This is a genomic window from Streptomyces sp. NPDC051567, assembly GCF_044454165.1.
Taxonomy (GTDB): Bacteria; Actinomycetota; Actinomycetes; order Streptomycetales; family Streptomycetaceae; genus Streptomyces.
In genome coordinates this window covers 1-55930 of the sequence record NZ_JBITDK010000032.1, presented here as the reverse complement: position 1 = coordinate 55930, position 55930 = coordinate 1, and the positions used below count along the sequence as shown (strand labels likewise).

The following is a 55930-nucleotide window of genomic DNA, read 5'->3' as shown; positions in this document are numbered from 1 at the left end:
GAGGGGCAGAGCACGGCCGAGGAGCGCGGGGTGCTCGCCTTCGGCGACCTGGAGGTCGACACCGAGGGCATGGAGGTGCGCCGGGCGGGCGCGCCCGTCGCCCTGACACCGACCGAGATGCGGCTGCTGCTGGAGTTCTCCTCCGCGCCCGGCACCGTCCTCTCCCGCGACCGGCTGCTCGAACGGGTCTGGGACTACGACTGGGGCGGTGACACCCGGGTCGTGGACGTCCACGTCCAGCGACTGCGGACCAAGATCGGGCAGGACCGGATCGAGACGGTCCGCGGCTTCGGATACAAGCTGAAGGCATGAGGCGCCCCGCCCTGCGTACGGGCATCCGCTGGAAGATCACGCTCGCCATCGCCGCCGTGGGAGCCCTCACCGCCCTCGCGCTGAGCCTGGTGGTGCACAGCGCCGCCCAGGTGTCGATGCTGGAGAGCGCCCGGGAGACCCAGCTCGAACGGGTCCAGTACATCGCGCCCGGCGTCGAGGCCGGGCGCAGACTGCCCATGGGCGCCAAGCTCAACGACCCGGACCTCCCCGCCGAGCTGCGGGAGAAGGTGCGGTCCGGGCGGCGCGGGACCTACGTCCAGGAACACCCGCGCAGGGCGCCGGAGGTCTGGGCCGCCGTCCCCCTCGGGAACGGGCAGGTGCTGTCGCTGCACTCACGGTTCCGGGAGAGCGCCAACATGATGAAGGACCTGGACCGGGCCCTGATCGTCGGCTCGCTGGCCGTGGTGATCGGCGGCTCGGCGCTCGGCGTGCTCATCGGCGGCCAGATCTCGCGGCGGCTGCGCAAGGCCGCCGCCGCCGCGCAGCGGGTGGCGCACGGCGACCCCGACGTACGGGTGCGGGACGCGGTCGGGGGCGTCGTACGGGACGAGACGGACGACCTCGCGCGGGCGGTGGACGCCATGGCCGACGCGCTCCAGCAGCGGCTGGAGGCCGAGCGGCGGGTGACCGCCGACATCGCGCACGAGCTGCGGACCCCGGTGACGGGCCTGCTCACCGCGGCGGAACTGCTGCCTCCGGGACGGCCGACCGAGCTGGTGCGCGACCGGGCCCAGGCGATGCGCGCCCTGGTCGAGGACGTACTGGAGGTGGCCCGGCTGGACAGCGCGTCGGAGCGGGCCGAGCTCCAGGAGGTGGCGCTGGGCGAGTTCGTGAGCCGCCGGGTGACGGCGCTGATGCCGGAGGCGACGGTCCGGGTCGTCGCGGACGAGATCGTCAGCACCGACCCGCGCCGGCTGGAACGGATTCTGGGCAACCTGCTGGCCAACGCCGCGCGGTACGGGCGCCGGCCGGTCCAGGTCGACGTGGAGGGCCGGGTCGTGCGCGTCCGGGACCACGGGCCGGGCTTCCCCGCGGCCCTGCTGCGCGAGGGGCCGAGCCGGTTCCGGACCGGCTCGACGGACCGCGCGGGGGTGGGGCACGGGCTGGGCCTGACCATCGCGGAGGGGCAGGCGCGGGTCCTGGGCGCCCGGCTGACCTTCCGCAACGTGGCGGTCCCGCCGGGGACGGGCCGTACGGGCGCGGCGGGCGCCGTGGCGGTGCTGTGGCTGCCGGAGCACGCGCCGACGACGACGGGGAGCTTCCCGGTCATCACCCTGCCGGGGTGAGACGGCACCGCGGTACGGGTGACAGCGGTACGGGCGCCCGGGCGCGGCCGGGGCACGTGGCGGCGCCGGGGCGGATCGGGACCGGGGCGTTCGCGGGGGCGGGTGCGTGACTTAGCATCCCTGGCATGACCGACGGCACCCCTCCCCCGAGCAACCCGCAGCCCGAGCCCGCCCCGGGGAGCGGCGGCTACGGGTTCCCGCCGGGCCCGCCCCCGGGCGGCGGCTACGGCTACCCGCCCGGTCCGCCCGCGGGCGGCGGCTACGGCTATCCCCCGGGCGCCGGGGGCTACGGCTACCCGCAGCAGGGCGGGCCCAACCCGTACCAGCGGGACCCGGGGGCTCCGTGGCCCCCGGCGCAGCCGGGACCCCCCGGACAGGGCCCGGCCGAGGGCGCGGGGCAGCAGGGGCCGGGGCAGCAGCCCGACTGGGAGGCGATGGCCGACCGGTCCGCCGCCGAGCGGCGCCGGAAGCGGCTGTGGATGCTGGGCGGCGCGGTGACCGTCCTGGCCCTGCTGGGCGGCGGTGGCGCGTTCCTGCTGCTGGGCGGCGACGGGCAGCGGGACCGGGACGAGGCGGACGCCAAGCCCTCCGCTTCGGCGCCGGCCCAGGCGTCGGCCACACCGGGCCCGGGCGGCTCGAAGGCCCCCGTCGACCAATCCCCGACCGTGGCGGGCGACCCGACGCTGTTGCGGGACCGGAGCGGGCAAACCGGGCTGAGGATGGGCTCCGAGGCCGCCGTGTTCCCGATGGACAAGCGGTACGAGGTCCGGATGAAGGGCAGCGCCAACTCGTACGCCCAGTCCGCCGAGCCGGTCGTGGACACGTCCAAGAGCTTCTCGGTCTCGGCCCGCGTCTACAACGTGGCCCCCAAGGGCGCGCGGTTCGCCGTGAGCCAGGGCGACGGGGAGTCGTTCTCGTTCGAACTGGGCGCGGACGAGGTGAACGGCAAGCTCGCCTGGGTGTTCCGGGTGCAGACGGGCGACCAGGGCGCCGACTCCAGCACCCGGGCCGTCGTCGCCGAGGGCGCCCCGATGGAGCGCACCTGGACGGCGCTGACCGGCACCTACGACGCGGAGAAGAAGACCGTCGCACTGTACGTGGACGGCAAGCGCGCCGGTGAGGTCCCGGTCGCGGGGGTCTGGCAGGGTCCCGGCCCGCTCCAGCTCGGCCGGGCCCGTCATCACGGGATCTGGACCGGCATGTGGAACGGGGCGGTGGACAACGTGCGGGTCTTCGCCGCGGCCCTGAGCCAGGAGCAGGTGACGGCGCTCCGGGCGGGCAAGCCCGACCCGGCGGTCAGGCCGACCGGGTCGTGGCTGATCAGCTGATCGGCCACGGCGCTGACCGGCCGGTGGGACGTCCGGCCGGGTCACCGGCCGGACCGGTCCGTCTTCGTCCGTCAGCGTCGGTCCGCCTGCGTCAGAGCGAGACGCCGGCCTGACGGAGGAAGGTCACCGGGTTGATGGCCGAGCCGTAGTTCGGGGTGGTCCGGATCTCGAAGTGCAGGTGCGGGCCGCTGGAGTTCCCCGTGTTGCCGGACAGCGCGATCAGCTGGTTGGTGAAGACCTTCTGACCGGTCTTGACCTTGATCTGCGAGAGGTGCGCGTACTGCGAGTACGTGTTGTTCGGGTGCTTGATCACGACGGCGTTGCCGTAGGCGGGACCGTCGCCGCCACCGTTGGGGCCGGCCTTGACGACGACACCGTTGTGGATGGACTTGACCGGGGTGCCGGTCGGGACGGCGAAGTCCTGGCCGGAGTGCTTCTGGGACCACATGCTGCCGCCCTTGCCGTAGGTGGCGGAGAGCGTGTACTTGTCGACCGGCTTCTTCCAGACGGTGGTGGAGGAGGCCGCGGAGGCGGCGGCGGAGGCGCTCTGGGCGGTGGCCTGCGCGGCCACCAGACGGGCGGTGCCGGTCAGGGCGGCCCGGGGGCTCTCGGCGGCGAAGGCGGCGGCGGTGCCGGCCCCGAGGGCCAGGGCGGTGACCGCGCCGATAGCGGAGGCGCCGATGGCTATACGGGTACGACGGGTGCTGACACGCTTCGCGGACATGAAGAGACCTCCGGGGCCGGGGACAAGGACTGCTCCACACCCGGTACGGGTACGAAGCGGCCCGGCACGATGAAGCACGTGACCGGGCTTGCTCATCCTTGATAACCCGGCCCCCTCGGCTTCCCCAAACACCCCTCTTACTACCGGGGCTCGTAGCCGCACCGGGGGCTGTCCGGCCTGTTGACGTGGTCCCGACTGGGCTCGGGGTGGGGTCCGGGGCACGATTGGATCTACGACGGAACTTCGTAGTCGCGTTTCGCCCTGTGCGGCTTGTCACCGGCGGAGCCCCTCGCGGTGTCCCTTTCGGGACCAAAGGCCCTCCATCCCTGGTCAGCACCCCCGGCCCGGCCTCCGGGGGCTGCGGGCGGGGCGGCCGTGCGCCCGGGCCGGCGCCGGTACCCGGCCCGACCGCCGCCCGGCTCCGGCCCGGCTCCGGCCCGGCTCCGGACGGCGAAGAGGGCGGCCCCGGGACCTTTCGGTTCCGGGGCCGCCCTCTTCGTACGGGCGCTACGGGCGCTACGGGCGGCTACGCGCCCTTGGTGAGGTCCGGGCCGGAGCCCGTGGCCTCGATCGGCGGGAGGTCCGGCAGCGCCGTCTTCTCCTCGCCGCGGAAGGTGAACTTGGCGTCCTCGCCCTCACCCTCCTTGCCGACGACCACGATCTGGCCGGAACGCAGCTCGCCGAAGAGGATCTTCTCCGAGAGCGTGTCCTCGATCTCGCGCTGGATGGTCCGGCGCAGCGGCCGGGCACCCATGATCGGGTCGTAGCCGCGCTTGGCGAGCAGGAGCTTGGCGTCGCCGCTCAGCTCGATGCCCATGTCGCGGTCCTTCAGGCGGTCGTCCACCTTGGCGACCATCAGATCGACGATCTGGATGATGTCTTCCTCGGTGAGCTGGTGGAAGACGACCGTGTCGTCGACACGGTTGAGGAACTCGGGCCGGAAGTGCTGCTTGAGCTCCTCGTTGACCTTCGCCTTCATCCGGTCGTAGCCGGTCTTGGTGTCGCCCTGGGCCGCGAAGCCCAGGTTGAAGCCCTTGGAGATGTCCCGCGTACCCAGGTTGGTCGTCATGATGATGACCGTGTTCTTGAAGTCCACGACCCGGCCCTGGGAGTCGGTCAGACGACCGTCCTCCAGGATCTGGAGAAGGGAATTGAAGATATCCGGGTGGGCCTTCTCGACCTCGTCGAAGAGGACGACGGAGAACGGCTTCCGGCGCACCTTCTCGGTGAGCTGGCCGCCCTCTTCGTAGCCCACGTAGCCGGGGGGCGAACCGAAGAGGCGGGAAACCGTGTGCTTCTCGCTGAACTCCGACATGTCGAGGGAGATCAGCGCGTCCTCGTCGCCGAAGAGGAATTCGGCGAGCGTCTTGGAGAGCTCGGTCTTACCGACACCGGACGGGCCGGCGAAGATGAACGAGCCACCGGGGCGCTTCGGGTCCTTCAGACCCGCACGGGTACGCCGGATCGCCTGGGAGAGCGCCTTGATGGCGTCCTTCTGGCCGATGACCCGGCGGTGGAGCTCGTCCTCCATGCGCAGCAGGCGCGAGGACTCCTCCTCCGTGAGCTTGAAGACGGGAATGCCGGTCGCGGTCGCGAGGACCTCGGCGATGAGCTCGCCGTCGACCTCGGCGACGACGTCCATGTCGCCGGCCTTCCATTCCTTCTCGCGCTTGGCCTTCGCCGTCAGCAGCTGCTTCTCCTTGTCACGGAGGGAAGCCGCCTTCTCGAAGTCCTGGGAGTCGATGGCCGACTCCTTGTCGCGGCGCACGCCCGCGATCTTCTCGTCGAACTCGCGGAGGTCCGGCGGTGCGGTCATCCGGCGGATGCGCATCCGGGAGCCGGCCTCGTCGATCAGGTCGATCGCCTTGTCCGGGAGGAAGCGGTCCGAGATGTACCGGTCCGCCAGCGTCGCCGCCTGGACGAGGGCCTCGTCCGTGATGGAGACGCGGTGGTGGGCCTCGTAACGGTCGCGCAGGCCCTTGAGGATCTCGATCGTGTGGGGGAGGGAAGGCTCCGCCACCTGGATCGGCTGGAAGCGGCGTTCGAGGGCCGCGTCCTTCTCAAGGTGCTTGCGGTACTCGTCGAGCGTGGTGGCGCCGATGGTCTGGAGCTCGCCACGGGCCAGCATGGGCTTGAGGATGCTCGCGGCGTCGATCGCGCCCTCGGCGGCGCCCGCACCCACGAGGGTGTGGAGCTCGTCGATGAACAGGATGATGTCGCCGCGGGTGCGGATCTCCTTGAGGACCTTCTTCAGGCGCTCCTCGAAGTCACCGCGGTAGCGGGAACCCGCGACCAGGGCGCCGAGGTCGAGCGTGTAGAGGTGCTTGTCCTTGAGCGTCTCGGGAACCTCGCCCTTGACGATCGCCTGCGCCAGGCCCTCGACGACGGCGGTCTTGCCGACGCCGGGCTCGCCGATGAGGACCGGGTTGTTCTTGGTCCGGCGGGACAGGACCTGCATGACCCGCTCGATCTCCTTCTCGCGCCCGATGACCGGGTCGAGCTTGGATTCGCGGGCGGCCTGGGTGAGGTTGCGGCCGAACTGGTCCAGGACGAGCGAGGTCGAGGGCGTGCCCTCGGCCGGGCCGCCGGCCGTGGCCGACTCCTTGCCGCCCCCGGAGTAGCCGGAGAGCAGCTGGATGACCTGCTGCCTGACCCGGTTGAGATCGGCGCCCAGCTTCACCAGGACCTGGGCGGCGACGCCCTCGCCCTCGCGGATCAGGCCGAGCAGGATGTGCTCGGTGCCGATGTAGTTGTGGCCGAGCTGGAGGGCCTCTCGGAGCGAAAGCTCCAGGACCTTCTTCGCCCGCGGAGTGAAGGGGATGTGGCCGGACGGGGCCTGCTGCCCCTGACCGATGATCTCCTCAACCTGCTGGCGAACAGCCTCGAGCGAAATCCCGAGGCTCTCCAAGGCCTTAGCGGCGACACCCTCACCCTCGTGGATCAAGCCCAGGAGGATGTGCTCGGTGCCGATGTAGTTGTGGTTGAGCATCCGGGCTTCTTCCTGAGCCAGGACGACAACCCGCCGCGCGCGGTCGGTGAACCTCTCGAACATCGTTTATCGCTCCTCAGAGCGGTCGGGCAGTTCGGGGTCGGTCCCCGCCCTGTCCTTCCGCATGCTAGTCCCGCGGGGCGGGACAGCTCATTCCAACTGCCGACATCCGTCCACGGCTCACCCCCACGTCGGTGAGGAAAACCGGCCTGAACATCCGACAACTGCTCCAACCCGATGGTGCGAGACGATGTTCCCGCAGGCCAGGTAGATAGCCGTCACACGTGTACGCCGATGGCGAACGTGGGACGGTCGCATCAGCGCGTCGCCCCGCTCCACTAGGAATGTCTTACCCTGCGACACTGACATTCCATGCCCGGTGCCGCGGCTCCCTCCGCTACGGGCGAACACGATTCCGTCCCGAATGCCGGACTCCGCCCCGATGGGTGTTTACGTTCCGCACCGGTTCGCGCACATCACGTCACATCCGCGCCTCGTCGCGCGCCTTCCGCGTACGTCTTCCGCACGCGCCTTCTCCGTAACCTGGGCCCGCACCGGCAGTTGCTCCGGGCATGGCCCTCACCGTCCCGCCGCCCCGCGTCCCGTCCGGACGGGACGGCCACGCCTCCTGGTACGCGCGGGCGCTCGGCTGGACCGTGCTGGGCGGGGTGCCCGCGTCGCTGGCCACCGGGGTGCGTTTCGACGTGCTGGAGCTGCCCTCCGATGCCGGGGAGGCGGTGCTGCGCGGGCCCGTCGCCACCGGTCCGGTGGCGGTCGCGGGGCGCAGGACGCTGTTCCTGGTGGCGCCGGGGAGCGCGGAGGAGCTGGAGGGGCTGCTCGACTGGCTGGAGTGGAGCGGGGTGCCCCTGGACCTCACCGCCCGGGGTGCGGGCGGCCGGATCACCGCGCCCGTTCCCCCGGTCCTCCCGGTTCCCGGGGGGAGTTCCCGGGGGGCCGCCGTGTGGCTGCGGCCCCCCGAGCGGGGGTGTGAGGCACTACTGCCCGCCCTGCCCGGTCCCGGGCGGAGCGCCGGACCCGCCCGGGGGCCCGATCTCGTACGTCTGGTGGCCGCGGCGGCGACGGAGTGCCACCGGGCGCGCCTTCGGCGACGTACGCCCCTGCGCGGTGCCGTGGATCAGCCCTTGGCCTTCTCGAAGGCTTCCCGGATGTCCGCCGGGACACGGCCCCGGTCGTTCACGTTGTAACCGTTCTCCTTCGCCCACGCGCGAATCTCGGCGGTGTCCGGGTTGCCGGCCGATACGGCACGGCCCTTGGTCCGGGCGCCCGCACCACGGCCACCGGTGCGGCGACCGCCCTTGGTGTACGGGTCGAGCAGGCCGCGAAGCTTTTCAGCGTTGGCGGTGGTGAGGTCGATCTCGTAGGTCTTGCCGTCCAGAGCGAACGTCACCGTCTCGTCCGCCTCGCCGCCGTCGAGGTCGTCGACAAGAAGGACCTGAACCTTCTGTGCCACCGGGATTTCCTTTCATCGAAAATGCAGTACGCGGAAAGGAAACCGCTTTTGCCTGGAAAACACAAACCCCCGGTGAGAGGTTCGAGACGGCAACAGGGCGGGAAACGTGCGCGATTCGGACATAGGCCACAGGGTACGGACCACGGGAAAAGCCCCGGTGATCGTTCAGAGGTGCAGAAGCATCCGGCTGTTGCCCAAGGTGTTCGGCTTCACTCGTTCGAGACCGAGGAACTCGGCGACGCCCTCGTCATAGGAACGCAGCAGCTCGATGTAGACATCGGTCTCGACGGCGGTCTCACCGATCTCGACGAAGCCGTGCTTGGCGAAGAAGTCCACTTCGAAGGTGAGGCAGAATACCCGGCGCACGCCCAGCTCGCGGGCGGTCCGCAACAACTGCTCCAGTACCCGGTGGCCGACACCGGCGCCCTTGAGCGTACGGTCCACGGCGAGAGTACGGACTTCGGCGAGGTCTTCCCACATCACGTGGAGAGCGCCGCAGCCGACCACCTGGCCGTCCGCGGCGCGTTCCGCGACCCAGAACTCCTGGATGTCCTCGTAAAGGACGACGGGTGCTTTGTCGAGCAGGATGCGCTGCTGCACGTACTGGTCGAGCAGACGTCGCAGGGCAGGGACATCGCCGGTGCGGGCACGGCGGATCGTCACTTCTTTCGCATGTTCAGCGGAGAGCTCTCCCATGCCCGGACGTTATCCCCCGGTGCCGGGCCCTCCGTCGGCGGAGTCCCCTTCGGGGGCGGGAGGTTCGGCGGCGGCTTCCGCCGCGGCTTCGTCGTGGGGCTGGACGATGCGCACGGCGTCCCGGAGGGCTTCACGCTGTTCGGCCGACATCATGCCGAAGAAGGCGACGAGCGCGGCGGCGGGGTTGTCACTCGTCGACCAGGCTTCGTTCATCAGTGCGGCCGAGTAGGCGGCGCGGTTGGAGACCGCCGTATATCGATAGGCGCGGCCTTCCGCCTCGCGGCGGACCCAGCCCTTCTGATGGAGATTGTCCATAACGGTCATGACCGTGGTGTACGCGATGGACCGTTCCTGCTGGAGGTCTTCCAGCACTTCCCGGACGGTGACCGGGCGGTTCCACTGCCACACCCGCGTCATCACTGCGTCTTCGAGATCTCCCAAGGGGCGAGGCACAGGAGCACGATAGTGCGGGATGAGCTGAATTGCCCGGCTACCCGGCCGGTAACGCGCAACGAAATCGGGCGCACGGCCTGAGTGGCCGTACGCCCGGTGTACGCGCCCGCGGTGTGGGCGGGGCGCGTGCGCGCGTCGTGTGCGCGGGGTCAGGTGCTGCGCGGGTACGGCCGGCGCGCGGGCCGGCGCTACTGCTGCGGCTGTTCGGCGGCCTCGGCGCGGGCGATCGCGGCGTCGACCGCCGCGTCCTCCCGGGTCTTGTTGGAGCCGCCCTGGGTCTTCACGATCGTCACGACGAGAGCGATGAAGAACGCGGCCATCACGACGGGGGGCAGGAGCGCGGAGACATAGTCCATGGCTCCAGCGTAGCTACCCGGCGACGAGCCCGGCCGCCGGGGGCGGGGCCGGATTCCGGCGCGGCGGGAACACCTCGCCGGGGGTCGGGATCGGCCGGTCCGGGCGGGAGCCGTCCGCGGGGCGGTCCTGCGGGCGGTCGCCCGGCCGTTCCCCGGCCCGCTCCGCGGTCCGGGGCGCGGACCGGGGTTCCTGTCCGCCTGCCAGGGCCAGCAGCCGGGTGCGGGGCGCGGGGGCGGTCGTCAGCCTCCGGCGTACGGAGCGCTCCGCGATCCCCTGGGCCCGGTCCAGCAACGCCGCCGCGGCCGGGTTGGCGCGGAGCGCGCGCAGGGCGGCGAGGTCGTCGGGGACCGGCTCGTACCCGGCGGAGAGGGCGTCCCGGAGCAGCGCCAGGTAGCCGGAGAGGCTGCCGGGCAGAGCGGTCCGGTAGCGGGTGAGGTCGGCGAGGAGGAAGGTCCTGAGCCGGTCCGCCTCCTGGACCGCGTCGTCCACCGAGCACGCGAGGCTCAGACACTCCTGGAGCCGCGCGGCGGGCAGGGGGGCCGGGGACGGGTGAAGGGCGTGGGCGAGCGAGCGCCTGAGCACATGCAGCTCGGCGGCGCTGAACGCCATGCCGCCGCGGGCTCCGTAGGGCGTGGGCATGGGCCGAAGATACGCGCTAATCGGACAAAAACCCCCGATCGCGCCCTTTCGCGGCGCGGCGGAACCTGTGTCGCGGGGCCGGGCCCGGAGCCCGGGCCGGGCGGGGCCGGAGGGCCGGGGTCGGCCTGGTTCTGCGGCGGGACCGCACCCGGGCGGCACGGGGCCGAGCCCGGTACCGGGCCTGTGGCCCGGACAGGGCCCGGGGCGGAGGTCGGGGGCGGCCCCGGCGGCCGGGGCACCCGCCGGACGGCACCGGGCCGGGCCCGGGCCCTGTCCGGGGCCAGGGTCGGCCGGCCCGAGCGGCGGGACCGCACCCCGGAGACCCGGGGCCAGCGGCGGTACCGAGCCCGGGGCCCGGCTGCTCGGGCAGGGTCCGGAGACCGGGCCGGGCGGGGCCGACCGGCGGCGGGGCCGGGCCCCGGACGGCACCGGGCCGGGAAGGCCGGGTCCGGGGTCAGGGCCGGGCGGAGGCTCCGAGCCCTCGGCCGCCCGGAGCCGGGGCCAGCGGGCCGGGTGCGGGCGAGGCGCCCGGGGCGGGCACGGGGCCGAGCCCGGTACCGGGCCTGTGGCCCGGCTGCCCGGCCCGAGCGGCGGGACCGCACCCCGGAGGCCCCGGGCCCGGACCGCGTCAGCCCCCCCGGTCAGGGGGTCTGTTTCACCGAGTGGACGAAGGCGGACCAGGCCGCGTGGGTCGTCGCGAGGACCAGGTGGGCCGGGTCGGCCCGGTCGGCCACCCGGACCAGGGTGCCGGGGGCCGCGGCGACGTACACACAGGCGTCGCCCTCACCGCAGAACGAGGACTTCTGCCACAGGGGCCGAGCGGTCATGATGTCTCCTCCGGTCACAGGAGCGGGTTGATTCCCGTGGAGGGACGGTATCGCCGCGGCGGGCTCCCGCCGGTGGCTTCCACGGAATTCGGTGGTGCGCGGCCCGTGCGCGGCCCGTGCGCGGCCCGCGCGGGGCGCTCCGGACACCCCACCCGCCACAGCCGTCTCCGGGCCCTGCCCCGCCGGGTCCTACCCGATCCGGGCGACGAAGGCGGCGACCGCCTCCCTGACGTCCCCGGGGGTCCAGGACAGGCCCGGCTCCGTGATCTCCAGCTCCGTCATCGCCAGGCCCGGCGGGCCCCCGGAGGACCAGCGGCGGAAGAGGACCGTGCCCGTCTCCTCGGCCAGCCGCACGGCCGCCTCGTCCAGGTGAGCGGCCTCGTACGGGAGCCACACCTGGAACTGGTGGGTGTGCGGCTCCTGCGGGTTGATCCGGAACCAGGGCGTCCCGGCCGCCTCGAAGCCCTCCCGCAGGGCCGTGGCCACCACCCGCGCGTGGGCCACGTACGAGGGGAGGCGGGGCAGCTCCCGGTCCAGGCCGGACAGGGCCGAGAGGGCCTGCGGGAACTGGCGGAAGGCCCGGCCCCCGTAGCGGTGGCGCCAGACGCGGGTCTCCTCCACGAAGGCGCGCGGTCCGGCCAGGGCGGCGCCGCCGAGGCCGCCCAGGGACTTGTAGAAGGAGACGTAGACGGAGTCGGCCAGCGCGGCGATCTCCGGCAGCGGGCGGCCGAAGTGGACGGTGGACTCCCAGAGCCGGGCCCCGTCGAAGTGGACCACCGCGTCACGGTCGCGGGCCGCGTCCACCAGCTCCGTCAGCTCCTCCCAGGTGGGCAGGAGGAAGCCCGCGTCACGCAGCGGCAGCTCCAGCATCAGCGTGCCGAAGGGCTCCGCGAGCCCGTGGACCTCCTGGGCCGTCGGCTGGCGGGCCTCGTCCGTCAGGTGGGCCGTGCGCAGGCCGGAGACGGCCGACAGCGCGTCCCCCTCCCAGCGCTCGGGGTGGCTCATCGGGTGCAGCGCCACCACTGGGTTCCCGGTGCGGCCCGCCCAGCAGCGCAGGGCGATCTGCTGGGCCATCGTCCCGGTCGGGAAGAAGGCCGCGTCCTCGGTGCCCAGCAGCTCCGCGACGCGTTCCTCCAGGGCGGCGACGACCCCGTCGCCGTACACGTCGGCCGTCTCGTCCAGGTCGTACGGGGCCCCGGTGAGCGGGGCCAGCAGTTCCCCGAGCGTCGGTTCCGCGAGGCCCCGGGAGAGCTTGCGCCCCGCCCCGCGCCAGGCCGCCACCAGTCGCTCGCGCTGCTCCACGTCATCGCTCATGGCCCCGATCATCGCCGACGGACGACCCGGGCGGACCGGGGCCCTGCCGCCCCCGCCCCCGCCCCTCGCCCCCCGCGCACGGGGCGGCGCGGGCCCGGCCCGCAGGGCCTAGCATGGCGACGTATCGTCCGGTACCCCCCGCGGACTGGAACGGAAGGCCCTCCCCGCGTGAACTCATCACCGCAGCCGCGCCCTGCCCGGCTCGACGTCGGCGTCGTCGGAGCAGGGCGGGTCGGACCCGCCCTGGCCCGGGCGCTCCAGCAGGCCGGGCACCGGCCCGTCGCCGTGTCCGGCGTCTCCGACGCCTCCGTGCGGCGGGCCGCGCGGATGCTGCCCGACGTGCCGCTCGTGCCGCCCGCGCAGGTGCTGGCCCGGGCCGACCTGGTCCTGCTCACCGTGCCCGACGACGCGTTGCCGTCCCTGGTCGAGGGGCTCGCCGAGACCGGCGCGGTCCGCCCGGGGCAGCTCCTCGTCCACACCTCCGGGCGGTACGGGACGGCCGTGCTGGACCCGGCCCGCCGGGCGGGCGCGCTGCCGCTGGCCCTGCACCCGGCGATGACCTTCACCGGCACCGAGGTGGATGTCCAGCGGCTGGCCGGCTGCTCCTTCGGCATCACCGCACCCGACCAGCTGCGGCTCGCCGCCGAGGCCCTGGTCATCGAGATGGGCGGGGAGCCCGAGTGGATCGCGGAGGAGGCCCGTCCGCTCTATCACGCGGCCCTGGCCCTGGGTGCGAACCACCTGGTCACGCTGGTCGCCCAGTCGATGGAGCTGCTGCGCAAGGCCGGGGTCGAGCACCCCGACCGGATGCTCGGCCCGCTGCTCGGCGCCGCCCTGGACAACGCCCTGCGCTCCGGTGACGCGGCCCTGACCGGGCCGGTGGCCCGGGGGGACGCCGGGACCGTCGCCGCGCACGTCGCCGAGTTGCGCAAGCACGCGCCCGGCACGGTCGCCGGGTACCTGGCGATGGCCCGTACCACCGCCGACCGGGCGCTGGCGCACGGTCTGCTCAAGCCCGAGCTCGCCGAGGACCTGCTGGGTGTGCTCGCCGACGGCGCGCACCGCACCGGCGGGCCCGGCGGAACCGGACGCTCCGGGGAAGAGGAAGAAGAGGAGGGCGGCCGGTGACCGGGCTGCTGCACACCGCCGGGGAGCTCCACGCGCTCCCCCGCACCGGCCGCCGGGCCGTGGTGATGACCATGGGCGCCCTCCACGAGGGCCACGCCACCTTGATCCGCACCGCCCGCGAGCTGGCCGGGCCCGGGGGCCAGGTCGTCGTCACCGTCTTCGTCAACCCGCTCCAGTTCGGGGCGGGCGAGGACCTCGACCGCTACCCCCGGACCCTCGACGCCGATCTGGGGATCGCCGCGGCGGCGGGCGCGGACGCGGTCTTCGCCCCGGCCGTCGACGAGGTGTACCCGGGTGGGGACCCGCAGGTGCGGATCAGCGCCGGGCCGATGGGCGAGCGGCTGGAAGGCGCGACCCGGCCCGGACACTTCGACGGCATGCTGACCGTCGTCGCCAAGCTGCTCCACCTGACCCGCCCCGACCTGGCCCTCTTCGGGCAGAAGGACGCGCAGCAGCTCGCCCTGATCCGGCGGATGGCGACCGATCTGAACTTCCCCGTCGAGATCGTCGGCGTACCGACCGTGCGGGAGGAGGACGGGCTCGCGCTGTCCTCCCGCAACCGCTACCTGTCCGCCGCCGAGCGCGGGACCGCGCTGGCCCTGTCCCGCGCCCTGTTCGCCGGGCGCGACCGGCTCGCCGCGCAGGCGGCGCTGCGGGCCCGCGCCGAGGCGGCCCCGGCCGGCGAGGGGCGGGCGAGCGCCCTGGCCCGGCTCGGCGAGATCCGCGCCTCCGCCGACGCGCACGCCGTCTCGGCGGCGGGGGGCGGGCTGCCGGAGGCGGTACGGGCCGCCGCGCGCCACGTCCTCCAGGAGGCGGGCCGTCACGAGCCGCCGCTGGTCCTGGACTACCTGGCGCTGGTGGACCCGCGCGACTTCACCGAGGCCGGTCCCGGTTTCACCGGGCGGGCGGTGCTGGCCGTCGCGGCGAAGGTGGGCGCGACCCGGCTGATCGACAACATCCCCCTGGAGTTCGGAGCGCAGGCGTGAGCACCACCGGCAGAGGTCCCGGGACGGGCGTCCCCGGCACCGGCATACGGCTGCGCGCGCCCGCCCCGGGCTGGGCCGTCGAGGCCGATGTGGTGGTCGTCGGTTCCGGTGTCGCGGGGCTGACCGCCGCGCTGCGCTGCGCCGCCGCGGGCCGCCGTACGGTCGTGGTGACCAAGGCGCGGCTCGACGACGGCTCCACCCGCTGGGCGCAGGGCGGTATCGCCGCGGCGCTGGGCGAGGGGGACACGCCGGGGCAGCACCTGGACGACACCCTGGTCGCGGGTGCCGGGCTGTGCGACGAGGAGGCCGTACGGCTGCTCGTCACCGAGGGCCCGGACGCGGTGCGGCGGCTGATGGCCACCGGCGCCGTCTTCGACACCTCGCCGGAGACCGGTGAGATAGAGCTGACCCGGGAGGGCGGCCACCACCGGCGCCGGATCGCGCACGCGGGCGGCGACGCCACCGGGGCGGAGATCTCCCGGGCGCTGGTCGGGGCGGTCCACGCGGCCGGGATCGAGACGGTGGAGAACGCGCTGGTCCTGGACCTGCTCCAGGACGCGCGGGGCCGCACGGCCGGGGTCACCCTGCACGTGATGGGCGAGGGCCAGCACGACGGCGTCGGCGCCGTCCACGCGCCCGCCGTGATCCTGGCGACGGGCGGCATGGGCCAGGTGTTCTCGGCGACCACCAATCCGTCCGTCTCCACGGGCGACGGGGTGGCGCTCGCCCTGCGGGCCGGGGCGGAGGTCTCGGACCTGGAGTTCGTCCAGTTCCATCCGACGGTGCTCTTCCTCGGCGCGGACGCCGAGGGGCAGCAGCCGCTGGTGTCGGAGGCGGTCCGGGGCGAGGGCGCGCACCTGGTCGACGCGGACGGGGTCCGCTTCATGACCGGCCAGCACGAGCTGGCCGAGCTGGCGCCGCGCGACATCGTCGCCAAGGGCATCATGCGCCGGATGCGGGAGCAGGGCGCGCAGCACATGTACCTCGACGCCCGGCACTTCGGGGCGCGGATGTGGGAGCGGCGCTTCCCGACCATCCTGGCCGCCTGCCGCGCCCACGGCATCGACCCGGTGACGGAGCCGATCCCGGTCGCGCCCGCCGCGCACTACGCCTCCGGCGGTGTCCGCACCGACCTGGACGGGCGGACCACCGTCCCCGGCCTGTACGCGTGCGGCGAGGTCGCCTGTACCGGGGTGCACGGCGCGAACCGGCTGGCCTCCAACTCCCTGCTGGAGGGGCTGGTCTTCGCGGAGCGCATCGCCGAGGACATCGTCCGCCGGCCGCCGGGCGACGCCCCGGGCGTTCCCGTACCCGTGCCCCTCCCCGTCCCCGCGACCGGCCCGCTCCAGCCCGCCGGGGCGCGGTACGAGGTCCAGCGCGTCATGACGGACGGCGCGGGCGTGCTCCGCTCCGCCGCTTCGCTGCGCCGGGCCGCCACGGCCCTCGAAGAGCTGTACGCGACGGCCCTGAGCGGCCTCGACGCGGACGGCAAGACGGCCGAGCCGGGGGTGGACACCTGGGAGGCCACCAACCTGCTGTGCGTGGCCCGGGTCCTGGTCGCCGCCGCGCTGCGGCGCGAGGAGACCCGGGGCTGCCACTGGCGCGAGGACCGTCCCGACCGGGACGACGCGGCCTGGCGCCGGCACCTCGTCGTCCGGCTGTCGGCGACCGAGCGGCGGGCCCTGGTCGTCACCTCCACCGACTCCGCGGACTTCCCGTCCGTCCGTCTCCCCCTCCCCTTGAACACCCCGATGAACACCCAGAGCCTGGAGCAGTCACCGTGAGCACCCCCGAACTCCCCGAGCTTCCCCTGATCGAGCAGAACGAAGGCGGCTGCGGCGACGGCTGCGGCTGCGGCGACAGCGAGGAGACCGGGCTGGACCCGGCCCTGGCCCAGTTGCTGGCGGACGCCGGGCTGGACCCGGTCGAGGTCGAGGACATCGCCCACATGGCGCTGTCGGAGGACCTGGACGGCGGGGTGGACGTCACCACCGTGGCGACCGTGCCCGAGGAGGCCGAGGCGACGGCCGACTTCACGGCCCGTGAGGACGGCGTCGTGGCCGGTCTGCGGATCGCGGAGGCCGTGCTCTCGGTGGTGTGCACGGACGCGTTCGAGGTCGAGCGGCACGCGGAGGACGGCGACGCCGTCACGGCCGGGCAGGTGCTGCTCTCCGTGCGCGCCCGGACCCGTGACCTGCTGACGGCGGAGCGCAGCGCGCTGAACATCGTCTGCCGCCTGTCGGGCATCGCGACCGCCACCCGCCGCTGGGCCGACGCCCTGGACGGCACCGGGGCGAAGGTCCGCGACACCCGCAAGACCACGCCGGGGCTGCGCGCGCTGGAGAAGTACGCGGTGCGCTGCGGCGGCGGCGTCAACCACCGGATGTCGCTGGCGGACGCGGCCCTGGTCAAGGACAACCACGTGGTCGCGGCGGGCGGGGTCGCGCAGGCCTTCAAGGCCGTGCGGGAGGCGTTCCCGGAGCTGGCGGTCGAGGTGGAGGTGGACACGCTGGAGCAGGTCGGCGAGGTCCTGGAGGCGGGCGCGGACCTGATCCTGCTGGACAACTTCACGGTCGGGGAGACGGAGCGGGCGGTGGCGCTGGTGGCGGGCCGCGCGACGCTGGAGTCCTCGGGCCGGCTCACGCTGGAGAACGCGCGGGCGTACGCGGCGACCGGGGTGGACTTCCTGGCCGTGGGCGCGCTGACGCACTCCTCGCCGGTCCTGGACATCGGTCTCGACCTGCGCGAGGCGGTGTAAGCGGTGCTCCTCACCATCGACGTGGGCAACACCCACACGGTCCTGGGCCTGTTCGACGGTGACGAGATCGTGGAGCACTGGCGGGTCTCCACCGACCCGCGCCGGACCGCCGACGAACTGGCGGTCCTGATGCAGGGCCTGATGGGCATGCACCCGATGCTCGGCAACGAGCTGGGCGACGGCATCCACGGGATCGCGATCTGCGCCACCGTGCCGTCGGTCCTGCACGAGCTGCGCGAGGTGACCCGGCGCTACTACGGGGACATCCCGGCGGTGCTGGTGGAGCCCGGGGTCAAGACGGGGGTGCCGATCCTGACGGACAACCCGAAGGAGGTCGGCGCGGACCGCATCATCAACGCGGTGGCGGCGGTCGAGCTGTACGGCGGGCCCGCGATCGTGGTCGACTTCGGCACGGCGACCACCTTCGACGCGGTCTCGGCGAAGGGCGAGTACGTGGGCGGGGTGATCGCGCCGGGCATCGAGATCTCGATGGAGGCGCTCGGTGTCCGGGGGGCCCAGCTCCGCAAGATCGAGCTGGCCCGGCCGCGCAATGTGATCGGCAAGTCCACGGTCGAGGCGATGCAGTCGGGCGTGGTCTACGGTTTCGCGGGCCAGGTAGACGGGGTCGTGACCCGGATGGCCAAGGAGCTGGCGGGCCCGGCGGGCGACCCGGACGACGTCCGGGTCATCGCGACGGGCGGCCTGGCCCCGATGGTGCTCGGCGAGTCCTCGGAGATCGACGACCACGAGCCGTGGCTGACCCTGATCGGCCTGCGCCTGGTCTACGAACGCAACGCGCCGAACTTCGCGTAGCGGGCGGCGGCGCCGAGCCGTACGGGGCTCCTGCGGGAGCCCCGTACGGCTGGCTCGGCCCCGGGGTCACACGGGCGGCCGTCCCGGGGTGGGCGCCGGGGGCGGACCGGGCAGGGGCGGGCCCGGGTCCGGCGGGGTCTGCGGGGGGCCCGGGGCCCGGTGCTTGGCCAGGGTGACCTTCTCCCAGGTCAGCCGGTAGACGCCCAGCGGCGGGAAGAGCTCCACCCGGACCGGGTGTTCCTGTTCGGCGCACGAGCCGCACAGCAGGTCCCGGTGCGGGGACCTCGCGACCCGGCGGACGAGCTGGACGGGATCGCGCCAGCACGCCTCGCAGGTGACGACGTCGGTCACCGTGGTCTCGAACTCGGCTGTGATCACTCACTCCTCCTGGTCGGTCTCGTCGTGGTGCGCGTCGCCGGTTCCGGTTCCTTCACCGGTTCCGGTTCCGTCGCCGGTCACGGTCACGGGCTCGGGCTCGGTCACGGGCTCGTCGTCGAACTCGTCGTCGATCTCGACCCAGACGGTGTCCCCGACGTCGGTCCGCTGGTGGCCGTACCGGGCTCCGGCCGAGAGCGCGTCGAGGATCGCCGCGAAGGTGACCGGGGGCAGTTCGGTGGGAAGGTCGGCCTCGACGCGGATGCCCGCGCCCGTCGCGGCGAGCCGGGACGGAACGCCGGTCGCGGCGGTGAGCAGGGCGGCGAGCGCGGCGGCTCGGGTCTCGGCTGGTGTCTCGGCGGAACACACGGGTCCCCCTCAGGGCCGCTATGTATCACTCCTCGTAATTCTGAGGAGTCAGCTTCGACCTGATGCGTTAGGTTTGTCAATCCCGACGATGCGCACAGGACGGCTCAAATGGCCCGTGATACGGCGTACTTGCAGGTGGCGGATGCACTCCGGGCCAGGATTCTGGCCGGTGAATGGCCGGTCGGCACGAGACTGCCGTCGAGAGCCCGGTTCTCCGAGGAGTACGCGGTCGGCCAGAGCGTCTCGCAGCGCGCGATGGAGCTGCTGATCATCGAGGGCTTCCTCGAAGGCCGCGCCGGTTCCGGCACCTATGTCCGCACACCCCGCAAGCGGATGCGCGTCATGCGCTCGCGGCTGCGGCGGCTGAGCGGCGCCGGCGGCCGGGACGGCAAGGGCGAGAGCTGGGAGTCGCACTCCAAGGCCCGTACGCCCGCGCCCGAGCGGATCGCCGCCCGGCTGGCCATCGCGCCGGACGACCCGTGCGTGGTCACCACGTACGAGTTCCTGGCCGAGGGCCGCCCCATCGAGATCTGCGAGTCCTGGGAGCCGATGGCGATCACCGACCGGACCCCCGTGGTCCTGCCGGAGATGGGCCCGCTCAAGGGCGCCGGAGTGATCGAACGGATGCGCGAGATCGGCGTCGAGGTCACCTCGGCCGTCGAGATCCCCCGCCCGGCCCGCGCGACCCAGCAGCAGGCCAACCTGCTCGGACTCAGCGTCGGCGACCTCATCACCCAGATCGAGCGGACGCACTACGCCCGGGACGGCCGCCCCGTGGAGACCGCCGACATCATGGTCGCCGACCGGCGCGCCGAGAGCGCGTACGAGATCACCTTCGGGACGTGACGAAGCCCCCGTCCCCGCTCGGCGGGGACGGGGACCGGGACGGGTGACGGCAGCCGCTCTGCCGCGCCCGGACCCGGACACGTACCCGGCGGGACCGGGGCGGCTCAGCAGCGGCCGGGGCGGCCCGGGGAGCGGTGCAGCAGCCGGCGCAGGGCCGCCCGCCAGGGGTGCCGGGCCGGGCGGCCCTCCAGCACGGCCCGGAACCGCGCGTACGAGCGGACCGCGCGCAGCACGGCCAGGTCGTCACGGCCCGGCGGCGGGGGCATCGGCGCGCCCTGCCCCGAGGCCCGGTAGGTGTCGATCAGGTACTGCTCGATGGCGGTCATGCCTCCACCCTCACCCCGTCGGCCCCACCCCGCGCGCCGGTCGGCGTTCCCCGCCGGTCCTGCCGCCGGTCCGCCCGGCGGCGTCGGCCCCGGGTACCCCGTCCGGCCCCGGCGCGGCACCCCCGCACAGCCGCTCACCAGCGCGTACCCCGCCTGCCGGAACGGGGGCTCCCCGGCAGAATGGGGCGATGAGCGTCACCATAGACATCGCCGGGCTCCCCGTCGAGCAGATCTCCTTCACGCCCTCCCCCCTCGCCGAACTCTGCATGGCCCTGCACGCGCTCTCCCAGCCCTCCCACCACCCCGGACTCGGTTCCTGGACCACCGCCACCACCGCCGCGCTCGACCCCTGCCTCGCCGACCGGCTGCTGGAGGCCGACTTCATGTGGCGCAGCTCCTTCGCGGACATCTTCATGCCCTTCGCCGGAACCCCCGGCGGGACGGGACGCCCCGCCGCGACCCTGGCCGAGGAGCTCGACGTCCTCGACCGGATGGACGACGAACGGTTCGTGGCGGCCGCCCTGGAGCACTGCTGGCTGGCCCTGCACCACGAGGGCGGCGCTCCCTCGCCGCTCAGGAACCCGGCGGCGCGGGCCAGGGCGCTGGAGATCGCCGCCGCCCGCGGTCCCCGGCCGCTGGACTTCTCCCTGCGGCTGCTGGACGACACCGCCTCGGTCCGCGTCTGGCTGCGGCGGCTCCTGGAGGACTGCGAGGAGGCGTTCTTCGGTGAGACCTGGAAGCGGATCGAGCCCCAGCAGAGCGCCGACGCCCGGCACAAGACCCAGGTGCTGCGCCACAAGGGCCTCCCGGCGGCGCTGGCGCAGGTGTCGGCGGCGCTGAGCGTGGACGAGGAACGCACGACCATCACCGCCGACAAGATGGTCAACGGCTCGACCAGCGCGAACGACCCCCGCACCGGCACCGGGCTGGTCTTCATCCCGACCAACTTCGGCTGGCCGCACCTGCTCGTCCTGCACGCGCCGGGCTGGCGGCCGGTGGTCCACTACCCGCTGGGCTCCCCCGCGCCGGCCTCCGTGCCCGGCTCGGTGGAGATGCTCACCCGGCGGATGGAGGCGCTGGCGCACCCGATGCGGATGCGGCTGTGCCGCAGCCTGGCGCGGGCCCCGTACACGACGAGCGAGCTGGCGACCGTCTGCGGGATCACCGCGCCCGAGGTGTCACGGCACCTGTCGGTGCTGAAGAAGGCCGGTCTGCTGCACACGCGGCGTCAGGGGCGGTACGCCCAGCACCAGCTGGACCTGACGGTGGTCGCGCGCATCGGATCGGACTTCATCGAAGGCATCCTGCGGTAGGGCAAATGGCCGGATCTCGCCTCAACGGGCTCGCCGATATATGGAATTCACAAACCAGAATCAGTGAAACCTCTGGCCAGAAGGGCGTGTTGATGCCTACCGTGCGTCCACCGCTCCCCGCGTCACGCACTCCGGTGGCGGCTCTCTGTCCTGATCCGCACGGCCCTGCCCGCGGTTCTGCCCGCTGTGCCCGCTCCGCCCGTTCGACTGCTCGGCCCGCTCAGCCCGCTCCGCTCACACCTTGTCGTGGAAGGACCTTCATGCCCTCACGCCGTATAGCCGCAGCGACCGCCGCCCTGGCGGTCGCGGCCCTCGTCTCCCCCTTGCTGCTCGCCGGTCCGGCCGGTGCCTCCGGGTCCACCCAGAGTGACGCCGCCAAGGGCGACGCGCTGGCGAAGAAGCTGGTCAAGGATGCGACCGGCAAGGGTGCCAACAGCCACCTGAAGGTCTTCCAGTCGATAGCCGACTACAACAACGGCCACCGCGCGGCCGGTTCCAAGGGCCACCTCCAGTCCGCCCAGTACGTCGAGAACGTGCTCCGCGGGGCCGGTTACCAGGTCACGAGGAACGAGTTCGACTTCGTGTACGTCGAGACGGTCGCCGAGAAGCTCAGCGTGAACGGCGGGGACGGGCGCGACGTCCCGATCCGCCTGATGACCTACACCGCGAGCGGCCCGGAGGAGGGCGTGACGGCCGGTCTCGCCGTCGCCCCGGCCGACGCGGACAACACCAGCGGCTGCGAGCCCGGCGACTTCGCCTCCGGGACCTTCACGGGCAAGATCGCCCTGATCAAGCGCGGCGGCTGCGCCTTCTCGGTGAAGCAGCTGAACGCGGCGGCGGCCGGCGCGGTCGGCGCGATCATCTACAACAACACCGACGGCGTCCTGACCGGCACCATCGGCGACCCCGACTCCGGCAAGATCCCGACCGGCGGCATCACGCAGGCCGAGGGCGTCCGCCTGGCCGCCGAGGCAGCGGCCGGACCGGTCGAGCTGACCCTCGACATCCGCCAGCTCCGCGAGACCCGCAAGACGTACAACGTGATCGCGGAGACCCGCGGCGGCGACGAGAACAACACCGTCTTCCTCGGCGCGCACCTCGACTCGGTCCTGGCGGGTCCGGGCATCAACGACAACGGCTCCGGCTCGGCCGGCATCCTCCAGGTCGCGCAGCGCCTGGCGAGCCAGCAGACGAAGATCAAGAACAAGGTCAAGTTCGGCTGGTGGTCGGCGGAGGAGAACGGCCTGCTCGGCTCGGAAGCGTACGTCGCCTCGCTCACGGACGCGCAGAAGCAGCAGATCAAGCTCTACCTGAACTTCGACATGATCGCCTCGCCGAACGCCGCGTACTTCGTCTACGACGGCGACGACTCGGACGCGACCGGCGCGGGCCCCGGCCCGGCGGGCTCCGCCCAGATCGAGCGGGGCATCACCGACTTCCTCGACTCGAAGAAGATCCCGCACGAGGGCACGGACTTCTCCGGCCGCTCGGACTACGGCCCGTTCATCGCGGTGGGCATCCCGTCCGGCGGCACCTTCACGGGCGCCGAGGGCATCAAGACGCCGGAGCAGGCCGCGAAGTTCGGCGGTCAGGCGGGTGTCGCCTACGACCCGAACTACCACGCCAAGGGCGATGACATCAACAACATCGACCAGAAGGCGCTCGACATCAACGTCGACATCATCGCGGACGCGGTCGGCCACTACGCCTACGACCTGGCCCCGCTCTCGCGTCCGGTCACCTCGCAGCCGAGCACCGGCTCGGGCAGCGGCGGCGGCCTGCACACCGGCCACGACGACGTCCGGGAGTAGGACCTACGAGGTCCCGCGCGGCCCGCGCGGGACCTCGGTGGGACCACCCGGCCGGACGGGCCCGGCCGCGGCGGCCCTGCCGTAGCGGCAACCCGGGCGCCGAGGTGAGGAGGGGCCGGAACCCGTGGGGGGATTCCGGCCCCTCCCGCATGTCCGGGACGGGCCGGACCGGACCGGACCGTGCGGTGGCGGGGCCGTGCGGTGGTGGGGCCGGGGCGCCCGGACCCGGGCGGGTGTTTCACGTGAAACACGGGCAGCCCAGCCGTCCCGTTTCACGTGAAACCAGGCCGGTCCGGGCGTGTTTCACGTGAAACACCCGCCCGGGGCGGCGGCGGCCGGGCACCCCCGGCCCGTCACTCGCCCGGGGTCGGGGCCCGGTACCCGCCCGGGGTCGGCCAGGCGGGGATGCCGACCGGCTGGACCAGCCAGCCGAAGTCGCCGAGGCCGCCGCGGGCCGTGAGCTCCGCCGCCTCGCCCGCCGCCGCCAGGGCCCGGACGTACGCCACCGGGTCCGTCGAGGCCAGGGCCAGCGGGGGCCGGGCACCCGAGACCCCGAGGGCGGTCAGGGCCGCGCGCTGGGTGAGCAGGACCGCCCCCGGCCCCGCGCAGGCGTCCAGCGCCACATGGGCGGTGACATCGCAGCTCCCGTCCGGGACCGGCGCGACCTCCCGGCCCGCGCGGAACCCCGTCAGCGTGCCGTACGGGGGCCGCGCCTCCCGGGTGTGGGCGTAGTCCACCGCCACCGCCAGACCCCGGTCCAGGGTGGCGACGGCCGCCGCCCACGCCTCGTCGCGCGGCCGGCCGATCTCTGCGCGGCCCGCGCCGGGCCACCACCGCTCCAGCCAAGCCCGGTCCGCCGCGTCCACGGGGCCACCCGTGCTCTCCGTACCGTCCCGCGCGACCAGTACGTACCGCCCGTCCCGCGCGATCTCCAGCGGGACGTTGTCCAGCCACTCGTTGGCGAAGAGGAGACCCGTGGTCCGCTCGGGCACCTCGGCGGTCCAGCAGATCCGCGGGTCGAGGCCGTCCGGCCGCGCCGCCCGCTCCACCGCGTACGGCCGCACCCGCGCGGCCACCTCCGGCTCCAGCGCGGCCAGCACTCCGGCCAGCAGCTCGCCGCGCCCGGCCCCGACATCGACCAGGTCCAGCCGCGCCGGGTGCCCCAGCTCGCCGTCCACCCGGCGCAGCAGCCGGGCCACGGCCCCCGCGTAGAGCCCCGAGGCGTGGACGGAGGTGCGGAAGTGCCCGGCGGGCCCGGGGCCGCCGGGGCGTACGTAGAAACCGCCGGGCCCGTACAGCGCGGCCTCCGTCGCCGCCCGCCACCGGACCGGACCGGCGTCCCCGCCCCGTGCGCCCCGCGCCCCTTGCGTTCCCTGAGTGCTCACCGGTCCCAGGCTAATGCGGTGGCTTCCGGATCTCGGCGTCCACCTTGGGGAGTACGCCCCCACCCCGCGGATCGCACCTGTGGTTGACTCCAGCACCTATCTCCTTTGCCTACCCTGGGTTACGTGCAGCGCTTCTACGAGTTCCTCCGCAGACACCCGACGGGCGTCGACGCCTTCTGGGCTGTCCTCGTCTTCGGGATCTCGATGACCGAGGTGGCGGCGGGCGCCGACTCCATGGGCCGGCGGCTCGTCACCGTCCCCGTCGTGCTCGCGCTGAGCACCGCCGTGGCGCTGCGCCGCAGGTGGACCCGGCCGATGTTCTGGGTGGCCGTGGGCGCGGGCCTCTACCAGCTGGCCCTCGGTGTCACCGCGCAGTTCGCCGACTTCGCGCTGCTGGTCGTCCTCTTCACCGTCGCCGCGGGCGACGTCCCCCGCTGGTTCTCGCGCCTCGCCCTCGGCACCGGGCTGCTGGCCTCCCCCCTGTACTTCCTGCGGTTCGGCGCGGACAAAAGCACGAACACCACGGAGAACCTCTTCTTCGTCTTCTTCGTCATGGTCCCCTTCGCCTTGGCCTGGGTGATGGGCGACTCCCTGCGCACCCGCCGGGCCTACTACGCCCAGCTCGTCGAGCGCAACCAGCGGCTGGAGAACCAGCGCGAGGCCCAGGCCAAGGTGGCGGTCGCCGCCGAGCGCGCCCGGATCGCCCGCGAGCTGCACGACGTCGTCGCGCACAACGTCTCGGTGATGGTGGTCCAGGCGGACGGGGCGGCGTACGTCATGGACGCGGCGCCCGAGCAGGCCAAGGAGGCGCTCCGGACCATCTCGGGGACCGGCCGCCAGGCGCTGGCGGAGATGCGGCGCCTGCTGGGCGTGCTGCGCACGGGCGAGCCGCAGGAGTCCGAGGACTACGTGCCGCAGCCGGACGTCGAACAGATCGAGTTCCTGGTCGAGCAGGTACGGGCGGCCGGGCTCGCGGTGGACTTCGAGGTCGAGGGGGCCCCGCGACGGCTGCCGAGCGGCGTCGAGCTGACCGCGTACCGGATCGTGCAGGAGGCGCTGACCAACACGCGCAAGCACGGCGGCCCGGAGGCGAGGGCCAGCGTCCGGCTGGTCTACTTCGACGACGGCCTCGGCCTGCTGATCGAGGACGACGGCCGGGGCGCGGCCCACGAGCTGTACGAGGACGGCGGCGCGGACGGCGCCGGGCACGGCCTGATCGGCATGCGCGAACGCATCGGCATGGTCGGCGGCACCCTGGACACGGGCCCCCGGCCGGGCGGCGGCTTCCGGATCAGCGCCCTCCTCCCGCTCAAGCCGGGCTGACACCGTCCGTCGGGTCCGGCCCGCTCCGGCGGCCCCGGCCTCCCGGGCCCGCCTGCGGCCCTGCCCGACTGCGTACTCTGACCGTATGACTGCCTTTGATGCGCCTTCGCCGGAACGGTCCGTAAGAGTCATGCTCGTCGACGACCAGGTGCTGCTGCGCACCGGCTTCCGGATGGTGCTCGCCGCCCAGCCCGACATGGAGGTCGTCGCCGAGGCGGGCGACGGCGGCGAGGCGCTGGAGGTGCTCGCCGCGACCAAGGTGGACGTGGTGCTGATGGACGTCCGCATGCCCCGGATGGACGGGGTCGAGGCCACCCGCCGGATCTGCGCGCAGGAGGGCCACCCCAAGGTCATCATCCTGACCACCTTCGACCTGGACGAGTACGCCTTCTCGGGGCTGAAGGCGGGCGCGAGCGGCTTCATGCTGAAGGACGTCCCGCCGGCCGAGCTGCTGGCGGCCATCCGCTCGGTGCACAGCGGCGACGCGGTGGTGGCCCCGTCCACGACCCGGCGCCTGCTGGACCGGTTCGCCCCGATGCTGCCGAGCAGCTCGCAGGAGCCGCAGAACAAGGAGGTCGAGCGGCTGACCGAGCGCGAGCGCGAGGTGATGCTGCTGGTGGCCCAGGGGCTGTCGAACGGCGAGATCGCGGCCCGGCTGGTCCTCTCGGAGGCGACGGTCAAGACCCACGTGGGCCGCATCCTGACCAAGCTGGGCCTGCGCGACCGGGTCCAGGTGGTGGTCCTGGCGTACGAGACGGGCCTGGTCCGCGCGGGCGGCAACGCCGGAGCCGCGTAGCCCCCACGGCCCCGCCGCGCGCACGGCCCCGCCGGCCGGGGCCCCGCCCCGCCCCGCCCGGCGGCCCAGGTCGTCCGGCGGTCAGGTCATCCAGCGGTCCGGGCGGGCGGTGGCGCGGGAGGTGCGGGAGCGGGCCGCCTGGGCCTGGAGCAGGGCCGCCGCTTCGGCCGAGGCCCGCAGCCGGGCGGTGACCGTGGCATTGGCCCCGGTGTCCACGTGCAGGTCGGCCACTCCCCGGGCCCGCTGCCACGGCCCCTGCGTCAGCCGGACGCTCTGCACCTTGGCGTGCGGGACGATCTCCGTCCGGCGGCACAGACGGCCGTGCCGGGCCGCGAACACGTCCGGGGAGACGGCCAGCGCGTACCCCTTCCACCACACCGGGACCACCCACCGCGACCCGGTCCCCGGCGAGGGGGTGAAGGCCAGCCCGGCCAGGTCCACCCCCGGCAGGACCCGCGCGATCACCGCGTGGGCGTCGGCCCGTGAGGCCACCGGGACCAGGACGTCGTTCTTCGAACCCGCCACCGACAGCTCCACCCGGACCCAGTCGCGCCGCCGCCACAGCAGCGGCTCCACGATCCGTACGGTCTGCACGCGCCCCGGCGGCACCGTCTCGTGGGCCCGGTCCAGCAGCCCGTGGTCGAGCCGCAGCCCGTCCGGGGACTCGGCGACCGTCCAGTCGTACTCGGTGAGGAAGCGGCCCCCGCTGACCGCCCAGGCCGCGCCGAGGATCGGCAGCAGGGCCACGACGCCCGCCCAGAGGCTGGAGCTGACCCACCACACGGCCACGGGCGCGGCGAGCCCGCCGGCCAGGGCCGCCCAGACGCCGAGGCTCAGCAGCAGCGAGACGACGAGCTCCCGCGGGCGGACCCGGAGCAGCCCCCGCTGCGGCGCCTCGCCCAGGGCCACCGCCTCCTCGGGGGCGAAGCCCGCCGCGCGGGCGAGGAGTTCGGCGCGGAGCGCGACGGCGTCCTTCTCCCCGAGGAAGGCCAGCTCGTCCTTGTCCTCGGTGCCGATGACGTCGAGCCGCAGCTTCGCGACCCCGGTCAGCCGGGCCAGCAGCGGACGGGTGACGTCCACGGCCTGGAGCCGGTCGAGGCGGATGTGCGCGGTGCGCCGGAAGAAGAGCCCGCTGCGGATGCGCAGCTCGGTGTCGGTGACCGCGAAGTGCGTGAACCACCAGCTCAGGAACCCGTACCCGCCGAAGACCAGGATCAGGGCCACCACCGCCGCGGCCCGCAGCGGGCCGGACAGGTCCGCTATCCACTCCGCCGCCCGGTCGCCCTGCTGGGCGACCAGACCGACCGTCGCCGCGATCGGCACCCAGGCGCGGCGCAGCGGGGTGAAGGGGTGCAGCCGCCGCTCGGCGGAGGCGGCCACGAGCGGGACGGGCACGGGCGGCACGGGCGCGGCGAACGCGGCCAGGGGCTCCGCGGCGGACGCGGGCGACGGGGGATCGGCCGGGGTGCTCACAGGCCCGCCGACCGGGCCTGGCCGAGCGCGGTCAGCCGGTCCCGCAGCCGTTCCGCCTCGGCCGGGACCAGCCCGGGAATCCTGGCGTCCGTCGCGGCGGCGGCCGTGTGCAGCTGTACGGAGGCCAGCCCGAACCGGCGCTCCAGCGGCCCCGAGGTCACCTCGACCAGCTGCATCCGCCCGTACGGGACCACGGTCTGCTCCCGCCAGATCACGCCCCGGCTGATCAGCAGGTCGTCCGCGCGCTCGGCGTAGCGCCAGGACCGCCAGTTGCGGGCCAGCACGACCCAGCCCCAGCCGAGCACGGCGAGCCAGAACGCGCCGGCCGCGGCCCAGACCGGGCCCGCGAGCACGCCCAGCAGCACGCCCGTGGCGGCCCCCAGCGCCACCGTCCAGATCACCAGCAGCAGCCGCCGCAGGGTGAGCAGCCCGCCGGGCAGCCCCACCCACACGGGACCACCCGTCCCCTCTGTCGTCCCGGTCTCCGTCATGCGTCCAGCCTAGGGCTGGGCGAAGCTGAGAGAATGCGCGCATGACGGAGACCACGGTCGGCATCGGCGGCGCGGCGGAGAGCACCGACATGGTGCTCAACATCGGCCCGCAACACCCTTCCACCCACGGTGTGCTGCGCCTGCGCCTCGTCCTGGACGGGGAGCGGATCGTCAGCGCGGACCCGGTGGTCGGTTACATGCACCGCGGCGCCGAGAAGCTCTTCGAGGCCCGCGACTACCGCCAGATCGTGATGCTCGCCAACCGCCACGACTGGCTGTCGGCGTTCTCGAACGAGCTGGGCGTGGTGATGGCGGTCGAGCGGATGCTCGGCATGGAGGTCCCCGAGCGGGCCGTGTGGATGCGGACGCTGCTCGCCGAGCTGAACCGGGTCTTGAACCACCTGATGTTCCTCGGGTCATACCCCCTCGAACTGGGTGGAATCACCCCGATCTTCCACGCGTTCCGTGAGCGCGAGGAGCTCCAGGCGGTCATGGAGGAGATCTCCGGCGGCCGGATGCACTACATGTTCAACCGCGTCGGCGGCCTCAAGGAGGACCTCCCGGCCGGCTGGCTCGGCCGGACCCGCGCCGCCGTCGCCGACGTCCGGACGCGCATGGACGTGTACGACAAGCTGGTGCACGGCAACGAGATCTTCCGCGGCCGGACCCGCGGCGTCGGCGTCCTGTCCGCCGAGGCGGTCCACGCGTACGGGGTCTCCGGGCCGGTCGCCCGCGCCTCCGGAGTCGATTTCGACCTGCGCCGCGACGAGCCGTACCTGGCCTACGGCGAGCTCCAGGACGTCCTGAAGGTCGTCACCCGGACCGAGGGCGACTGCCTGGCCCGCTTCGAATGCCTGCTGGACCAGACCCACAACGCGCTCGACCTGGCCGTGGCCTGCCTGGACCGGATGAACGAGCTGGAGCCGGGACCGATCAACCAGCGCCTGCCCAAGGTGCTGAAAGCGCCCGAGGGACACACGTACGCCTGGACCGAGAACCCGCTCGGGATCAACGGCTACTACCTCGTCTCGAAGGGCGAGAAGACCCCGTACCGGCTGAAACTGCGCAGCGCCTCGTACAACAACATCCAGGCGCTGGCGGTGCTGCTGCCGGGGCAGCTGGTCGCGGACATGGTCTCGATCCTGGGCTCGCTGTTCTTCGTGGTCGGGGACATCGACAAGTAGCCGGGCGACGCGTTTCCCGGCGCGGCGGGGCCTCCGGTCGACGGCCGGTGGAATCCGGTTCGAGACCCGGCCGGGAACGGCCGGAGGCCGACGGGAGGACCGGCCGGCGGCGTGGCTGTCGGCGGCGCAGGGCAGACTGGGGGAATGTCCCACTCTCCCCGCCGGGCCTGCCCCGCCTGCGGCCGTGACTGCGCCGTCACCTCCGGCCGGATCGCCCGCCACGACCCGCCGGGCGGGCGGGTCCGCGCCGACCTGATCTCCTGCCCCGGCTCCCGCGCCCGGGTGGTGCTCGGCGCCTCGGCCCCGACCCTGGACGGCTACGTCCTGTCCACCCTCCCGGGCCAGCTCCCGCTGTTCTAGTGCTGTGACCGGAAAGGTTCACCGGCCCTCGACGCCCGGCACGGCGCCTCGCCGCGTTGTCGGACCACGCAAGTACATCCAGTACAAGCCGTGACCCTCCGCCTTGCGATGCGCTCGGCATCCGAAGGATCAAGGCAAGAGCCGAGACGAAGTGAGCGCAGCGAACGCAGTCGCACCGGACGCCGCGGGCCTACCGGCAAACCTTTCCGGTCACAGCACTAGCGCGCGGCGCTACGAGCCGCCGTGGACGATCTTGACGGCCGTGACGACGAGGCAAGGCGGCCCGCCGATGTAGTAACGGACGATCGCGCCCGCGATGGTCGCGTGTCGTCTGGTCGGCTCCTGTCCGGGTACCGCCGGTTTGGAGCCGTGCCCGTAGGGGTCGTTCGCCGGAGTGGATGCCATCGCGGCATCGAACCGGGCGCGGAACGCCACGGGCATCTCGTTACGCACCTTCTCGGCCACGCCCGCGTACTGGATGCGGTAGCGGCTCATGCGCCCTCCGCCCCGTTGTCGGCCGCACGTTTTTCGGCGGCCTTCAACTCCGCGATCAGGGCGTCCTCCTCGGCCAGATCCTCCGGCGGGTACCCCCAGCGCAAGGCGGCATAGACCAGCTCGTGCCCCGGCGTAGCAGCGATGTCCGCCTCGAACTCCGCCAGCTTCCCGGTGTCCAGGACGGCGCGGACGCCGTCGAGGGTCGCCGGGAACGTCTTCGACCCGATGGAGAAGCCCATGAACCACACCGGGGACGCGACCTCGCCCGCCGCGAGCGGCGGATGCGTCGGGGAGACCGGCTTGCCGTCCTCGTCCAGGACGCCGGTGAAGTCACCGCCGCGCAGCCGGGCGACCGTCACCCCGTCCGCGCTTTCGGCACCGGGCGGCAGAGCCCCGGCAAGGATCACGTACACGAGGAGCTTGGCCGGGGTCCGGGCCAGTTCGGCCTCGAACTCCGCCAGCGCCTCGCCGTCCAGGGTGGCGCGGACCCCTCCCACGCTCGATGGGATCTCCACACGCCCCCCCACGAAGGGGATGCTCCACACCGGCCCCGTCCACCCAGCCATGCCCGGCCCCACTTCCCTCAGGAAGGCACTACAAGTGCCCGGACCGTACAACTCGGTCCGGGCACCGGCACGGGGAACCAGGCCGCCTCACACGATCGGGCGACAGAGCCCGGAAGGGCTGTTCCTAGGAGATCGCGGTGCGCAGGCGGGCCACGTCGATCGGCTCGGTCTCGTCGTGGGCCGTCAGGTCGATGACCTGGCCCACCGCGCGGTGTTCGGGGGTGACCGGCTTGTACTCCGGGCCGGAGACGGTCCGGTCCGACTCCGCCTTGTGCGCGGCGAGGGCCTCCGCGCCGACCACGTCGGCCAGGTCCTCGTTCTGGACCGCCTCGATCACCGAACGGGCCTGCGCGGCCGTCTTGGTGCCGAAGAAGTCGAAGCCGCCCTCGACGCGGGAGGCCGTGCGCCGCGGGGCCGCGTACGGGGCCACCGGCGCCGCCCGGCGCGGAACCACGGCCGCCGGGGCCACTACGGCGGGAACCGCTGCGGCGGGAACCACAGCCGCCGGGGCCGCAGGCGTCCCGGGCTCCGGGGTCACCGTGGCAGGAGCCGCAGGAGCCGCAGGAGCCGCAGGAGCCGCAGGAGCCGCAGGAGCTACGGCCGCCGGAGCCGGAGCCGCCGGAGCCGGGGCCGCGGGCGCCACGGTCACGGCCGCCGGGGCGGTGTGCCGGGGGCCCGCCGGGCCGGGACCGTCACCGGGCGGGGTACCGGGCTCCGCGCGGCGGGTCAGCGCACCCAGGGCCGCGTTGGCACGGGCGTAGCCGACCGGGGTGGCCGCTCCGGCGGCGGTCCGCTCGTCGGAGACCGGCGGGAGTTCCTTCGCGACCGGGGACCCCGCCGGGGACGTGGCCGCGGGCCCGGCCGGAGAGGTGACCTCGGAGCCGGCCGCAGGCTTGGCGGGGGACGCGGCCGGGGACTTGGTCCGGGCTGGTTCCGGGGCCGCGGCGGCCTCCATGGCCAGCAGCCTGCGGCCTTCGAGCGCGCTGGCCCGTTCGGTCTCGGCGGTCGCGTAACGCCGCAGCAGCGCCGCGTGCTCGCCGCGTAGACCGGCGAGCTCGACCCGCTTGGCGCGCAGCTTGGCGTCGAGCCGGGCACGCAGCAGCCGGGCCTCTTCGAGTTCGGATTCGAGCTCGGCTATCCGCTCGTCCGTCTTCCACTCGTCCTTGACCCGGTCGCGGGTGAGTTCCGCCACGCGGCGCCCCGCCGATCGGTCCCAGGCCCGCATGACGACGGCTCCGGCGACACCGGTCGCCGCCGTGAGCGCCACGAGCAGGCGGAGCGTCAGGGGTTCCACGAGCAGCCAGGCCGCTCCGGCGCTGGTGAGGGACACACCGGCCACGGTCGTCGGCGTGAGCAGCCGGTGCAGGGGTTCAGGATTGCGGTGGCGTCCACGGGGCATGGCCTGAAATTTACAGGGCGTCGAGGCCGTATGGGGTACCCACCCGGGAAACTGTTCCCGGGCGGTTACGCGCGCTTTCCCCTACGGCTCTTCTCCGGCCCTCCTCCGACGCCCCCTCACCTTCCTTCCGGGCCCTGCCCGGTTCGCCTTCGCATCCGCCTTCACATCCGCCTTCGCATCCGCCTTCGCATCCGCCTTCGAATCCGCCTTCGAATCCTTTTCGACTATCCGTCAGCTTTTTCGATCAAGCTTCGATCGCGTTGCGATCAGACCTCGCCCGGTTTCGGTCGGGTCATGACTGCTTCGTGAGGAGGCCCTTGGACTCCAGGTACTGCTTCGCCACGTCCGCCGGCTTGGCGCGTTCCGCGTCCACCTTGAGGTTCAGGCCGGCCAGGTCGGCCGTGGTGAGCACCTTGGTCAGCTTGTCGAGCGCCGCCGCGACCTCGGGAGTTCCGGCGTCCTTGGCGTTGACCACGGGCAGGACGTTGTCGGCGTTCTGGAGCTTCTTGTCGTCCTCCAGCAGGACCAGGCCGTAGCTGTCGAGCGTGGCGTCCGTGGTCGTGGTCAGGACCACCTGGTCCGTGCCGTCCTTGACCGCCTGCTTGGCCTGCGGGGTGCCGACGCCCTTCGGGTCGATGCCGGCCACCTGAATTCCGTACGTCTTCGTCAGACCCGGTGCGCAGAAGGGCCGGACGGCGCATTCGTCGCCCGCCGCGATCTTCACCTTCAGTCCGGACCTGCCGAGGTCGGAAAGGGTCTTCAGGTTGTTCTTCTGCGCGAATTCCCGGGTCACCGCGAAGGCGTTCTGATCGACCGCCGAGCCCGCCGGGAGGGCCTTGAGGCCGAGCGGCGCGGCCAGCTTCTCCAGCGCCGCGACCGTCGCCGTGACGTCGCTGGAGGCAACCGGCTCGTCCTCCGGCGCCTTCGGGCCGTTCACCTTGGCGTTGAGGAACTCCGCGAGGGTGGCCGCGTACTCGGGGACGACGTCGATCTCGCCCTTCTCCAGCGACGGCTCGTACAGCTCACGGTTGCTGACCGTGGTGATCGAGGTGGCGTAGCCCGCGTTCTTGAGGAGCTGGGCGTACATCTCGGCGAGGACGTTGGACTCGGTGAAACCGGCCGAGCCGACCACCAGCCGGCCCTTGCCCCCGTCGGCGGAGGGGGAGGACGGGGCCGAGCCGCTGTCCTTGCTCTTCTCCAGGCTCTCGCCGCCGCACGCGGTGAGCGACGCGGTCAGGGCCACCGCGCCCAGGGCCGCGCCGAGGACGCGTGTGGACTTGCTCATGATGTGCTCCTTCAAGGCAGGGAACAGGGGACGACGGAAGAACAGGGAAGAACGGACGGGCGAGGCCCGGCCCGGGACGCCGGGCGCCGGACACGGGATGCCGGGCACGGGCGGGGCGGGCCCGCTCAACGCCCGGCCGGACGTGGGAACAGCCGGTCGGCCGCCACCAGTACGCCTTCCACCAGCAGCGCCAGCGCCGCCACCAGCAGGGCGCCCGCGACGACCTGGGGGGTGTTGTACGTGTTGAAGCCCGCGGTGATGATCCGGCCGAGGCCGCCCTGGCCGACCATCGCCGCGATCGTGGCCGTGGCGACGACCTGGACGGCGCCGGAGCGCAGGCCCGTCGTCACCAGCCCGCGCGCGAGCGGCAGCTCGACCCGCCAGAAGAGCTGCCCGCCCGACATGCCCATGCCCCGGGCCGCCTCCACCACCGAGCGGTCGACCTCGCGCATGCCGACGTACGCGTTGGTGAGCAGCGGGGGCACGGCGAACAGGACCAGGGCGACGATGGTCGGCAGGTAGCCCGCGTTGCGCAGCGGCGAGACCATGAACAGCGCCAGCACCGCGAAGACGGGCACGGCCCGGCCGATGTTGGAGATGTTCACCGCCAGCGTGCCGCCCTTGCCGAGGTGGCCGAGGAGGAGACCGACGGGCAGCGCCACCGCGCAGGCGATCGCGAGGGCGATCCCGCTGACGTAGACGTGCTCGCCGAGCCGGTGCCACACCCCGTTCTCACCGGACCAGTTGGCGCCGTCCGCCAGCCAGGACCAGGCTTCTCCCAGTACTCCCATGACTCAGACCCCCTTGGCCCCGGCCGGGCGCGCGGCGCGCGTCCACGGTGTGAGCAGCCGCTGTACGCCGAGCAGCAGCAGGTCGGCCAGGAGCGCGAGCAGGACGCACAGCACCGAGGCGGTGAGCACCTGGGCCTTGAAGGAGCTGTTCACGGCCGGGGCGATGAGGTTGCCGAGACCGCCCTTGCCGACGATGGAGCCGACGGTGGTCAGGGCCACGGTGGAGACCGTCGCGATGCGGACGCCGGCGAGGAGCGCGGGCAGCGCGAGCGGCAGCTCGACCTGCCAGAGCAGCCGCCGGGGGCCGTACCCCATGCCGCGCGCGGCCTCCCGCACCTCCTCGGGGACGGCTTCGAGGCCCGCCAGCGCGTTGCGGACCAGGATGGTCAGCGAGTACAGCACCAGGCCGGTCACCACGAGGGCGGCGGAGAGGCCGAAGACCGGCAGCAGGAGGGAGAACATGGCGAGCGAGGGGACCGTGTAGAGCAGGGTGGTCAGGCCCAGGACGGGCGCGGCCCAGCGGCGGCCCCGGCGGGCCAGCAGGGCCAGCGGGAGGGCGACGGCGAGGCCGATGAGCACCGACGCCCCGGTGATCCAGACGTGTTCGAGCGTGGCTTCGGTGAGTTCCTGGGAGCGGGAGGTGACGTACTCCCAGCAGATCCAGTCGTTCGCCACCAGACAGCTCTGCCCTGCCATGCCCCTCACCCCCTGTCACCGAACACGCGTACAACAGCGACCATAACCCCCGGCACCGACAATGACCGGAATCCTTCGCGGCCGGGCAACACGCCCTTCACAATCCCCGGACGCGCGTACGGAAAGATGGGCGTGTGATCCGATTCGAGCACGTGACCAAGTCCTACCCCGACGGGACCACCGCCGTCGAGGACCTCTCCTTCGAGGTGGCGGAGGGCGAGCTGGTCACGCTCGTGGGTCCGTCCGGCTGCGGCAAGACGACCACGATGAAGATGGTCAACCGGCTGATCGAACCGACCTCCGGCCGCATCCTGCTCGGCGGCGAGGACATCGCGGCGGCCGACCCGGTCGAGCTGCGCCGCCGGATCGGGTACGTGATCCAGCAGGTCGGGCTGTTCCCGCACAAGACGGTGCTGGAGAACACGGCGACCGTGCCACGGCTGACCGGCACCCCGAAGGCGAAGGCCCGCGCGCGGGCGGCCGAGCTCCTCGACCTGGTGGGGCTGGACCCGGCCGTGTACGGGGGCCGCTACCCCGACCAGCTCTCCGGCGGGCAGCGCCAGCGGGTCGGGGTGGCCCGCGCGCTCGCCGCCGACCCGCCCGTCCTGCTGATGGACGAGCCGTTCGGCGCGGTGGACCCGGTGGTGCGCGAGCGGCTCCAGAACGAGTTCCTGGCCCTGCAGCGGACGGTGCGCAAGACGATCCTGCTGGTCACGCACGACCTGGAGGAGGCGGTCCGGCTCGGTGACCGGATCGCGGTCTACGGCGCGGGGACCATCGAGCAGTTCGCCCGCCCGGCGGCGGTGCTGGGGGCCCCGGCCACCGAGTACGTGGCACGGTTCGTCGGCGCGGACCGGGGGCTGCGGCGGCTCGCGGTCACCCCGGTCGCGGCGGCGGACCTGGCGGCGGCCCGGGGACCGGCCCCGGCCACGGCGGTGGCCCTGGGCTCCTCGCTGCGCGAGGCGCTCGCGGCGCTGCTCCAGGAGGACTCGGGCCGGATCGGGGTCACGGACCCGGACTCGGGCGCGCTGGTCGGCGTCCTCACCCCGGAGGGCGTCCACCGGGCCCTGCGCCGGGCGCGACCGCCCGCCGCCTGACCCCGGGCGCCTGACCCCGGACCGACCGCGGCCCCGGACCACCCGTGTCGGGTGGTCCGGGGCCGCAGCCTGGTCAGGCCCCGGGCGTCACGCCTGGATGCGGTCGCTCAGCCACGTCAGCATCGGCGGGATCTCACGGCGCCACGTGTTGAAGTTGTGGCCACCGCTGTCGAGGATGATCGAGGAGACCCGGTCCGGGTTCTTGACCTTCTTGATGAACTTCTTGGTGTCCGCGAGGTTCGGCTCCCCGATCTCACTGCTGGTGACCATGAAGGACGTACCGCTCGGCTGCTTGTTCTCGATGCTGTGCAGCACGTTCGCGCGCTTCTTCAGCTGCTCGTCGCCGTGGAACAGGTCACCGGTCGTCGGGTCGCCCGCGTCGGGGGCGTCGTAGTACGCGGACAGGCCCACGGCCGCACCGAAGGTCTGCGGGTAGTGCGCGGCGATCTTCAGGGCGCAGTAGCCGCCGGTGGAGTTGCCGATGAAGGCCATGTTCTGCGCCTTGTCACCGACCCGGAAGGTGTCCCTGATGGCCTGCGGCAGGTCCTCGCCGAAGAAGGTCTCCGTCTGCGGGCCATTGGGTATGTCCACGCACTCGGTGTCCCGCGGCGGCGCGACGGTCGGCCGCATCATCACCAGGATCATCGGCTTCATCTTGCCCGCCTTGGCCTGCTTGAAGGCCGTCATCGGATAGTTCAGCCCTTTGATGAGGTTCTCGGCGGTGCCGGGGTACCCCGTGAGGACGATGGAGGCGGGAAAGTTCTGGTCCTTGTGCTGCGGCTGGAAGTACTCCGGCGGCAGCCACACGTAGCCCGGACTCGTTATCCTCGACTTCTGGCCCGCGATCGACACCTTCAGGATCTGACCGCCCACCTGGGGCTTGCCACCGCCCGGGACGTCCAGCCTCTGCTTGTCGATGACCTTGATGTCCTTGCTGCTCATCGAGTGGTCGACGACCTTGCCGATCGCGGTCTCCCGGCCGAGCATGTCGGCCCAGGACCCGTAGAAGCTGAAGGACTTGTTGGCCGCGAGACCGACCGCCGCGAAGAGCGCGAGCTGGGTCGCGAGCAGGAGCGCGATCCGGCCGGTGAACGCACGCCAGGTGCGGCCCGACAGCTTCGGCCAGAGCCAGACCGTGGCCACGAAGAGCAGCACACCGGCGATGATGGCCAGAGCCAGAACCGTATTACTGGTGAGACCCATGAGCAGTCAGTCGACTTTCTGATGGCAGGACGAGTTTTTCCGGCGGAAGAGTGAACCCGCTCCTCCTCGATGCCGTCCTACTGGACGCACCACACACCGGAGGCTGTCGCGGCCCTCGGCCACATGATCTCTCGCGGAGCAACGGGAAGCGATGTCTAGCAGGATAGATGGCGATAAGTCCGGGCAGGTTCCGAAGCGGGTCAGCCGAATCCTCCGCGGCCCACGACCGGAGTCCGTGCCCGGCCTGGTAGGTACGGCCGTCATGATCGTCGGCCTTGTGGACATCGCCGCGGGCGTCTTCCCGCGGTTTCGGCACAGCCGTATCCACGAGGTCACCGAGGTGCTGCCCTGGTCCCTGGGCCCCTTCGCCGCAGCCCTCTCCATCAGCGCGGGCGTCCTGCTCCTGCTGCTCGCCCACGGACTCAAGCGCAACAAGCGGCGGGCCTGGCGGGCCGCCGTCGTCCTGCTGCCCGCCGGAGCAGCGGCGCAGTTCACCTACCGCCACTCCATCGTCAGCGTGATCATCGCGGCGGCGCTCCTCGCACTGCTCCTGATCCACCAGAGCCAGTTCAAGGCACTGCCCGACCCGCGCAGCCGCTGGAAGGCGCTCGCGAACTTCGTCCTGATGAGTGCCGGCTCCATCGGGCTCGGCCTGGTCATCGTCAACGTCCACCCGGGCAAGGTCGTCGGCAACCCGGGGCTGTACGAGCAGATCACCCACGTCGTCTACGGCCTCTTCGGCTTCGAGGGCCCCGTCGACTACGCGGGCCGGGTCTCCTGGACCGTCGGCTACTCCCTGGGCGCCCTCGGCATGCTGACCGCGCTCACCACCATCTACCTGGCCTTCCGCCCCGAGCACCCGGCCGCCCGGCTCACCGCCGACGACGAGACCAAGCTGCGCGAGCTGCTCGCCAAGCACGGCGGACGCGACTCCCTGGGCCACTTCGCGCTCCGCCGCGACAAGGCCGTCGTCTTCTCCCCCAGCGGCAAGGCCGCCGTCACCTACCGCGTCGTCTCCGGGGTGATGCTCGCCTCCGGCGACCCCATCGGCGACGTCGAGGCGTGGCCCGGCGCCATCGAGCGGTTCATGGAGGAGGCCAAGGCCCACTCCTGGACCCCCGCGGTCATGGGCTGCAGCGAGACCGGCGGCGAGGTCTGGACCCGGGAGACCGGCCTGGACGCCCTGGAACTGGGCGACGAGGCGATCGTCGACGTCAAGGACTTCTCCCTCTCGGGCCGCGCCATGCGCAACGTCCGCCAGATGGTCAAGCGCATCGAACGCAACGGCTACACCACCCAGGTCCGCCGGGTCAGCGAGCTGACCGAGGCCGAGCTGGAGCAGGTGCGCGGCGCCGCCGAGGCATGGCGCGGCACCGACACCGAACGCGGCTTCTCCATGGCGCTGGGCCGCGTCGGCGACCCGGGCGACGGCGACTGCTTCATCGCCACCGCCCACCGGACCGAGGAGGGCGACACCAGCCCCTTCGGCGACCTCAAGGCCGTCCTGCACTTCGTCCCCTGGGGCTCCGACGGCATGTCGCTGGAGCTGATGCGCCGCGACCGCGCCGCCGACCCGGGCATGAACGAGCTGCTGATCGTGGCCTCCCTGGAGGCCGCCCCCGGGCTGAAGATCGAGAAGGTCTCGCTCAACTTCGCGATGTTCCGCTCCGCCCTCGCCCGCGGCGAGAAGATCGGCGCCGGCCCCGTCCTGCGGATGTGGCGCGGACTGCTGGTCTTCCTCTCCCGCTGGTTCCAGATCGAGTCGCTGTACAAGTTCAACGCGAAGTTCCGGCCGCGCTGGGAACCGCGCTTCGTCGTCTTCCGGCAGACCCGCGACCTGCCCCGCATCGGCTTCGCCGCCATGCAGGCGGAAGGCTTCGTGACGCTGGCCCTGCCCCGCCTCTTCGCCGCCCGCCGCCGCCCCAAGCCGGTCCGCACCTGCGCCCACACCGCCATGACCGCCGTACCGAAGCCGGAGCGCGAGGTACAGGCCGCGTAACCCCTGCCGTACCTCCGCACACCAGGGCCCCGGCGACCGTAAAGGCGCCGGGGCCCTGCCGTATCCAGGTCAGCCCTACCCTTGGACCTATGAACACGAAGCGCGGGGCCACCAGCAGGGGCGAGGTCACAGGTCTGCCGGAGTGGGACCGCTGCGCGGTCATGGGCGTCGTCAACGTCACCCCCGACTCCTTCTCCGACGGGGGCCGCTGGTTCGACACCACCGCCGCCGTCAAGCGCGGCCTCGACCTCGTCGCCCAGGGCGCCGACCTCGTCGACGTCGGCGGCGAGTCCACCCGGCCCGGCGCCCCCCGCGTCGACGCCCAGGAGGAGCTGCGCCGGGTCGTCCCCGTCGTGCGCGGCCTGGCCGCCGAAGGCGTCACCGTCTCCGTCGACACCATGCGCGCGGCCGTCGCCGCCCGGGCCGTCGCCGCCGGGGCGGTCCTGGTCAACGACGTCAGCGGCGGGCTCGCCGACCCCGGGATGGTCGCGGCCGTGGCCGCCGCCGAGGTGCCGTTCGTCGTCATGCACTGGCGCGGTTTCAGCGCCGGCATGAACGGCCTGGCCGTCTACGAGGACGTGGTCGCGGAGGTCACCGCCGAGCTGCGCGAGCGGATCGACGCGGTGGTCGCCGGCGGGATCGCCCCCGACCGGCTCGTCGTCGACCCGGGCCTCGGCTTCGCGAAGAACGCCGAACACGACCTCGCCCTGGTCGCGCACCTGCCCGAGCTGCGCGCCCTGGGCCTTCCGCTGCTGGTCGCCGCCTCGCGCAAGCGTTTCCTCGGCCGGGTCCTGGCCGGCGCGGACGGCGCCGCCCCGCCCCCCGCCCGCGAACGGGACGCCGCGACCGCCGCCGTCTCCGCGATAGCCGCCCACCAGGGCGCCTGGGCCGTACGCGTCCACGAGGTACGGGCGACCGCGGACGCGGTTCGGGTGGCCCGCGCCGTGGAAGGGGCACTCTGATCCGCACCACGATCCGTACCGCGATCCGCACCGGCCGAGAAGGAGCCCCGTGAGCAGTACCGACACCGAAGCGGTCGAAGAGGTCAACACGGCCTTCTACGAGGCCATGGAGCAAGGGGACTTCGACGCCCTGTCGGCGCTCTGGCTCGACGACGAGATCTCCTGCGTGCACCCGGGCTGGCCGGTCCTCTCGGGCCGCGGCGAGGTGCTGCGCTCCTACGCGCTGATCATGTCGCACACCGACTACATCCAGTTCTTCCTCACCGACACCAAGGTGACCGTCATAGCCGACACGGCCCTGGTGACCTGCACGGAGAACATCCTCAGCGGCGGCCCCGCCGAGGACGGCGGGGAGCTGGGCCCCCTGGTCGGGCAGCTGGTCGTCGCCACCAATGTGTTCCGTCGCACACCCGGGGGGTGGCGGCTGTGGTCCCACCACGGCTCTCCCGTCCTCGCGGAGTCCGAGGAGGACGAGGACGAGGACGACGCCTGACCCCCTCGGCGGGGATGCGTGCGTTTCGCAGGTAAATTCGAGTGCGGACGACGCCGACCGCACTCGGCACAGGCCCATGGCCCGGGAGCACCGGGACCGGAAGCACTACGGAAAACAGGAGTGATTCGCGTGGATCGTGTCGCGCTGCGCGGCCTCAAGGCTCGTGGGCACCATGGCGTCTTCCCCCGGGAGCGCGAGGAGGGCCAGACCTTCATCGTCGACCTGGTGCTGCACATCGACACCCGCCCCGCGGCGGCCGACGACGACCTGGCGAAGACCGTGCACTACGGGGTCGTCGCCGAGGAGGTCGTCGACGTGGTCCAGGGAGAGCCCGTCGACCTGATCGAGACCCTCGCCGAACGGATCGCCCAGCAGTGCCTCAAGCACGAAGCGGTGGCACAGGTGGAAGTGGTCGTCCACAAGCCGGACGCGCCCATCACCGTCCCCTTCGACGACGTGACCGTCACGATCACCCGGAGCCGCGCATGAACAACGGACTGAACGCACAGAGCGACCCGACCGTCCAGCCGGTCCCCGCCTCCGTCGTCGAGACGGTCGACGCGGCGGACGTCACGCTGTCCAACCCGAAATGGGCCGTCATCGCCCTCGGCTCGAACCTCGGCAACCGGCTGGAGACCCTCCAGGGCGCCATCGACGCCCTGGGCGACACCCCCGGGCTGCGCGTCAAGGCCGTCTCGCCCGTCTACGAGACCGAACCCTGGGGCGTCGAGCCCGGCTCGCAGCCCGCGTACTTCAACGCGGTCGTCTCGGTGAAGACCACGCTGCCGCCGTCCTCGCTCCTGGAACGCGGCCAGGCCGTCGAAGAGGCGTTCGACCGGGTCCGTGAGGAGCGGTGGGGACCGCGCACCATCGACGTCGACATCATCACCTACGCCGACGAGGTCTCCGCCGACCCCGCGCTCACCCTCCCGCACCCGCGCGCCCACGAGCGGGCCTTCGTCCTGGCCCCCTGGAACGACATCGACCCCCAGGCACAGCTCCCGGGCCGCGGCCCGGTCGCCGCGCTCCTGGCCGCGATCGGACCCGCCGGTGTCACGCCGCGCCCCGACCTGGAACTGCGCCTCCCCGAGTAGTCGTTAGCCTGTCGGTACGGGGCTGTCCAGCACAGCCCGTCCACTGCGGGAGACCGGGCGAGAGAGCGGGGCACGGACACGTGAAGCAACTGAGGCCGGGGGTCCTGGCGGGCATCTTCGCCGTCGCCGGGGTCCTGTCCTGGGCGGGTGCCCGGCTCTGGAACGCGTACGGCAGCCTGCCGGGCGTCCCGCTGGCCGCCCCCGTCGTCCTGGCGGTGATCGCCGTGGTGCTCCTCGCGACCGCCCTGTCGCTGCGCGCCCGGCTCAGGGCCCAGCGCGAGCGCCGCCCGGGGGCCAAGGGCGTCGAGCCGCTGATGGCGGCCCGCGCGGTGGTCTTCGGGCAGGCGAGCGCCCTGGTGGCGGCCCTGGTGGCGGGCGCGTACGGCGGGGTGGGCGTCTTCCTGCTGACGGACGCCCTCGACATCCCCGCCCGCCGCGACCAGGCGTGGTACGCCGGATTCTCGGTCCTGGCGGGCGCGGCGGTCATCGCCGCCGCCCTCTTCCTGGAACACGTCCTGAAGCTCCCGGAGGACGACGACGACTCCCCACCGTCCCCGGCCCGCGCCTGACCCCGTCACCCGGGCGCACGGACCAGGTGCCCGTTCACCAGGAAGCCGGGGTGGGGGGCGAGGGCGTAGGTGCAGAGGGTGAAGGGCTTGGCTCCGGTGGCGGTGCGGGGCCTGACCTCGGACACCGTCACCGGCTGCCGCTCCACGAGGTGCAGGGGGCGGTCTTCCGCCACGAAGGTGCCGCGCCGCTGCCAGCGGTCGGTGACCACCAGCTGCGATGCCTTACCGGTCAGCGGCGTGAAGCGGGCTCCGATGATCGTGGCCAGCTCCGCCAGGAAAGGAACATTGGCACTGGTGACCGTCCGTCCGTGCCAGTGCTTGTGCCGGAAGCCGTCGCCGTCCGCGTACCCGTCCAGGAAGCCTTCGAAGGTGGCGAGGTCTTTCATCACGACGCGGGGGAAGCCCTGCCGCATGTGGTGCGCGTCGCCCCCCGCGTACTGCCGTAGGACGTCCGCGAGGTACGAGGAGACCACACGCACCCGGAATCCGGGAATGTCGCACTGGAGGAAGCCGGACGGCCTCGTGACGGGTTCCAGACGGGCGGGAAGGCCCGTCGCCGTGGTCAGGCACTGCGCGTACTTGGCCGCGAAGCCCTCGTCGTTCACGATCAGGGACGCGTAGTTCTTGCCGACCGTGCCTTCCGCACATGTGGCACCTACCAGGTAGCCGAACTCGTAGCCGGGCCGAATCGTCGGGCGCGTACGGCACAGCGTGCGTGGCGGAGTCCATGCCACCACGCTGCCGGTGGCTTCTCCGGCCGGAATCCACCCGTCACCGGTGCTCAGTAACTGGTCCGGTGCCACGGTGAACGTCCGCCCGTCCGTGACCACGTCGACGACCTCGCGAGCTTTCACGGCCGTCACTCCCAGAACGGCCGTGTGCACGGTCCTGTCCCCGTCCAGCGTCCAGCGTCCAGAGCCGGTCGCCCACGCCGATGGTGCTGGCCTGAGCGGCCCCATCGGCTCCGTTCGCCATCTGCTTGCTCGGCAGCCCGCCCATCCCGCCCCCTGATCAGCGTGTGGATCCCCTGATCGACGACGTTATCGGGCGGGTCCGACAATCCGGCTAGCGCGCCATGATCAGGCTCATCGCCTCGGCGCGGGTGGCGGGGTCGCGGAGCTGGCCGCGGACCGCCGAGGTGATGGTCTTCGCGCCGGGCTTGCGGACCCCGCGCATGGTCATGCACATGTGCTCGCACTCGATGACCACGATGACCCCGCGCGGGTCCAGGATCTCCATCAGCGAGTCGGCGATCTGGGTGGTGAGACGTTCCTGCACCTGGGGGCGGCGGGCGAACACGTCCACCAGGCGGGCCAGCTTCGACAGGCCGGTGATCTTGCCGGACTCGGCCGGGATGTAACCCACATGGGCTACGCCGTGAAATGTGACCAGATGGTGTTCACACGTACTCATGACCTCGATGTCCTTCACCAGGACCATCTCGTCGTGGCCGAGGTCGAACGTCGTCGTCAGGACCTCCTCGGGCTTCTGGTAGAGGCCGGCGAATATCTCCCTGTACGCCCGCGCCACGCGCGCCGGGGTCTCCAGGAGGCCTTCGCGGTCCGGGTCCTCGCCAACCGCGATCAGGAGTTCGCGGACCGCCGCCTCGGCGCGCTTCTCGTCGAACTCGCCGATCGTGCCCTCGTCGCCGGTCAGGGTCACTGGGTCGGTCATCTCTTCCTCGTTCCTGTCTGCACTGGCACTCAAGGTCGTGTGAAAGTGCCGCGCCCCCCAGGCTAGGACCTGGGGGGCGCGGCATCCATTCCGGACGGGTCGTGGGAGGACCCGTTACTCCGGGCGCTCCTCCGGGGAGGGCTCCGGGGCCTTCTCCACCGAGACGGCGGGCGAGGCCGCCGAGGAGGTGCCGTTGGCGGAGTTCGTCAGCTGGAGCTCCCTGGGGGAGAGCACTGGCGGACGGGTCGAGGGGGTGCGGCGGGAGGAGCCGGTCCACGCGGGACGGGCCGGACGCTTGACGATCGTGGAGAAGACCTCCGCGATCTGCTCCTTGTTCAGCGTCTCCTTCTCCAGCAGCGCGAGAACCAGGTTGTCGAGGACGTCACGGTTCTCGACCAGGATCTCCCACGCCTCGTTGTGCGCGGTCTCGATGAGCTTCTTGACCTCTTCGTCGACCAGCGCCGCGACCTCTTCCGAGTAGTCGCGCGGGTGCGCCATCTCACGGCCGAGGAACGGTTCGGTGTTGTCGCCACCGAACTTGATCGCGCCGAGCCGCTCGGTCATGCCGTACTGCGTGACCATGGCCCGCGCCGTGGCGGTGGCCTTCTCGATGTCGTTCGCCGCGCCTGTGGTCGGGTCGTGGAAGACCAGTTCCTCGGCCGCGCGCCCGCCCAGCATGTACGCGAGCTGGTCGAGCATCTCGTTGCGCGTGGTCGAGTACTTGTCCTCGTCGGGCAGGACCATGGTGTAACCCAGGGCCCGGCCGCGGGAGAGGATCGTGATCTTGTGGACCGGGTCGGAGTTCGGGGAGGCCGCCGCGACCAGGGCGTGACCGCCCTCGTGGTACGCGGTGATCTTCTTTTCCCGGTCCGACATGATCCGGGTCCGCTTCTGCGGGCCCGCCACGACACGGTCGATCGCCTCGTCCAGCGCGTGGTTGTCGATCAGCTTCCTGTCCATACGGGCGGTGAGGAGCGCCGCCTCGTTCAGGACGTTGGAGAGATCGGCACCCGTGAAGCCGGGCGTGCGACGGGCGACGGCGCCCAGATCGACGTCCGGCGCGACCGGCTTGCCCTTCTGGTGGACCTTGAGGATCTCCAGACGGCCCTGCATGTCCGGACGGTCGACGGCGATCTGCCGGTCGAAGCGGCCGGGGCGCAGGAGTGCCGGGTCGAGGATGTCCGGGCGGTTCGTGGCGGCGATCAGGATGACGCCGCCCTTCACGTCGAAGCCGTCCATCTCGACCAGCAGCTGGTTGAGGGTCTGCTCGCGCTCGTCGTGGCCGCCGCCGAGACCCGCGCCGCGGTGCCGGCCGACGGCGTCGATCTCGTCGACGAAGACGATCGCCGGCGCGTTGGCCTTGGCCTGTTCGAACAGGTCACGGACGCGCGAGGCGCCGACGCCGACGAACATCTCGACGAAGTCGGAACCGGAGATCGAGTAGAAGGGGACCCCGGCCTCGCCCGCGACGGCACGCGCGAGCAGGGTCTTGCCGGTACCGGGCGGGCCGTAGAGCAGCACGCCCTTGGGGATCTTGGCGCCGACGGCCTGGAACTTCGCCGGCTCCTGGAGGAACTCCTTGATCTCGTGGAGTTCCTCGACGGCCTCGTCCGCGCCCGCGACATCCGCGAACGTCGTCTTCGGGGTGTCCTTGGTGATGAGCTTGGCCTTGGACTTCCCGAAGTTCATGACCCGGGAGCCGCCGCCCTGCATCTGATTCATCAGGAACAGGAACACCACGACGATGAGGACGAAGGGCAGGAGCGAGAGCAGCACGCTCAGGAACGGGCTGGTCTTGTCCGGCGAGACGGTGTACCCGTCCGGAATCTGGCCGGCTTCGTACTTGGTCTGGAGGCTCTGGGCGAGCTGGACGCCCTGGTCCCCGATGTAGTTGGCCTGGAACTTGGTGCCGTCGTTGTCGCCGAGCTTCTGGTCCTTCTTCAGCTCGATCTTGATCATCTGGCTGTCACCGGTGGTCAGCTTGGCGCTGTCCACCTGGCCACTGTTGATCGCCTTGACGACCTCGCTGGTCTCCACCGACTTGTAGCCGCCGCCGGAGCCGACGACGTTCATCAACACGACCACGGCGAGGACGGCCAGCACGATCCACATGACCGGCCCACGGAAGTATCGCTTCACGTCCATCCATACGGGGCGCCAGGCACCCCGTCCCTCCTGCCCGTAGGTAAATGCTGCTGTGAGTAAAGACTGTTCTTCGGAATGTACCCCTGAATTGTCACCCGCGGCCCCGTGGGACGGCTGACAGACCCGCTTCCCCTGCTCCAACGGCGGGAATCGCCCTCAGGTTCCCCGTGGGGGCCCATGGGTTCCCCCGGGTTCCCGGGAGCGGTGGGGCGGGGCGGCGGCGGTGGGGTCAGCCGCCGTAGACGTGCGGGGCGAGCGTGCCGACGAACGGCAGGTTGCGGTACTTCTCCGCGTAGTCGAGGCCGTAGCCCACGACGAACTCGTTCGGGATGTCGAAGCCGACCCACTTCACGTCGATGGCGACCTTGGCGGCGTCGGGCTTGCGCAGCAGCGTGCAGACCTGCAGGGAGGCCGGCTCGCGGGAGCCCAGGTTCGACAGCAGCCAGGACAGTGTCAGGCCGGAGTCGATGATGTCCTCGACGATCAGGACGTGCTTGCCCTTGATGTCGGTGTCCAGGTCCTTGAGGATCCGGACCACACCGGAGGACTGGGTCCCGGCGCCGTAGGAGGACACCGCCATCCAGTCCATGGTGAGCGGGGTCGACAGGGCGCGCGCCAGGTCCGCCATCACCATCACGGCGCCCTTGAGGACTCCGACGATGAGCAGGTCCTTGCCCGCGTACTCCGCGTCGATCTTCGCGGCCAGCCCGGCCAGCTTCGCGTCGATCTCTTCCTTGGTGATGAGCACCGACTGGAGGTCGTCGCCCATGTCCTTCTCGTCCACCCGCATCACTTTCGTTGTCGGCCGGGGCTCCGGGGGGTGTGCCCCCGGAGGCTCAGCCGTGTTTCAGCACCAATCAGCCCTGCCGGATGACCAGTCTGCCACCCTGCCGCCGGGCCTCGACCCGGCCGGGCAGGTTGATCGCGCCCTGACCGCGCCATCCGGTGATGAGACGGTCGACTTCCTCGATGTGACGGGCGAAGAGGGAGCCCGCCGGGGAGCCGGCGGCGACGACGGCCCGGCGGATCACCCGGCGGCGGACGGCCGGGGGCAGGGCGTACAGCTTGACGCACTCCAGGCGCCCGTCCTCGTCCCGTACGCCGGTCTCCGCCTCGGCGGCCCAGGCGTCGAGGGCGTCGGCGTCGTCGCGGGAGAGCTGGGCGGTGCGGGCCAGCGCTTCCACGACCCCCTTGCCCAGGGCCTTCTCCAGGGCGGGCAGCCCTTCGTGGCGCAGCCGGGAGCGGGTGTAGGCGGGGTCGGCGTTGTGCGGGTCGTCCCAGACGGGCAGGGACTGGACCATGCAGGCCTTGCGGGCGGTCTGGCGGTCCACCTGGAGGAAGGGGCGGCGGTAGCGGTGGACGCGGCCGGCTCCGCCGGGGCCTCCCGAGACCTCGGGCATGCCGGAGAGCGAGCGGATGCCGGAGCCGCGGGCGAGGCCCAGCAGGACGGTCTCGGCCTGGTCGTCGCGGGTGTGGCCGAGGAGCACGGCGGCGGCTCCGAGCCGGTCCGCGGCCTCGTCCAGGGCTCCGTAGCGGGCGTCGCGGGCGGCGGCTTCCGGTCCGCCCTCGCGGCCGACGCGCACGGCGACGGACTCCACCGGGTCGAGGCGGAGCGCGGTCATGCGGGTGAGGACCTCGGCGGCGCGCAGGTCGGAGCCGGCCTGGAGCCCGTGGTCGACGGTGATGCCGCCGGCCCGGATGCCGAGTTTGGGGGCCTCGAAGGCGAGCGCCGAGGCGAGGGCCATGGAGTCGGCGCCGCCGGAGCAGGCGACGAGGACGAGGGGTTCGGTGGCGCCGGGGGGACGGGGTCCGGCGGGCCGGTGGCGACCGGCGGAGCGGTCGGCGGAGACGGTGACGGGGTGTTCGGTGAGGTCGGTGAGGACGTCGTGGAGTACGCGGCGGACCGCCAGGCGTATCGCCGCGACCGCAGGATGGGGACCCATGTCCGGTGCCCTTCGGTGGAGGTTCGGGGCGCCTCGGGGGCGGAGGCGTCGGGGGTGTCGTGCGCGAGGTGCTCTTCGGTGCTGCCCAGTACCCCTTGAAGGACGGGGGTGTCACTCAGAGTGCGTCGATGGTGACAGAACCGGGACGTTCCCCGAGCATCGCACGCCCTTCCACGGCTCACGGTCCCTCGGACGGGTGATGCTGCTTCCCCCAACGAGACATCTTTACGCCCCGTGCGTCACCTTTCTTCACTCCCTTTGCTGTGGACCCTGGCCACCCACTCCGCCGGCCTGGCGATCTCCGCCTTGGTCGGCAGGGTGTTCGGGGAGGTCCAGACCCGGTTGAAGCCGTCCATGCCGACCTGGCCGACGACGGCGCGGACGAAGCGTTCCCCGTCGCGGTACTGGCGGAGCTTGGCGTCGAGGCCCAGGAGCTTGCGCAGCGTGGCGTCGAGCCGGCCCGCTCCGCTGGCCCTGCGCTGCTGGAACTTCTCGCGGATCTCGGCGACCGAGGGGACCGCTTCGGGGCCGACGCCGTCCATGACGAAGTCGGCGTGGCCCTCCAGCAGGGACATGACGGCGGTGAGGCGGCCCAGCACCTCGCGCTGTTCGGGGGTCTGCACCAGTTCGACCAGGGAGCGGCCCGTCTCGCCCCGTTCGGCGTCCGGGCGGGCCCCGGCGAAGGACTGGGCGGCCTCGCGGACCCGCTCCAGGAGGGTCGTCGGGTCGATCTCGGTGGCGCCCAGAAACGTCTGGATTTCGCCCTCCAGATGGTCACGTAGCCACGGGACGGCCGTGAACTGCGTACGGTGCGTCTCCTCGTGGAGGCAGACCCAGAGCCGGAAGTCGTGCGGGTCCACCTCCAGCTCGCGTTCGACGTGCACGATGTTGGGGGCGACCAGGAGCAGTCGGCCGCCGCCCGTGGGGGAGCCCGGCAGGTCGCGGGAGGCCGGGGCGAAGGTCTCGTACTGGCCGAGGACGCGGGAGGCCAGGAAGCTGAGGAGCATGCCCAGCTCGACGCCGGTGACCTTGCCGCCGACCGCGCCGAGCACGGCGCCGCCGGGGCCGTTCCCGCGGCGCTCGCGCACGGTGCCGAGCAGCGGCCCGAGGAGTTCCCGGAACCCGGCGACGTTGGCCTTGACCCAGCCGGCCCGGTCGACGACGAGGACGGGGGTGCGGGGGACGACCTGTCCCGGCGGGATCATCCGGGTGTACTCCCGTACGTGCCGTTCCGCGGTCCTGGCGTGCTCGCGCAGTTCGGCGACGACGGCCCGTGCCTCGTCCCGGCCGACCTCCGGGCCGGGCCGTACGAGGCGGGTCGCGGTCGCCACCGCGAGGTTCCAGTCGACCATCTCCGCACCACCGACGCTCGTCATGCGTCAACCGTACGTGGACGACCGCCGCGGCGGTCCCCCTGGAGGGAAGTCCCCGGAAGTCTCCCGGAAGTCCCGGTGGGGGCCGGGGGGAGGTCCGGCGGCGGGGGCTACGGGGTGGCGGCGACGGCGGCGGCGAGTCGGTCGAGGGCCTTCTCGGCGCCTTCGGGGGCCGGGGCGTTCGCGGTCAGGAAGGCGAAGGCCAGGAGCCGTCCGGAGGGGTCGACCACTGTTCCGGAGAGGGAGTTCACGCCGGTCAGGGTGCCCGTCTTGGCCCGGATCAGCCCGGCTGCCGGGGAGTTTCCGGCGTTGCGGTTGCGCAGGGTCCCGGTGAATCCGGCGACGGGCAGCCCGGTGAGGGCGGGCCGCAGCTCGGGCCGTTGCGGATCGGCGGCCTTGGTGAGGAGGCCGGTCAGCAGGCCGGCGCTGACCTTGTCGGCGCGGCCGAGGCCGCTGCCGTCGGCGAAGCGGGAGCCGGACACGTCGAGGCCGAGTCCGGCGAGCCGGGCGGCGACGGCCTTCTCGGCGCCCTCGAAGCCGGCGGGCTGCCCTCCGGCGAGGGCGGTCTGCCGGGCGAGGGCCTCGGCGATGTCGTTGTCGCTGTTGGTCAGCATCCGTTCGACGAGGCCGCCGAGGGGGGCGGAGAGGGTCGTGGCCAGCGGCTGGGCCCCGGCGGCGGCCCGGACGCGGGCGGGTTCGCCGGTGACCTTGACGCCGCGTTCCACCAGCAGGGCGGTGAAGGCGCGGGCGGTGTCCCCGGAGGGGTCGTCGGTGCGTTCCGCCGGGCCGGAGACCGATGCGTCCTGGCGGCCCTCGTCGGCCGTCAGGGCGGTCACGGGCGCGATGTTGGGGTTGGCGCCGATCGGGTGGCGGACGGGCCCGGTGTAGAGGGAGTCGTCGTAGCCGAGGCTCACGCTGTCGGTGCCGGCGGCCTTGAGGGCGCGGGCGGTGTCGGCGGCGAGGGCGACGAGGCTGCCGCCCGCTCCGGCGGGGCTCTTCTTCTGCGCGGTGAGGGAGGGGTCGCCGCCGCCGACGAGGACGATCTGCCCGGGGCCCGCGCCGGGGGTCACGGTGGTGCGCATCCGGTGCTCGGGCCCCAGGGCGGCCAGCGCCGCCACCGCGGTGGCGATCTTGATGGTGGAGGCGGGGGTCATCGCCTCGCCCGCCCCGGACTCGTAGAGCACCTGCCCGGTGGCCGTGTCCACGACCGAGGCGGTACGGGTGGTCCCGAGCGCGGGGTCGGCCAGCAGCGGCCCGAGCGCGGCGGCGAGCCCCCCGGAGGCGGCGGCGGGCTGCTTGCGGGGGGTGCCCGGCCCGATGGCGCCGAGGACCCCGGGAGCGGTGGGCGCGGCCCGGTCCAGCGGCCCGGCTCCGTGATCTGCGCCACCCGTACGGCTCCAGGAGGCGGCCTTGTCCCGCTCGGCCTTACGCTGGCCAAAGTCCCAGGGACCGGCGGCTGCCACCGCCGCCACCGACAGGGCGAGGCCGGCCACGGCCGAACCCGCGATGAGCTGCCACGTCTTGGTGAATGGCACCTCGGACCAGCCCCTTTCGCGATCACACATATGCGTGAGGGACACTTAACCACTGCGTCTTGCCGCGAGCATGGCACCCCACCCGGCAGGGCTGGGCCGGACGCGCGCGCAGTTGAAATTCATTGCAGTCCCGAAGCGTGAAGCTGGAACATGGAGGAGCAGGACGTGGAGTTCGACGTCACCATCGAGATCCCCAAGGGTTCGCGGAACAAGTACGAGGTGGACCACGAGACCGGCCGGATTCGTCTGGACCGTCGCCTCTTCACCTCCACCAGCTACCCGGCCGACTACGGCTTCGTCGAGAACACCCTCGGTGAGGACGGCGACCCGCTGGACGCGCTGGTCATCCTGGACGAGCCGACCTTCCCGGGCTGCCTGATCAAGTGCCGCGCGATCGGCATGTTCCGGATGACGGACGAGGCGGGCGGCGACGACAAGCTGCTGTGCGTGCCGGCTTCGGACCCGCGCGTCGAGCACCTGCGCGACATCCACCACGTCTCCGAGTTCGACCGCCTGGAGATCCAGCACTTCTTCGAGGTCTACAAGGACCTGGAGCCCGGCAAGTCCGTCGAGGGCGCGAACTGGGTCGGCCGTACCGAGGCCGAGGCCGAGATCGAGGCTTCGTACAAGCGCCTTGAGGCGCAGGGCGGCCACCACTGAGCGGTCCCCCGCACAGGTCCGTCCGTACGGGCCCCTCACTCGCGTGCGAGTGAGGGGCCCGTCGGCGTGTCCGGGGCTTCCCCGGGAAGCCTCGGAGGAAACGATTCCGCATAATTGGATCACCGGTACGCGATCCGGGTGACGGATACCAGGAGTGGGTGTGGCCGAGGCCGACGCAGAGGACCGGAAGCCGAAGTCCGACGAGGCGCACAGCGCCTTCACCGTGCCCTCGGGGACGGTACAGCCCGACCTCCCGGAGGAGGAACAGCCGACCTCGGAGTTCTCCGTCCCGGACGGTCTCGCGGCGCTTCCCGCCGAGCCGGAGGGCTCCGCCTTCGCGGCCCCGGCCACCTACAGCGCCCAGCACTCCCCGCCCGCCCACACGCCCGGCCAGGGCTTTCCCGTCGCCCGGATGAAGGAGTCCCCCTGGCAGGACCGGATGCGCACGATGCTGCGCATGCCGGTCGACGTGCGGCCCGTGCCGGAACCGGCGCAGAAGCCGAGCGAGGCCGGGCCCGCCGTGGGCCGCGTGCTCGACCTCACGCTGCGCATCGGCGAGCTGCTGCTCGCGGGCGGCGAGGGCGCCGAGGACGTCGAGGCCGCCATGTTCGCGGTGGCCCGCTCCTACGGACTGGACCGCTGCGAGCCCACGGTCACCTTCACCATGCTGTCGATCACCTACCAGCCCTCACTGATGGACGACCCCGTCTCGGCCAGCCGGAACGTGCGCCGCCGGGGCACCGACTACAACCGGCTCGCGGCGGTCTTCCGGCTGGTGGACGACATCAGCGCGCACGAGATCGACGTCTCGCTGGAGGAGGCGTACCGGCGGCTGGCCGAGATCCGCCGCAACCGGCACCCGTACCCCGGCTGGATGCTGACGGCCTCCGCCGGACTGCTCGCCGGGGCCGCGTCCACCCTGGTCGGCGGTGGGGTGCTGGTCTTCTTCGCGGCGGCGCTCGGGGCCGTCCTCGGGGACCGGCTGGCCTGGCTCTGCGCCGGGCGCGGGCTGCCGGAGTTCTACCAGTTCGTGGTGGCCGCGATGCCGCCGGCCGCGATCGGGGTGGCGCTGAAGCTGACCGAGATCGACGTCCGGGCCTCCGCCGTGATCACCGGCGGGCTCTTCGCGCTGCTCCCCGGGCGGGCCCTGGTCGCGGCCGTGCACGACGGCCTGACCGGCTACTACGTCACCGCGTCCGCCCGGCTGCTGGAGGTCATGTACCTCTTCATCGGGATCATCATGGGCGTGCTGGTCGTGCTCTACGTCGGCCTCCAGTTCGGCGCCGCGCCGAAGCCGGAGGAGGTCCTCCTGATCACCCAGCGGCCGCTGATCCAGATCGCGGCCTCGATGGTGCTGGTCTTCACCTTCGCCATCCTGCTCCAGCAGGAACGTTCCACCGTGTGGATCGTGACCCTGAACGGCGGGGTCGCCTGGGTGACCTACGGGGCCCTGCACTACGCCGGGGGCATCCCCGCCGTGCCGTCCACGGCCGTCGCGGCCGGGCTGGTGGGCCTCTTCGGGCAGCTCTTCTCCCGCTACCGCTTCGCCTCCGCCCTGCCGTACGTGACGGCGGCCATCGGCCCGCTGCTGCCCGGCTCGGTCACGTACTACGGGCTGCTGCTGATCGCCGAGAACCGGCTGAACGAGGGGCTGGGCTCGCTGACCAACGCCGCGGCCATCGCCCTCGCCATCGCGATCGGGGTCAACCTGGGGTCGGAGGCGTCCCGGCTGTTCATGCGGGTCCCGGGTGCGGCGAGCGCCGCCAAGCGCCGGGCGGCGAAACGGACCCGCGGCTTCTAGGGCGGTGACCGGCAACGTTCGCCCCCGTGCGCGGGTGCGCCCGGAGCCGGGCGGCCCGTCCCGGCCGTACGCGGGCCCGTACGGCCGCCCGGACGCACGGACGCCCCGCAGGGGGCCTCGCGGGTCTGCGGGGCGGCTACGGGGCGTACGGGATGCGCGGGGTGGTGCAGGGGTGGCGCGGGGGCGTGCGGGTGGGTCAGCGCTTGGCGTGCCGGCCGCGGCCCGGGGACTGCGGGCCCGAGCCGTCGACCGAGGCGGCCACGCCCTGGCCCGCGGCGGCCCGCGCCTTCTTCTCCTTGCGGGCCTTGAGGACCTCGAAGACCACCGGCAGGATCGAGACCAGGACGATCCCGAGCAGGATCGGTTCGAGGTTCGCCTTGATGAAGGCGATCTGGCCCAGCCAGTAACCGGCGATCGTGACACCGGCGCCCCAGCTGATGCCGCCGATGATGTTGTAGGTCAGGAAGGTGCGGTACTTCATGGCGCCCGCGCCCGCGACCATCGGCGCGAAGGTACGGATGATCGGCACGAAGCGGGCGAGCACGATGGCCTTCGGGCCGTGCCGGTCCATGAAGTCGTGCGCGCTGTCGAGGTTCTCCCGCTTGAAGAGCTTGGAGTTCGGCCGGTTGAAGAGCTTCGGGCCGAAGTACTTGCCGATCATGTAGCCGACCTGGTCACCGATGATCGCGGCGGCCACGATCAGGGTGCAGACCAGCCACAGCGGCTCCGTGATGTACTTCCCGTCCGCGACCAGCAGACCCGCCGTGAACAGCAGGGAGTCACCGGGCAGGAAGGCGAACAGCCCCGACTCGGCGAAGACGATGACCAGGATTCCGATCAGACCGAAGTTCGAGATCAGATAGTCCGGGGACAGCCACTCAGGGCCGAGCGCAAGCGTGTACACGAGTTCCGGGCTCTCCTGGATCGGGGGGGGGTGTCGGCGGGTGCGGACGGTGCGGGTGGTCTCAATTATCAACGCACATGGCCCCCGCCCAGTTCCAGGTACGGGCGGGGGCCGTGCACGTGAGACGACGGTTACACCGCGCGGACCGCGTTCGCCAGGATCGCGTCCCGCAGGAATACCGCCAGACCGGGGCGAACGGTCTCGTAGTGCGCCGCGAACCGCTCGTCCGCGACGTACATCTCTCCGAGACAGGTGTGCATCTCGTACGAGCAGGCGTAGTGGTTCCCGACCCAGGCGCGGTGTTCCTCGGCCAGCGCCGCCGCCCCGGGCGAGTCCGGCGCGGCCCCGGAGTCCATCAGCGCGGCGAGCCGCAGGTTCAGCGACCGCTCCTCGGCCTGGACCCGCTGCCAGTCGGCCTTGGTGAACGCGGCGGTCCGGCGGACGGACTCCCGGTACTCCTCGGTGCTGCCCCAGCGCTGCTGCGCCTCCCCGGCGTGCTCCTCGGGGTCGAAGTCCCCGAAGACCTCGAACTTCTCCTCGGGGGTGAGGTTGATGCCCATCTTCTGCGCCTCCATGGCGTGCTCGACGGCCTTGGCCATCTGCTGGAGCCGGGCGATCCGGCCGGACAACAGGGCGTGCTGCCGGCGCAGCTGCTCCCCGGGGTCCGCTTCCGGGTCGTCCAGCAGGGCCGCGACCTCTTCGAGCGGAAAACCGAGCTCCCGGTAGAACAGGACGCGCTGCAGCCGGTCGAGGTCGGCGTCGTCGTACCGCCGGTGCCCCGCGTGGCTGCGACCGCTCGGGGAGAGCAGTCCGATGTCGTCGTAGTGGTGCAGGGTGCGCACCGTCACTCCGGCGAAACCCGCGACCTGGCCCACGGAGTAGCCCATCTCTTCCGCTCCTCTGATCGGGTACGTCCCCCAGCGTGGCGCCTCACGCCACGTGAGGCGCAAGCCCGGTCAGGGGCCAGCGCGGGCGGGGGCATCCGGGCCCGGCCGGGGCGGGTTAGCGCTTCAACCACCCGGGCGGGCGCGGGGACCCGACCAGCCCCCGGGCGCGGGGCGCGGCGCCCCCCGGGCCCCCCGACACTGCCCA

The 55930-nt window shown here is 72.6% G+C and carries 55 protein-coding genes and 1 pseudogene (1 of these 56 cut by a window edge); 25 read left to right on the top strand and 31 right to left on the bottom strand.

Going from position 1 to position 55930, the window contains the following annotated elements; all coding sequences use genetic code 11:
* The 3 genes from cseB to ACIA5F_RS26840 form a co-directional block, all read left to right on the top strand.
* Positions 1–312: the 3' portion of a two-component system response regulator CseB gene (gene cseB, locus ACIA5F_RS26850; RefSeq protein ID WP_399357245.1), read on the top strand. Its footprint begins 402 nt before the window's first position; only the last 312 of its 714 coding nucleotides appear in the window; the start codon falls outside the window, past its left edge; its stop codon occupies positions 310–312.
* Positions 309–1619 carry a two-component system sensor histidine kinase CseC gene (gene cseC / locus ACIA5F_RS26845; RefSeq protein ID WP_399357243.1) on the top strand — a complete coding sequence of 437 codons (1311 nt, stop codon included), beginning with the start codon at positions 309–311 and terminating at the stop codon, positions 1617–1619. The genes cseB and cseC overlap by 4 nt, the downstream gene beginning before the upstream one ends.
* A 125-nt stretch (positions 1620–1744) precedes the next feature.
* Positions 1745–2947: a LamG domain-containing protein gene (locus ACIA5F_RS26840; RefSeq protein WP_399357242.1), complete on the top strand. Its 1203-nt coding sequence runs from the start codon at positions 1745–1747 to the stop codon at positions 2945–2947.
* Positions 2948–3038: 91 nt separating this feature from the next.
* Here ACIA5F_RS26840 and ACIA5F_RS26835 read toward each other — a convergent pair whose 3' ends face one another.
* Positions 3039–3671, bottom strand: a complete 633-nt coding sequence (locus ACIA5F_RS26835) for a M23 family metallopeptidase (protein WP_399357241.1) — start codon at positions 3669–3671, stop codon at positions 3039–3041.
* Positions 3672–4197: 526 nt separating this feature from the next.
* Complete coding sequence (locus ACIA5F_RS26830; protein ID WP_399357239.1) at positions 4198–6723, bottom strand: ATP-dependent Clp protease ATP-binding subunit; 2526 nt, start codon at positions 6721–6723, stop codon at positions 4198–4200.
* A 509-nt stretch (positions 6724–7232) separates the two neighbouring features.
* Here ACIA5F_RS26830 and ACIA5F_RS26825 point away from each other — a divergent pair.
* Positions 7233–7865: an SCO3374 family protein gene (locus ACIA5F_RS26825; RefSeq protein ID WP_399357237.1), complete on the top strand. Its 633-nt coding sequence runs from the start codon at positions 7233–7235 to the stop codon at positions 7863–7865.
* Here ACIA5F_RS26825 and ACIA5F_RS26820 read toward each other — a convergent pair.
* The 7 genes from ACIA5F_RS26820 to ACIA5F_RS26790 form a co-directional block, all read right to left on the bottom strand.
* Positions 7796–8131, bottom strand: a complete 336-nt coding sequence (locus ACIA5F_RS26820) for an Lsr2 family protein (RefSeq protein ID WP_399357235.1) — start codon at positions 8129–8131, stop codon at positions 7796–7798. The two genes, ACIA5F_RS26825 and ACIA5F_RS26820, sit on opposite strands and share 70 nt — an antisense overlap.
* Positions 8132–8296: 165 nt before the next feature.
* Entirely contained in the window at positions 8297–8827 is a 531-nt protein-coding gene (locus ACIA5F_RS26815) for an amino-acid N-acetyltransferase (protein ID WP_399357233.1), read from the bottom strand.
* 9 nt (positions 8828–8836) lie between these two features.
* Complete coding sequence (locus ACIA5F_RS26810; protein ID WP_399357231.1) at positions 8837–9280, bottom strand: BlaI/MecI/CopY family transcriptional regulator; 444 nt, start codon at positions 9278–9280, stop codon at positions 8837–8839.
* 188 nt (positions 9281–9468) lie between these two features.
* The gene (locus tag ACIA5F_RS26805) at positions 9469–9636 is read right to left on the bottom strand and encodes a hypothetical protein (protein WP_399357229.1); all 168 of its coding nucleotides are present in this window, start codon (positions 9634–9636) and stop codon (positions 9469–9471) included.
* A gap of 13 nt (positions 9637–9649) precedes the next feature.
* Positions 9650–10276 (bottom strand): hypothetical protein, encoded by a 627-nt coding sequence (locus ACIA5F_RS26800; protein WP_399357227.1) that lies wholly within the window; start codon positions 10274–10276, stop codon positions 9650–9652.
* A 641-nt stretch (positions 10277–10917) separates the two neighbouring features.
* Complete coding sequence (locus ACIA5F_RS26795; protein ID WP_399357225.1) at positions 10918–11103, bottom strand: DUF397 domain-containing protein; 186 nt, start codon at positions 11101–11103, stop codon at positions 10918–10920.
* A gap of 189 nt (positions 11104–11292) precedes the next feature.
* Complete coding sequence (locus ACIA5F_RS26790) at positions 11293–12417, bottom strand: threonine aldolase family protein (protein ID WP_399357223.1); 1125 nt, start codon at positions 12415–12417, stop codon at positions 11293–11295.
* A 168-nt stretch (positions 12418–12585) separates the two neighbouring features.
* Between ACIA5F_RS26790 and ACIA5F_RS26785 the strand changes: the two genes are divergently transcribed.
* From ACIA5F_RS26785 to ACIA5F_RS26765, 5 genes are read left to right on the top strand one after another with little or no spacing between them, the layout of a single operon-like run.
* Positions 12586–13545 carry a Rossmann-like and DUF2520 domain-containing protein gene (locus tag ACIA5F_RS26785; protein WP_399357221.1) on the top strand — a complete coding sequence of 320 codons (960 nt, stop codon included), beginning with the start codon at positions 12586–12588 and terminating at the stop codon, positions 13543–13545.
* Positions 13542–14531: a pantoate--beta-alanine ligase gene (gene panC, locus ACIA5F_RS26780; protein ID WP_399357219.1), complete on the top strand. Its 990-nt coding sequence runs from the start codon at positions 13542–13544 to the stop codon at positions 14529–14531. Before ACIA5F_RS26785 ends, panC begins: the two co-directional genes overlap by 4 nt.
* Positions 14528–16315, top strand: coding sequence for an L-aspartate oxidase (locus ACIA5F_RS26775; protein ID WP_399357217.1), 1788 nt, complete (start codon positions 14528–14530; stop codon positions 16313–16315). The genes panC and ACIA5F_RS26775 overlap by 4 nt, the downstream gene beginning before the upstream one ends.
* The gene (nadC, locus tag ACIA5F_RS26770) at positions 16312–17289 is read left to right on the top strand and encodes a carboxylating nicotinate-nucleotide diphosphorylase (RefSeq protein ID WP_399357215.1); all 978 of its coding nucleotides are present in this window, start codon (positions 16312–16314) and stop codon (positions 17287–17289) included. The genes ACIA5F_RS26775 and nadC overlap by 4 nt, the downstream gene beginning before the upstream one ends.
* Before the next feature lie 3 nt (positions 17290–17292).
* Positions 17293–18102, top strand: coding sequence for a type III pantothenate kinase (locus tag ACIA5F_RS26765; protein ID WP_399357213.1), 810 nt, complete (start codon positions 17293–17295; stop codon positions 18100–18102).
* Between the two features lie 66 nt (positions 18103–18168).
* Here the strand turns inward: ACIA5F_RS26765 and ACIA5F_RS26760 are convergent, their stop codons facing one another.
* Both ACIA5F_RS26760 and ACIA5F_RS26755 read right to left on the bottom strand, forming a co-directional pair.
* Positions 18169–18480, bottom strand: coding sequence for a hypothetical protein (locus ACIA5F_RS26760; RefSeq protein WP_399357211.1), 312 nt, complete (start codon positions 18478–18480; stop codon positions 18169–18171).
* Entirely contained in the window at positions 18481–18846 is a 366-nt protein-coding gene (locus ACIA5F_RS26755; protein WP_399357209.1) for a hypothetical protein, read from the bottom strand.
* Positions 18847–18954: 108 nt separating this feature from the next.
* On the opposite strand from ACIA5F_RS26755, the gene ACIA5F_RS26750 reads away from it, so the two are divergent.
* Positions 18955–19692: a GntR family transcriptional regulator gene (locus ACIA5F_RS26750; RefSeq protein ID WP_399357207.1), complete on the top strand. Its 738-nt coding sequence runs from the start codon at positions 18955–18957 to the stop codon at positions 19690–19692.
* 104 nt (positions 19693–19796) lie between these two features.
* On the opposite strand, the gene ACIA5F_RS26745 is transcribed toward ACIA5F_RS26750, so the two are convergent.
* Positions 19797–20018, bottom strand: a complete 222-nt coding sequence (locus ACIA5F_RS26745) for a hypothetical protein (protein ID WP_399357205.1) — start codon at positions 20016–20018, stop codon at positions 19797–19799.
* 188 nt (positions 20019–20206) lie between these two features.
* On the opposite strand from ACIA5F_RS26745, the gene ACIA5F_RS26740 reads away from it, so the two are divergent.
* Entirely contained in the window at positions 20207–21331 is a 1125-nt protein-coding gene (locus ACIA5F_RS26740; protein WP_399357203.1) for a DUF5937 family protein, read from the top strand.
* Between the two features lie 260 nt (positions 21332–21591).
* Entirely contained in the window at positions 21592–23142 is a 1551-nt protein-coding gene (locus ACIA5F_RS26735; RefSeq protein WP_399357201.1) for a M28 family metallopeptidase, read from the top strand.
* Positions 23143–23495: 353 nt separating this feature from the next.
* Here the strand turns inward: ACIA5F_RS26735 and ACIA5F_RS26730 are convergent, their stop codons facing one another.
* Positions 23496–24527, bottom strand: coding sequence for an SAM-dependent methyltransferase (locus tag ACIA5F_RS26730; RefSeq protein ID WP_399357199.1), 1032 nt, complete (start codon positions 24525–24527; stop codon positions 23496–23498).
* A 123-nt stretch (positions 24528–24650) separates the two neighbouring features.
* Between ACIA5F_RS26730 and ACIA5F_RS26725 the strand changes: the two genes are divergently transcribed.
* Both ACIA5F_RS26725 and ACIA5F_RS26720 read left to right on the top strand, forming a co-directional pair.
* Positions 24651–25850 (top strand): sensor histidine kinase, encoded by a 1200-nt coding sequence (locus ACIA5F_RS26725; protein ID WP_399357197.1) that lies wholly within the window; start codon positions 24651–24653, stop codon positions 25848–25850.
* Positions 25851–25935: 85 nt separating this feature from the next.
* Positions 25936–26646: a response regulator gene (locus ACIA5F_RS26720; protein WP_399357195.1), complete on the top strand. Its 711-nt coding sequence runs from the start codon at positions 25936–25938 to the stop codon at positions 26644–26646.
* 81 nt (positions 26647–26727) lie between these two features.
* Here ACIA5F_RS26720 and ACIA5F_RS26715 read toward each other — a convergent pair whose 3' ends face one another.
* Both ACIA5F_RS26715 and ACIA5F_RS26710 read right to left on the bottom strand, forming a co-directional pair.
* The gene (locus ACIA5F_RS26715; RefSeq protein WP_399357193.1) at positions 26728–28119 is read right to left on the bottom strand and encodes a PH domain-containing protein; all 1392 of its coding nucleotides are present in this window, start codon (positions 28117–28119) and stop codon (positions 26728–26730) included.
* Positions 28116–28610, bottom strand: a complete 495-nt coding sequence (locus tag ACIA5F_RS26710) for a PH domain-containing protein (RefSeq protein WP_399357191.1) — start codon at positions 28608–28610, stop codon at positions 28116–28118. Before ACIA5F_RS26710 ends, ACIA5F_RS26715 begins: the two co-directional genes overlap by 4 nt.
* A 41-nt stretch (positions 28611–28651) precedes the next feature.
* Here ACIA5F_RS26710 and ACIA5F_RS26705 point away from each other — a divergent pair, with 41 nt between their 5' ends.
* Both ACIA5F_RS26705 and ACIA5F_RS26700 read left to right on the top strand, forming a co-directional pair.
* A complete protein-coding gene (locus ACIA5F_RS26705) occupies positions 28652–29794 on the top strand; it encodes an NADH-quinone oxidoreductase subunit D (protein ID WP_399357189.1) in 1143 nt (380 codons plus the stop codon).
* A 144-nt stretch (positions 29795–29938) separates the two neighbouring features.
* Positions 29939–30154, top strand: a complete 216-nt coding sequence (locus ACIA5F_RS26700; protein WP_399357187.1) for a hypothetical protein — start codon at positions 29939–29941, stop codon at positions 30152–30154.
* A 231-nt stretch (positions 30155–30385) separates the two neighbouring features.
* Here ACIA5F_RS26700 and ACIA5F_RS26695 read toward each other — a convergent pair whose 3' ends face one another.
* The 6 genes from ACIA5F_RS26695 to ACIA5F_RS26670 all read right to left on the bottom strand — a co-directional run bounded on the left by ACIA5F_RS26695 (position 30386) and on the right by ACIA5F_RS26670 (position 35386).
* Complete coding sequence (locus tag ACIA5F_RS26695; protein ID WP_399357185.1) at positions 30386–30649, bottom strand: hypothetical protein; 264 nt, start codon at positions 30647–30649, stop codon at positions 30386–30388.
* Complete coding sequence (locus ACIA5F_RS26690; protein WP_399357183.1) at positions 30646–31164, bottom strand: hypothetical protein; 519 nt, start codon at positions 31162–31164, stop codon at positions 30646–30648. Before ACIA5F_RS26690 ends, ACIA5F_RS26695 begins: the two co-directional genes overlap by 4 nt.
* A 175-nt stretch (positions 31165–31339) precedes the next feature.
* Complete coding sequence (locus tag ACIA5F_RS26685; RefSeq protein ID WP_399357181.1) at positions 31340–32614, bottom strand: hypothetical protein; 1275 nt, start codon at positions 32612–32614, stop codon at positions 31340–31342.
* 292 nt (positions 32615–32906) lie between these two features.
* Positions 32907–33899: an ABC transporter substrate-binding protein gene (locus ACIA5F_RS26680; RefSeq protein WP_399357179.1), complete on the bottom strand. Its 993-nt coding sequence runs from the start codon at positions 33897–33899 to the stop codon at positions 32907–32909.
* A gap of 125 nt (positions 33900–34024) precedes the next feature.
* Positions 34025–34690: an ABC transporter permease gene (locus tag ACIA5F_RS26675; protein ID WP_399357177.1), complete on the bottom strand. Its 666-nt coding sequence runs from the start codon at positions 34688–34690 to the stop codon at positions 34025–34027.
* 3 nt (positions 34691–34693) lie between these two features.
* Positions 34694–35386 (bottom strand): ABC transporter permease, encoded by a 693-nt coding sequence (locus tag ACIA5F_RS26670; protein ID WP_399357175.1) that lies wholly within the window; start codon positions 35384–35386, stop codon positions 34694–34696.
* Positions 35387–35520: 134 nt separating this feature from the next.
* Here ACIA5F_RS26670 and ACIA5F_RS26665 point away from each other — a divergent pair, with 134 nt between their 5' ends.
* Positions 35521–36483, top strand: a complete 963-nt coding sequence (locus ACIA5F_RS26665; protein WP_399357173.1) for an ABC transporter ATP-binding protein — start codon at positions 35521–35523, stop codon at positions 36481–36483.
* A gap of 87 nt (positions 36484–36570) precedes the next feature.
* On the opposite strand, the gene ACIA5F_RS26660 is transcribed toward ACIA5F_RS26665, so the two are convergent.
* Positions 36571–37686, bottom strand: coding sequence for an alpha/beta hydrolase (locus ACIA5F_RS26660; protein ID WP_399357171.1), 1116 nt, complete (start codon positions 37684–37686; stop codon positions 36571–36573).
* A 151-nt stretch (positions 37687–37837) separates the two neighbouring features.
* Here ACIA5F_RS26660 and ACIA5F_RS26655 point away from each other — a divergent pair, with 151 nt between their 5' ends.
* The 6 genes from ACIA5F_RS26655 to ACIA5F_RS26630 all read left to right on the top strand — a co-directional run bounded on the left by ACIA5F_RS26655 (position 37838) and on the right by ACIA5F_RS26630 (position 42803).
* On the top strand, positions 37838–39685 hold the full coding sequence (locus ACIA5F_RS26655) for a phosphatidylglycerol lysyltransferase domain-containing protein (protein ID WP_399357169.1): 1848 nt from the start codon (positions 37838–37840) through the stop codon (positions 39683–39685).
* Between the two features lie 89 nt (positions 39686–39774).
* Positions 39775–40647: a dihydropteroate synthase gene (gene folP, locus ACIA5F_RS26650; protein WP_399357167.1), complete on the top strand. Its 873-nt coding sequence runs from the start codon at positions 39775–39777 to the stop codon at positions 40645–40647.
* A 49-nt stretch (positions 40648–40696) separates the two neighbouring features.
* Positions 40697–41140: a nuclear transport factor 2 family protein gene (locus tag ACIA5F_RS26645; RefSeq protein WP_399357165.1), complete on the top strand. Its 444-nt coding sequence runs from the start codon at positions 40697–40699 to the stop codon at positions 41138–41140.
* 129 nt (positions 41141–41269) lie between these two features.
* Positions 41270–41629 (top strand): dihydroneopterin aldolase, encoded by a 360-nt coding sequence (folB, locus tag ACIA5F_RS26640; RefSeq protein ID WP_399357163.1) that lies wholly within the window; start codon positions 41270–41272, stop codon positions 41627–41629.
* Positions 41626–42234 carry a 2-amino-4-hydroxy-6-hydroxymethyldihydropteridine diphosphokinase gene (folK, locus tag ACIA5F_RS26635; protein ID WP_399357161.1) on the top strand — a complete coding sequence of 203 codons (609 nt, stop codon included), beginning with the start codon at positions 41626–41628 and terminating at the stop codon, positions 42232–42234. The genes folB and folK overlap by 4 nt, the downstream gene beginning before the upstream one ends.
* Before the next feature lie 80 nt (positions 42235–42314).
* Positions 42315–42803: a DUF3180 domain-containing protein gene (locus ACIA5F_RS26630; protein WP_399357159.1), complete on the top strand. Its 489-nt coding sequence runs from the start codon at positions 42315–42317 to the stop codon at positions 42801–42803.
* 5 nt (positions 42804–42808) lie between these two features.
* On the opposite strand, the gene ACIA5F_RS26625 is transcribed toward ACIA5F_RS26630, so the two are convergent.
* From ACIA5F_RS26625 to dacB, 7 genes are all read right to left on the bottom strand, one after another.
* The gene (locus tag ACIA5F_RS26625; RefSeq protein WP_399357157.1) at positions 42809–43657 is read right to left on the bottom strand and encodes a hypothetical protein; all 849 of its coding nucleotides are present in this window, start codon (positions 43655–43657) and stop codon (positions 42809–42811) included.
* Positions 43658–43868: 211 nt separating this feature from the next.
* Positions 43869–44477, bottom strand: a complete 609-nt coding sequence (gene folE / locus ACIA5F_RS26620) for a GTP cyclohydrolase I FolE (RefSeq protein WP_399357155.1) — start codon at positions 44475–44477, stop codon at positions 43869–43871.
* Positions 44478–44591: 114 nt separating this feature from the next.
* Entirely contained in the window at positions 44592–46622 is a 2031-nt protein-coding gene (gene ftsH, locus ACIA5F_RS26615; RefSeq protein ID WP_399357153.1) for an ATP-dependent zinc metalloprotease FtsH, read from the bottom strand.
* Between the two features lie 229 nt (positions 46623–46851).
* Positions 46852–47412 (bottom strand): hypoxanthine phosphoribosyltransferase, encoded by a 561-nt coding sequence (gene hpt / locus ACIA5F_RS26610; RefSeq protein WP_399357151.1) that lies wholly within the window; start codon positions 47410–47412, stop codon positions 46852–46854.
* Between the two features lie 67 nt (positions 47413–47479).
* Positions 47480–48565, bottom strand: coding sequence for a tRNA lysidine(34) synthetase TilS (gene tilS / locus ACIA5F_RS26605; RefSeq protein ID WP_399357149.1), 1086 nt, complete (start codon positions 48563–48565; stop codon positions 47480–47482).
* Positions 48566–48804: 239 nt separating this feature from the next.
* Complete coding sequence (locus ACIA5F_RS26600) at positions 48805–49941, bottom strand: zinc-dependent metalloprotease (RefSeq protein WP_399357147.1); 1137 nt, start codon at positions 49939–49941, stop codon at positions 48805–48807.
* Positions 49942–50048: 107 nt separating this feature from the next.
* Complete coding sequence (gene dacB / locus ACIA5F_RS26595; protein ID WP_399357145.1) at positions 50049–51503, bottom strand: D-alanyl-D-alanine carboxypeptidase/D-alanyl-D-alanine-endopeptidase; 1455 nt, start codon at positions 51501–51503, stop codon at positions 50049–50051.
* A 135-nt stretch (positions 51504–51638) separates the two neighbouring features.
* Here dacB and ACIA5F_RS26590 point away from each other — a divergent pair, with 135 nt between their 5' ends.
* The gene (locus ACIA5F_RS26590) at positions 51639–52133 is read left to right on the top strand and encodes an inorganic diphosphatase (RefSeq protein ID WP_008742522.1); all 495 of its coding nucleotides are present in this window, start codon (positions 51639–51641) and stop codon (positions 52131–52133) included.
* 160 nt (positions 52134–52293) lie between these two features.
* Positions 52294–53934 (top strand): threonine/serine exporter ThrE family protein, encoded by a 1641-nt coding sequence (locus tag ACIA5F_RS26585; RefSeq protein ID WP_399357143.1) that lies wholly within the window; start codon positions 52294–52296, stop codon positions 53932–53934.
* Positions 53935–54163: 229 nt separating this feature from the next.
* On the opposite strand, the pseudogene ACIA5F_RS26580 reads toward ACIA5F_RS26585, so the two are convergent.
* Both ACIA5F_RS26580 and ACIA5F_RS26575 read right to left on the bottom strand, forming a co-directional pair.
* Positions 54164–54838 (bottom strand): annotated as a pseudogene (locus tag ACIA5F_RS26580) (VTT domain-containing protein); the annotation flags it as partial.
* 131 nt (positions 54839–54969) lie between these two features.
* Positions 54970–55725 carry a MerR family transcriptional regulator gene (locus ACIA5F_RS26575; protein ID WP_399357142.1) on the bottom strand — a complete coding sequence of 252 codons (756 nt, stop codon included), beginning with the start codon at positions 55723–55725 and terminating at the stop codon, positions 54970–54972.
* Between the last annotated feature and the right edge of the window lie 205 nt (positions 55726–55930).

Excerpts from the sequence above, each read along its gene's own strand:
- ACIA5F_RS26830 (WP_399357239.1), bottom strand. The coding sequence starts at position 6,723 with ATGTTCGAGAGGTTCACCGACCGCGCGCGGCGGGTTGTCGTCCTGGCT.
- ACIA5F_RS26720 (WP_399357195.1), top strand. The coding sequence starts at position 25,936 with ATGACTGCCTTTGATGCGCCTTCGCCGGAACGGTCCGTAAGAGTCATG.
- tilS (WP_399357149.1), bottom strand. The coding sequence starts at position 48,565 with ATGGGTCCCCATCCTGCGGTCGCGGCGATACGCCTGGCGGTCCGCCGC.
- ACIA5F_RS26750 (WP_399357207.1), top strand. The coding sequence starts at position 18,955 with ATGGCCCGTGATACGGCGTACTTGCAGGTGGCGGATGCACTCCGGGCC.
- ACIA5F_RS26740 (WP_399357203.1), top strand. The coding sequence starts at position 20,207 with ATGAGCGTCACCATAGACATCGCCGGGCTCCCCGTCGAGCAGATCTCC.
- dacB (WP_399357145.1), bottom strand. The coding sequence starts at position 51,503 with ATGTGTGATCGCGAAAGGGGCTGGTCCGAGGTGCCATTCACCAAGACG.
- ACIA5F_RS26660 (WP_399357171.1), bottom strand. The coding sequence starts at position 37,686 with ATGGGTCTCACCAGTAATACGGTTCTGGCTCTGGCCATCATCGCCGGT.
- ACIA5F_RS26840 (WP_399357242.1), top strand. The coding sequence starts at position 1,745 with ATGACCGACGGCACCCCTCCCCCGAGCAACCCGCAGCCCGAGCCCGCC.
- ACIA5F_RS26670 (WP_399357175.1), bottom strand. The coding sequence starts at position 35,386 with ATGGCAGGGCAGAGCTGTCTGGTGGCGAACGACTGGATCTGCTGGGAG.
- ftsH (WP_399357153.1), bottom strand. The coding sequence starts at position 46,622 with ATGGACGTGAAGCGATACTTCCGTGGGCCGGTCATGTGGATCGTGCTG.
- ACIA5F_RS26680 (WP_399357179.1), bottom strand. The coding sequence starts at position 33,899 with ATGAGCAAGTCCACACGCGTCCTCGGCGCGGCCCTGGGCGCGGTGGCC.
- ACIA5F_RS26600 (WP_399357147.1), bottom strand. The coding sequence starts at position 49,941 with ATGACGAGCGTCGGTGGTGCGGAGATGGTCGACTGGAACCTCGCGGTG.
- ACIA5F_RS26735 (WP_399357201.1), top strand. The coding sequence starts at position 21,592 with ATGCCCTCACGCCGTATAGCCGCAGCGACCGCCGCCCTGGCGGTCGCG.
- ACIA5F_RS26805 (WP_399357229.1), bottom strand. The coding sequence starts at position 9,636 with ATGGACTATGTCTCCGCGCTCCTGCCCCCCGTCGTGATGGCCGCGTTC.
- ACIA5F_RS26700 (WP_399357187.1), top strand. The coding sequence starts at position 29,939 with ATGTCCCACTCTCCCCGCCGGGCCTGCCCCGCCTGCGGCCGTGACTGC.
- cseC (WP_399357243.1), top strand. The coding sequence starts at position 309 with ATGAGGCGCCCCGCCCTGCGTACGGGCATCCGCTGGAAGATCACGCTC.
- folP (WP_399357167.1), top strand. The coding sequence starts at position 39,775 with ATGAACACGAAGCGCGGGGCCACCAGCAGGGGCGAGGTCACAGGTCTG.
- ACIA5F_RS26825 (WP_399357237.1), top strand. The coding sequence starts at position 7,233 with ATGGCCCTCACCGTCCCGCCGCCCCGCGTCCCGTCCGGACGGGACGGC.
- ACIA5F_RS26695 (WP_399357185.1), bottom strand. The coding sequence starts at position 30,649 with ATGAGCCGCTACCGCATCCAGTACGCGGGCGTGGCCGAGAAGGTGCGT.
- ACIA5F_RS26745 (WP_399357205.1), bottom strand. The coding sequence starts at position 20,018 with ATGACCGCCATCGAGCAGTACCTGATCGACACCTACCGGGCCTCGGGG.
- ACIA5F_RS26685 (WP_399357181.1), bottom strand. The coding sequence starts at position 32,614 with ATGCCCCGTGGACGCCACCGCAATCCTGAACCCCTGCACCGGCTGCTC.
- ACIA5F_RS26675 (WP_399357177.1), bottom strand. The coding sequence starts at position 34,690 with ATGGGAGTACTGGGAGAAGCCTGGTCCTGGCTGGCGGACGGCGCCAAC.
- folE (WP_399357155.1), bottom strand. The coding sequence starts at position 44,477 with ATGACCGACCCAGTGACCCTGACCGGCGACGAGGGCACGATCGGCGAG.
- folK (WP_399357161.1), top strand. The coding sequence starts at position 41,626 with ATGAACAACGGACTGAACGCACAGAGCGACCCGACCGTCCAGCCGGTC.
- ACIA5F_RS26815 (WP_399357233.1), bottom strand. The coding sequence starts at position 8,827 with ATGGGAGAGCTCTCCGCTGAACATGCGAAAGAAGTGACGATCCGCCGT.
- ACIA5F_RS26790 (WP_399357223.1), bottom strand. The coding sequence starts at position 12,417 with ATGAGCGATGACGTGGAGCAGCGCGAGCGACTGGTGGCGGCCTGGCGC.
- ACIA5F_RS26800 (WP_399357227.1), bottom strand. The coding sequence starts at position 10,276 with ATGCCCACGCCCTACGGAGCCCGCGGCGGCATGGCGTTCAGCGCCGCC.
- ACIA5F_RS26795 (WP_399357225.1), bottom strand. The coding sequence starts at position 11,103 with ATGACCGCTCGGCCCCTGTGGCAGAAGTCCTCGTTCTGCGGTGAGGGC.
- ACIA5F_RS26575 (WP_399357142.1), bottom strand. The coding sequence starts at position 55,725 with ATGGGCTACTCCGTGGGCCAGGTCGCGGGTTTCGCCGGAGTGACGGTG.
- ACIA5F_RS26710 (WP_399357191.1), bottom strand. The coding sequence starts at position 28,610 with ATGACGGAGACCGGGACGACAGAGGGGACGGGTGGTCCCGTGTGGGTG.
- hpt (WP_399357151.1), bottom strand. The coding sequence starts at position 47,412 with ATGCGGGTGGACGAGAAGGACATGGGCGACGACCTCCAGTCGGTGCTC.
- ACIA5F_RS26705 (WP_399357189.1), top strand. The coding sequence starts at position 28,652 with ATGACGGAGACCACGGTCGGCATCGGCGGCGCGGCGGAGAGCACCGAC.
- ACIA5F_RS26655 (WP_399357169.1), top strand. The coding sequence starts at position 37,838 with ATGTCTAGCAGGATAGATGGCGATAAGTCCGGGCAGGTTCCGAAGCGG.
- ACIA5F_RS26835 (WP_399357241.1), bottom strand. The coding sequence starts at position 3,671 with ATGTCCGCGAAGCGTGTCAGCACCCGTCGTACCCGTATAGCCATCGGC.